We start from the raw sequence: 56,819 nt of genomic DNA on the forward strand, positions 1-56,819 counted from the left end.
TTTTAAGACGATTGCGTTGGTCTCTTAATCATACGCCCCGAAGTGCGCCGTCTTCTCCCTTACACCCTAACCATGCAACCCCACACCCTTCTTGTTGACAGTCATTCTCATATTAGCTTACAACATAAGTGTGTCGATTATTATCCGGAGTTAAGCCTTAATACTTAAAAAAGTATTGCGACAAGATTTTTTGTCAAGCAATCATGAAGAAATCTTCAGTAAAAATCAATACTTAGAGAATATCGAGCTTGCGTTTGCCAATAATTAAAAAAAAGATTTAATTTGGGCAGAGAGTATTAACTTATACAAAAAAATATGTAATGATAAAATTCTGTACAATCAAACAAGGTTACTTTCATGTACATACTGGTTCAAAAAGCACGCAATCAAATAATAAGGAAGTTAACGCAAATACCATTTGTGCAAGCTCAATATGAGCTTGTTTATCAGACAGCGGTGAACAAACATCTTGTCAATCTACCTGTTCTTTCAACAAGCGATCGCACTTTAGTCGAGACTATTAAACGTGATGGAGTAGCAATTACTTCATTATCAGCCTTAGGAATTCCTTCTAATCCTCGTTTTTTCCAGGTTGCGAAAAAGCTGATGTCAGAAATACCAAAAAGTATTTCTGGTCAAAAAAACGAGTTTGTAGTTCATGCTACTTCTCAACAATTGATGGAGCATCCAGAGATTTTTTGGTGGGGACTTGAACAACGTTTACTTAACATCGTCGAAAATTATCTTGGTTTACCAGTAGCCTATCAAGGCGTATTTTTTCGCAGAGATATCGCCAATGAGGTAGCGATAAAGTCAAGACTGTGGCATATAGATATGGAAGATATAAAAGTCCTGAAAATTATTGTTTATTTAAATGATGTCAATGAAGATGCAGGTCCCTTTCAATATATTCCCCAGTCTTTAACCTCAACAGTCGCTCGCTCTTTGAAATATCACTCTGGCTACATAAGAGACGAAACTATGCAACAAGCACTATCTCCATCAAATTGGAAATCATGCACGGGACTTGCTGGTACAGTAATTTTCGCTTCTACTGCTAGCATCTTCCATCGAGGAAAGATACCTGTAGCTGACGATAGATTCACGGTCTTTTTTGATTACACTTCTAGACAACCAAAACAGCCATTCTACAACACATTGTCTCTGCCTAAACAAAATTTACTATCACTCGTGAATAATCTTTCCAAAGCGCAAAAAAATTGTGTGTTTTGGCAACAACATAATTGATAAGATTTGAGTAACAAATAGTGTGTTCCCTTTCTCTTATTACCGCAAATAAAACAGCAATGCAATTCCCGCGATCGCGATGACCGCACCAGCGATCGCCCGAAAGCTGACTTTCTCACCCATGCAAATCGCCAAAGGCATGATAAACAGCGGACTTGTCTGCAACAAAGTTAAAGCAATTCCCACCTCAGTATATTTAATTGCCGTCTGCTGCAACCAAATACCTAAATAAGTTCCGCAAAATGCAGCAAAACAAGTTGCTAAAATTACTCGCGTTGATTGCAACTCAGACAAAATTATCCTACCCCGACGCCAAGATAACCATACTAACGGTAAGAGAATCAACACCCCTGCAATCAACCGAAACAAAGATGCCCACAAAGGTGGAATGCTGGTATTGGCAAGTGCTGCACGAGAAAGAACACCCCCAATTGCATTGGCGATCGCTGCTAATAAACCAAAGCCGATTCCTCTTAATAGTTGCGTTGAGGAATTACCGCTGCTATCCGGCAATCTTTCAGTCACCACCCAAGCAACTCCGATAATAGTAAGCAAAATACCGCACCAAGCATTCACACTCAGCTTTTCTTGAAGAAAAATCTGCGCGATTATTGCCGTCATTGGTGGCGCCAGAGTTCCCATAAGTAAGGTACGACGCGCACCGAAAGAATTTATCGCCGCAAGAAAGGCTAAATCGCCCAAACCAATACCAACAATGCCGCTGAGTAATAATAGACTTAGGGGAACAATTGTCAAGATTGGGAAAAATTCTCTCCGCACAAAAATCGTGATTGTCAGCAAAGCGATCGCAATTATCCCTTTGAGTAAGTTCAGTTGCAGTGGCGGAATACGTTGTCCCAAACGCCCATACACCACCGAAGCTACAGCCCAAAAACCAGCCGCCAACAAAGCTGCCACTTCACCTTTAAAAAAATATTAAAAATAATCTGCACCCCTTTGTTTAATGCCTAAAACTATTTAATAATACCTCAAAACATTAGCACTCATCAGCTTTAAGTGCTAATTTTCGAGGTAATTTTAATACCTTAGATATAGAGAAATATTTAACTATTTTCAGCGATAATATTTTGTATCCTCAAAATAATAAACACCAGGACAACTGCAATGAAGTACTCTTTTGATATTGTAGGTGTATCTCCTGTTTTGCAATTTTTTAATCATCAACAGATTTGCCAAAAACCACAACACCAAGGGGTAGAATATATAGGAACGCATAAATGTACCCTTGATGCGTTGATCGAGTCTGTAGAACCCGTTCCGCCTAAATGGAATTGGGATTTAGATCAAGTAGTAGATACGGTGATTCAGTTTTGGTTGAACAATTCAGACAGTATTGGCTATTGGAAATCGCGTTTAACTGATGCTGGCAGCGATAATTTACTAGTGGCAAGAATTGCCGATATCAAAGCTTTACAATCGGAATTTGAATCTTTGCTAGGTAAAAATTGGTAATCATAGCGTTGCTAAACAAAACGCTCTTAGAGTTAAGATAACTGCGTAGGCGTACCCGCCCAACCTAGGCATCGCTCCCTTTTGTCCGATACAATCGAAGCACCCTCAGACTAAAAAACACTGTTATGAGCCAAGCTGCAAGCGGTGTTCGCTGGACAATTCAAGATGTTGCAGCGTTACCCGATAACGAATGGATTCGTTATGAAATTATTGACGGAGAATTGTTTGTGACGCGATCGCCTCATCATAAACATCAGCAGGTTACGGGTCGCATCTTTGCCGTCTTAGATAATTGGTCTGTGTCGAGTGGTTTAGGAGAAGCCTCGATTATGCCAGGGCTAATCTTTTCAGACTCCGATAATGTGGCTCCCGATGTGGTGTGGGTGAGTTATGAGCGGTTGGCGCAAATTCAGGATGAAGCGGGGCATTTTCGAGGAGCACCAGAATTGGTAGTAGAAGTGCTATCATTGGGAAAAGCGAATGAAGATCGAGACCGATTAGCCAAGTTGAAACTGTATTCTGTTCAGGGAGTGCAGGAATATTGGATTGTCGATCGCATTGCTCAACGAATTGAAGTCTATCGACAAGACAATGCTCAGTTAAAACAGGTAACGACGTTGCTGATTGATGATGCGATCGCGTCGCCGTTGCTACCCAATTTTGTCTGTGAAGTAGCGCGTCTTTTCGTGTCACGCAGCTAAGGGCGATCGCTTTTCTTTTTGCTGAATTTGCTCAAATCGTCCTTTGGAATAACTTGTGTGTATGAAGAACAAGCGCGATTATTCCACCCTCACCCATCCACCCTCGTGATATCTCAGCCGTAAGTCGTCAATATTGTCAAAGTAGTAAAAACTTTAATTGAGTTTTTCACTTTTTATATAAGAAAATCACCTCCTTTTACCTTCACTCTTAGAAGTTGCTATCAACCTCAGTACGAATGACGAAGTTCCGGCATTGTAGCCTGAATTAATTGTGATGCCCTAGAACTATTAACCGTATATATTGTTATAAATGTTACTAATCATTTTACGTGAAAAGGATTAAACATTTTTCTTGGGATGTTCTCATTGAAAGCCGCACCTCGATGTTAAAGTTTTCGGCAAATCAATTATTAAAGTGGCGAGGGCACTGTTGACAATCTAGAATTACTGTGATATCCAAGTGGGAGCATCATTTAAAAAGGCGTTAGTCCATCCCCGCCAAGAGACTTACTAACGCCCTTGACTAAAACACATAAGGATAACATATATCATGCCACAAAACAGAGATTACAGCGATTCCGTCTCTCCTTCTGGTGCGATCGCTTACAAAAAGCGTCTTAGTTCTTGGGCTGTTGCTCGTTTGCTTCCCGATACGCAACAAGAAATTATCGCTCGATTCCGCAATCAGTCTGATGCAGAAGGTCATTTGCGGCTTTTACGCCAACTCACACCTGATGTCAGCTTGATGGTAGTTTTTGATTGTCAGAGAAACGAAGCTGTAGTTTGAACTTTTGTGTAAGAACGTACATCTACTGATTAGTAATAAAACGTAACAAGAAGTGGTTTTAAATATCTATCCCTGGATGTTTGACTTTAAGCCGCTGTACCGGAAAAAGAACGGCAAAGAATGCACTCTGGTTTCCCATACCACTTTGCTGTTGTCATGGCGGAGAACTACGTTAGACTTTTGTTGAAAGCGTGCTAAAAGTAGTCTGAGGGTCAGTTGACCCTCACGACGCACTTTAGTATTAACTTTTACGAACAAAACAAAGTATCGCGGGTATTCCGTCCGGTTGTGGGATTTGTACCTTTAGCGATTTTGCAAAGCTTGTCTTGCTCATCCCGACGCAGCAGCACATCAGTAAAATCTGCCCCGTCAATAATCGCACCATCAAACCTAGCGCTAGCAGCAAACGCACCTTCTAATACTGCATTTGTCAAATTCGCTTTTATCAAACGAGCTGAGTCTAGAGTCGCATTTGAGAGATCGGCACCCTCTAAATTTACCGACTCTAGATTTGCCGCAAAAAAGCTGACACCGCGCAAATTAGAATGGCTGAAGTTGCTAGAGCGAAGATTAGCTTTAGTAAAGCTAGAATCTGTTAAATCACGTCCTGAGAAATCAGCTTCGAGCAGAATTTCTTTGTTATATTCCAGTGCGAAAGCGTTTGGCACAGAATAGAAAGATGCTGCGATCGAAACTGATAGCCAAAACAATAAACTGAGTATGCTTGCCCAAATGCGATTTACTGTTTTACCCTGCAACCCTAGCTGAGTTGGAGATTTCGTAAAAGCAATTGTTAGGCGATCGCATAAGATAGAATTCATGCTATTTTTAGCCAATGGCGAATCGGACTTCATCTCATTATCCCGATATCGGTACTTTAGGAGAAGACCTAGTAGCGCAATGGTTACAATCTAATTGTTGGATTGTTCTCCACCGTCGCTTTTCTTGTCGCTGGGGAGAAATTGACATCATTGCCCAATTTGAAGACGGGAAACCAGATAACTCAATGCTGGCATTTATTGAAGTCAAAACTCGCAGTTGTGGTAATTGGGATGCAGGGGGAAGAAGCGCTATCACCCGACAAAAGCAAGCAAAACTCTTTAGTACAGCGCAGATGTTTTTATCAGAGTATCCTGAGAAAGCGGATTATCCTTGCCGATTTGATGTTGCTATAGTACAATGTCAACGAATATCAAAAAAACTGCGTGCGGTTATGGCTAGCTCCGAAGTTCTAGCTAGTTCCGAATATGGGGTATATCACTTAACGCTGCAAGAATACATTCCAGGAGCTTTCGATGTCAATGACCAGCCCCTTCGGGGCAGGGAGTAGGGTGTGGGGTGTCGGGTGTAGGGAAGAAAAAGCCCCGGAAAGCGCAGCGTCTCCGCGATTGAGAAGCTTGGGTACAGAGCAAGTACTTTTAAGTATGTAAAAATAAAAAATGTATTTTTAGGCACTACGTACGAAAAATACAGTGTCCGGGAAGTGAAACCCCTGATTTTAATTATGGGGTTCCCTACACCCCACACCCTACCCCCTACACCCCTTCATGGTGGCTGCAATAGCTAATGGCTAATAGCTTTTCCAATGTTCAGCTATTAGCCACAATCATTCGCTTGGGTTAATTTAGTAATATGGAATTACGCTAACGTTTCCGGACAGTAGCCCAGTCCCCGGACAAACTGTTGTCTAAACGCTTCAATTTCTTCTTTCTCTGGATTTCCATGAGAAACTATCGCTACTTGGTAGCGACGCATCACATCAACAGGACACTGCCCTGCTTCCAAACTCCAAAGTGCCATTTGCACTCGCATTGGTGGGTCGTAACTAATTCCTAATTCATTTAAGAAAGCCCGAAAATCGCCATCTTCTTGGGGTGTAACATTACCTTTTAGTTTGACCCTAACCACCCAGCCATCAATCTGATGAATGACAGTGACGAATGAAACAGGTGTCTGGGGTCTGCCGTGCAGGTGCTGAACCACCCTTAGAGTTAAACTGGCATTTGCCAGGTAATACAAATATTCCATCTTGGTGCTTGGGATCAAAACCAATCATACATTTCTATATTTATAGATAGACCGGACTGTTGACTAGGGTAAAAGCCCCCGTTTTTCGATGGGGAGGTTTACCCAATTTTTATATTGTTGTTTACGTGTTACCTAATAGTATCCATCGTAAAATCTAGGGGTGAAATTAAGCGATCGCTTTTAATAAAAGAAAATTAAAACCAGCTTTATTATTGAAACTCTCTTTAGATAGATGCACTCCATACCCGCACTAGCCAACATGAATGCAACTCCTAGCCAGGAACCACAAAACATTGAATTAGATCGTTCATTAGCTGGGTATGACTATGAATTACCTCAAGAACTGATTGCTCAAAATCCAGCACTTCCTAGAGATACCTCCCGGCTTTTATTAGTAAATTCTCCTAGCACAGGCAAATATTCAGCACCCTTGCACCACATATTCCGTGATTTACCGGAGCTATTACGGTCAGGGGATTTGCTAGTGATGAATAATACGCGGGTTTTGCCAGCGCGGTTGTATGGTCGTAAATCCACTGGCGCAGAAATAGAAGTATTGTTATTAGAAGAACGACGCCACAACTGTTGGTTAGCTTTAGTCAAGCCAGGAAAACGCTTCAAAGTGGGTGCTTCGATTGTTTTTGCAGCAAGGGGAGTGGAGGGAGTGGGGGAGTGGGGGAGTGGGGGAGTGGGGGAGTGGGGGAATGGGGGAGTGGGGGAGTGGGGGACAAGAAAGACAAGGGGGACAAGGGGACAAGGGGAAATTTCTTCCCCGACTTCCCCTACTTCCCCTGCTTCCCCATCCCCCCCCTCTCCCTCTCCCCCCATCCCCCCCTCCTCCTCCCTCACTGCTACGGTTCTGGAGACGGATGAAGCAACTGGGGGACGTTTGTTGCAATTTGATTTGCCAGAGGGAGTTTCTTTAGTGGAATTGTTGGATGTGTATGGTGAAGTACCTTTGCCACCTTACATTACACAATCCAAAGCCGAAAGCGAACAATATCAAACAGTTTATGCTCAACATCCAGGAGCGATCGCAGCTCCGACGGCTGGGCTACATTTTACACCGGACTTATTGCAGCGGTTGGGCGATCACGGCATTAATCAAGCTTTTGTGACTTTGCATGTAGGCGTGGGTACGTTTCGCCCAGTGGAAGTGGAGAATGTTAGTACTCACAAAATGCATGAAGAATGGATTTCAGTCCCCCCGGAAACAGTAGAGCAAATTCGCGCTACCAAAGCATCCGGCGGTCGGATTATTGCTGTGGGAACAACAGTAACCCGTGCTTTAGAAGGAGCGGCTAAATCTGGCAATTTGCAGCCATTTTCCGGCAAGACAGACTTATTTATTTATCCAGGCTATGAATGGCGAGTAGTTGATGGTTTGATTACCAATTTTCATTTGCCGCGTTCTAGTTTGCTGATGCTGGTGAGTGCTTTAATTGGTCGGGAAAGATTGTTAAATATATATCAGCAAGCGATCGCTTCTCGATATCGCTTTTATTCCTTCGGTGATGCAATGCTCATTTTGCCGGAAGCAAGAAATTAGGGAATTGGGAATTGGGCATTGGGCATTGGGCAATGGGCAATGGAAATAAAAAGAAGCGATCGCGTATTTCACAAAGGACTATGCCCGATGCCCGATGCCCGATGCCCCATGCCCGATGTTAATTTTCTCTTTTCTGGTGGGTACTCTGACTTATAAGCCTTTAACAATAAGTGCAGGTATACCATTCATGTTTAAAAAATATCAACTTTGTCAGTGGTTTCTTTGCACCTCCAAGATGGTGCTGTTTTCTTCCTCTGCGTTTTTGCTGCTTGTGACATCAACGTTTATACCAGCAAGCAAGCTGCTTGCCCAAGAAAATGTTGTCACTCAGGATTTAGAAGCAGCTAGTTATTATCAGCAGGGAGTGATGCGCTATAACCGCAATGATTTAGTGAGTGCTGAATATGCCTTTCGGCAAGCGTTGCAGCGAGATCCAAATTTGGGGCTGGCACGCAATTACTTAGGTAATATTTTTTTACAGCAAAATCGCTTAGAGGCAGCGGTGCAAGAGTATGCAGAAGCGATTAGGATGAATCCTAATTTGGGCGAGGCGTATTATAACCTAGCTTTAGCCTTGCAAAAACAAGGACAAAAAGAAGCGGCAATTACTGCTTATCGCCAAGCGTTGGTGATAGAGCCAACAATGGTTGCAGCGCATTATAACTTGGGATTGGCACTGTATGAACAAGGTCAGCTAAAAGAAGCGATCGCCGAATATCAGCAAGCAATAAATCTTGATAGTAGTAATGCCAATGCATATTTTAATTTAGCGATCGCCTTACAACAGCAAGGTGAAATACCGCAAGCGATCGCCGCTTATCGTCAAGCGGTGCAGCTAAATCCTAAAAATGCCAGCGCTTACTCTAATTTGGGCAGTCTGCTAGCCAATCAAGGTCAAGCTTCAGAGGCTGTTACCGCTTACAAGCAAGCACTTAATCAAAATCCTAAGAATGCTTTAGCTTATTACAACTTGGGAGTAACTTTTTACAATCAAGGCGATATTAACAAAGCTAACGCAGCATTTAAACGCGCTCGCAATGAATACCGCGAATTAGGCAACCTTTTAGAAGCTAATAAAGTTGAGCAACTAATGCTGCAAATTGCCCAAAAGAAAAGCCAACCTGAAGTTACTCAAACCTCAAATCCCTCGGAAACACCAACTTCTATTAACAATCAAGAAACACCAAATCAACCAGAAACTCCTCCAACCGAAACACAAAGCAATCCTGGGGATGTACCAATTTCAGTTGAACAACAGCCCACCTTGCAGCCAGAAATGCCAAATCTACCACAAACCCCTCTAGAAACTCCAGCGAACCTGGGTGGGAAGGGGTAATGGAAAGTGGGGAATGGGGCAATGGGCATGGGGCATGGGGTATCGGGCATGGGGCATGGAAAAAATCTCCCATTGCCCATTGCCCATTGCCCATTGCCCATTGCCCATTGCCCATTGCCCAATTTCTAAATTGGCAAACGATTAATATCTTTGTTGCAGCCAATAACTACTATTGCTGAACCGCGCTCTAGATAATTACTTGGGTCAGGATTAATGATAAATTTACCATTGTGACTCATTGCCAGCAAATTCAACCCATAGCGGTTACGAAGTTGAACTTCGGCGATAGTTTTACCATGAAATTCATCAGGTACAATAATTTCGACAATGCTGTTATCTGGGTCAAGGTCAAATCTATCTAGGATTGAAGGCTTGGTGAGCGATCGCGCTAATGCAGAACCTGCCTCAAACTCCGGAAATACAACGTGATCTGCCCCCACACGTTGCAACAGCTTGCAGTGAACTTCACTAGAGGCTTTGGCTACTACGTGAGGTACACCACCCTCCTTGACGTTTAGCGTGGTAATGATACTTTCTTGAACGTAGTTTCCAATCGCCACAATTACCGTATCAAATTCAAAAACTCCAGCTTCTTTCAATGCAGCGGGTTCCGTTGAATCTAATTGCAAAGCATGACCAACTAGTTGCTCTGTCAATGCGTCGGATACCCGCTTTTGATTAATATCTGTTGCCATTACTTGGTAGCCTAGTTTATGCAGCGTGGAACATACCGAGCGACCAAAGCGACCTAAGCCAATTACGGCAAATTGGCGGTTATCGTGACGTAGATTGCGAAAAAAACCTAACGATGACAGATTCACAGTTGTTTTCCTTATTTTACCTGTCTGTATCTAAAACAAAAAATACTCAAATCGAACTCATGATAACTTTATTTCTACCTGATAAAGTTACATTTTATCAGTTCGGTATACATATATTTAATTATTGATTATTTATTATCATGATTTTTATAACTAATACAAGGTGTGCAAAAATAGAGATACATCTCTAATAAAGAAAAAATTGAAAGTATAAGCCTTTTACCTTTTTAATTTTTATTTTTTACTTTTTTACTAGCCCACGAGTACATTTTCTTCTGGATAGCGAATTCGGCTAGGACGGGGGTCTCCTAGTACAGCGGACATTAGTAGTAAAACACCGACTCTTCCAATATACATTGTCATAATTAAAATTAGCTTCGCTGCTATAGTTACATTTGCGGTGATTCCTGTAGACAGACCAACTGTAGCAAACGCTGAAACTACTTCAAACATAATTTGAATAAAATCTAATTCTGGATCGGTGATACTAATTAAAATTGTCGAAACAATCACGGTTGTTATTGAACCTAGCAATACACCAACAGCTTTCAAAATTAAAGATGTTGCTATTTTGCGTTCATATAATAAAACTTCTTCTTTTCCCTGGAGAATGGTTTTTGTACAACTGGTAATAACTCTCAACGTTGTTGTTTTTATACCGCCTCCTGTACCACCGGGACTTGCACCAATAAACATCAGCGCAATCGTAATAAACAAACCAGCATTTGTCATCTTGCCAATATCAATGGTGTTAAAGCCAGCAGTTCTGGGAGTCACTGATTGAAACCAAGCAACTAATAATTGCTCGCGAAAACTGAGATTACCAAAGGTTTGAGGATTTCTGATTTCTATAGCCCAAAATACAATTGTTCCTATTAATAAAAGGAAGATGGTGGTGATTGTAGCAACTTTAAAATCTAAAGAAAATACTAAGTTGACTGTTTTTTTGGTAAGGCGATCGCGTAACCAAAAGTACATTTCCAAAATAACTTGATAACCAATCCCGCCAAAGATAATCAAGCCTGTGATAGTAAAGACGACTAAAAAAGATGATTGATACCCAATCAAGTTATCTTTAAACAAACTAAAACCCGCATTATTCCAAGCATTCACACTATGAAAAATAGCTAACCAAAGTCCTTGACTCCATCCATACTTGGGAACAAAAGCTGGTAAAAGTAAAAATGCCCCAGTAATTTCAAAAATCAAAGTTGTCGCAATGATTGAGCGAATAACTTGCGTGCTACCACTCATTCCCGGTCGGTCTAAAGCTTGTTGAATCGCCATTTTATGTCGCAAATCAAACTTACGCCCAACTAGCAAAATCAGAAAAGTTGTGGTTGTCATGTAGCCCAACCCGCCAATTTGAGCTAGTAAAACAATAAACAACTGTCCCCAAAAGGAAAAATAAGTACCAGGATCTACTACTGATAAACCTGTAACGCAAACTGCGGATGTGGAAGTAAATAATGCCACAATTAAGTCATTCCACGTACCATTGCTGGTAGAAAAAGGCATCATCAGTAAAATCGTTCCCACAGCAATCACAGCGAGAAATCCCAAGCAAATTGTGCGAGCAACAGTCATATCAAGGTAAAATTTAGAAATTTGAATTTTTACGATCGCTCCTGAAGTAGGGCTGACTCTCCCTGAAAATAAAAATACCCTTATTTAATTAAAAACACACATGGTAGCCTACCAATATGTTTGATTAGGGCAATGGGCATTGGGCAATGGGCATGGGGCAATGGGCAATGAAAATAAAAATAAGCTAGACGTATTTCACTTGGACGATGCCCTCCTTTGCCCGATGCCCATTGCCCTCCTTTGCCCGATGCCCCAATACCCATTCCCCAATAAATTCATGAGTGCAACACTTTACCAACAAATTCAGCAGTTTTACGATGCTTCCTCCGGTCTGTGGGAAGAAATTTGGGGCGAACATATGCACCACGGCTACTACGGTGCAGATGGAAAGCTGAAAAAAGACCGCCGTCAAGCGCAAATAGACTTAATCGAAGAATTACTCAAGTGGTCGGGGGTGCAGCAAGCAGAGAATATCCTCGATGTAGGTTGTGGAATTGGCGGTAGTTCTCTGTACTTGGCAGAAAAGTTTAATGCTTCTGCAACCGGAATTACTCTGAGTCCCGTGCAAGCCGCTAGAGCCACGGAACGCGCTCAAGAGGCTGGTTTGAGTGGTAGATGTCATTTTCAAGTGGCGAATGCTCAAGAAATGCCCTTTGCTGAAGATTCTTTTGACTTGGTTTGGTCGCTGGAAAGTGGCGAACATATGCCGGATAAAGCCAAGTTTTTACAAGAGTGTTATCGGGTGCTAAAACCTGGTGGAACTTTGATTATGGTGACTTGGTGTCATCGTCCGATTGATGAGTCACCGCTGAGTGCCGATGAACAAAAGCATTTGCAGGATATTTACCGAGTGTATTGTTTGCCTTATGTGATTTCTTTGCCTGAGTATGAAGCGATCGCACGCAAACTCCCATTACAAAATATCCGCACTGCTGATTGGTCTATTGCTGTTGCCCCATTTTGGAATATAGTAATTGATTCGGCGTTCACTCCCCAAGCAATTTTCGGATTACTGCGATCGGGTTGGAGTACTATTGTTGGAGCGCTATCGCTGGGGTTAATGCGTCGTGGTTATGAACGTGGTTTAATTCGATTTGGATTGTTATGTGGAAATAAATGAGGGATTGGGGAATGGGGAATGGGGAATGAATGATTACCAATTATCGATTACCAATTACCAATTACCTATTCTTTTTAATTGAAAATCAAAAATTATTATGAGTCAATTTTCTAAGCACGGGTCTTTCAATTTTCTGGGTGGCTGGTTGTATGCTTTTTGGAAGTTTTCCCGTCCACACACGATTATTGGCACTACTTTGAGTGTGTTGGGTTTGTATTTGATTGCTAGCGCTACATCATCTTCTTTTCCGAGTTTAGGGCAACTTTTTTCGGCATGGATTGCTTGTCTGTGTGGCAATGTTTATATTGTCGGGCTGAATCAATTAGAAGATGTGGAAATAGACAAAATTAATAAACCTCATTTGCCAATAGCAGCGGGAGAATTTTCGCGCCGCACCGGACAATTAATTGTAGGTATTGCTGGTATTCTCGCACTAGCTATAGCGTGGCTGGGTGGACCGTTTTTATTGAGTTTGGTAACTATTAGTTTGGCGATTGGGACGGCTTATTCTTTACCGCCAATTCGCTTAAAACAGTTTCCTTTTTGGGCGGCTTTGTGTATTTTTAGTGTGCGCGGGGCTGTTGTTAATTTGGGGCTGTTTTTGCACTTTAATTGGCTGTTGCAAACAAATAAAGGAATTCCGTCTGCGGTGTGGGTTTTGACGGTGTTTATTGTGGTGTTTAGCTTTGCGATCGCTATCTTTAAAGATATCCCTGATATGGAAGGCGATCGCCTCTACAATATCAGTACTTTCACTCTGCAACTCGGTCAAAAAGCTGTGTTTAATCTGGCTCTTTGGGTGTTAACTGTTTGCTATGTTGGTATGATTTTAGTGGGTGTGCTACGTCTTGCAGAAGTTAATCCAGTTTTCGTGGTAATTACTCATCTGGCGACGCTGGGTTTAATGTGGTTTAAAAGTAAGTCGGTTGATTTGCAAGATAAAAGCGCGATCGCTAAATTTTATCAATTCATCTGGAAGCTGTTTTTCGTCGAATATCTGATTTTCCCTATTGCTTGTCTTTTAGCTTAACATCATGTTAGAAATTCCCTCAACTTCAATTTTTGCTATAGCTGTAGTCATTCTCGCTATCGCCATTTTGATGTATTTTTCGGCGAAAACTTTGATTACTTCAAATTTGTTTCAACAAGGAGTAACTCTTTATCAACAAGAAGATTATCCAGGTGCAGAAGCGATTTTTCGCAAAGTAATTTCGATTAACTCTACTAATGATGTGGTTCGCTTGCTGTTGGGAGATGTTTTGGTGCAACAAGGTAATTTAGAATCAGCAGCGGAAATCTTTGGTGAAGTGATTAATCGCAGTCCCAAATATGCTGATGCTTACTTGCGTTTGTCTAATGTTCTCATGCAACAAGAGAAACGAGAAGAAGCGATAAAAAACCTGCAATTAGCTAAAGATTTATTGCAAAAACAACGACAAACCGAAAAAGTTGAGAAAATAACTCAATTATTAGATAAAATGAAAGCTAGATCAAGTAAATTATCTGAGATGTAATTCAAGACAAAGTAAGCATTTAAACCAAATGTAAATATTTTAGTAAAATGCTGAAAACAACAAGTTTGCTGACTGCAACTATTATCAGCTTATGTTTGACAAATCTTAATACTGCTTTTGGTGTGATTGTCAGCGTAGGTGAACAAAACAAACCAGACGCTTCAGAGAGGATAGCACCTTTTAACAAAAACGCAGTTGCTAGCTTTGAGGAAGGTGTAAATCTTTATGAACAAGGAGATTTAAAAGGATCGGAAGCAGCTTTTAGAAAAGCAATCGAGTTGCAACCAAACTTTGCTAAAGCTTATATTGGTTTGGGAAATACTCTTGACGATCAAGGGAAGTCAAGTGAAGCGATCGCTAGTTACAAAAAAGCGATTAGTCTAGAACCAGAAGAATCTGGAGCATACTTTAATTTGGGTTTGACTTTAGCACGGCTGAATAGATTAGATGATGCGATCGCTCAATATCAAAAAGCCATCAGCCTCGATCCAAAATATGTAAGAGCTCGCTATAACTTAGGCAATGCTCTCTACAATCAAGGTAAGCTAACAGAAGCGATCGCACAATATACAGAAACGATTCGCCTAGAACCCAATTATGCACCAGCATTAGCACATTTGGGAAATGCTTTGTACGATCAAGGCAAAATCTCTGAAGCGATCGCACAATATCAAAAAGCTATTAGTCTTGAACCAAAATATGCAGCCGCTCACTATTATTTAGCAACTGCATTGCACGGACAAGGTAAAATAACAGAAGCAATCGCTGAATATACAGAAGCCATTCGCCTAGAACCAACAAATCCAGCAGGTTACAGCGGTTTAGGACAAGCTTTAGAAATTCAAGGCAAAAAAGAAGAAGCGATCGCTCAATATAGAAAAGCAATTAGCCTCAATCCCAAATATGTATCGGCTCATTACAACTTAGCGTCAGCATTATACGATCAAGATAAGCTAACAGAAGCAGTCGCTGAATATACAGAAACAATTCGCCTCGATCCCAAGTATGTACAAGCTTACAACGGTTTAGGAAATGCGCTAGACGATCAAGGTAAACCAAGTGAAGCGATCGCTCAATACAAAAAAGCCATCAGCCTCGATCCAAAGAATGGCTACGCCTATTATAATTTAGCAGTAACTTTAGGAAGGCAACAACAACTAGATGATGCGATCGTTGCTTTGAAAAAAGCCAGAGAATTATTTCAAGCGCAAGGAAACTCCAAGATGCTTGAACGAGTTGATCGGCTATTCCAAAAAATCAACACTACACAAATAAATTAAACTTTTAATCTTAATTCGTCGTAGTGAGCGGTTTACCGCTCAAAACTAGTCTTTTAAGCACTCTCCGTGCTTACTACATTAGATCGCGTTTATCTGCGGTTAAAAATCCTCCAGAAGTCATGACTAAACAAAAAGGTAAAGTCTACCTCGTAGGTGCAGGATTAGGAGATGTCGCATACCTCACCGTCAAAGCTTATCATCTCTTAGCTCAGGCAGAAGTTTTAGTTTACGACGCTTTAGTAGATGCCCAATTATTAGAATTAGTACCATCTGATTGTCTCAAATTAGATGTAGGCAAACGCGGTGGGAAACCGAGTACACCGCAAGTTGAAATTAACAACTTACTCGTCAAACATTGTCAGCAAAATCAACAAGTTGTACGCTTAAAATCAGGCGATCCGTTTATTTTTGGACGCTGTACTTCGGAAATTGAAGCTTTAAAAAAAGCAGGTTGTCAGTTTGAAGTGATACCAGGAATTTCCTCAGCTTTAGCAGCACCCTTACTTGCAGGAATTCCCCTGACAGATCCGGTTTTAAGTCGATGTTTTGCAGTGTTTACAGCGCATGAACCAGAAGCTTTAGATTGGGAAGCGCTATCACGTTTAGAAACGCTGGTAATTTTGATGGGAGGGCGAAATTTACCTGAAATTGTACATCAATTGCTGCGGTACGGGCGATCGCGTTTAACACCCATTGCTATTATCCGTTGGGCGGGTACTCCCCAAGAAAAAATTATCATAGCTCAACTTGGCAATATTCTCCAAGAAACCGCTCAAGAATCTTTATCACCAGTGGTAATAGTCATTGGGGAAGTTGTCGGCTTACGCAGATACCTACAATCTGAGAATATAGACTAAGACAATTCTCCGCACACCGAAACCGTGAACAATATCCCCCCCTCTCCCCCTTCCCCCCTCCCCCCCTCCTCCTCCCTCCCCCTCGTCGGTAAAACAATCTTAGTTACACGTTCAGTTGGACAATCGAGCCAATTTAGCGATCGCCTGACTGAAGTTGGTGCTACTGTGATTGAAATGCCAACATTAGAAATAGTTTCCCCTTCGAGTTGGGAACCTTTAGATAATGCGATCGCGCATTTATCCGATTTTCATTGGTTAATTCTCACTTCCACCAATGCCATAGACTACTTTTTTGAACGGCTGAACACACAAAATATAGATAACCGTGCTTTAGCTAATATCAAAATTGCCGTTGTCGGTGAAAAAACCGCTCAAAGACTCAAAGAACACAGTTTGCAACCAGACTTTATTCCCCCCAATTTTATCGCCGATTCGTTAATAGCAAACTTTCCTGAAGAACTGACAGGAAAAAAGATATTATTTCCCAGAGTTGAAAGCGGAGGAAGAGAAGTTTTAGTAAAAGAATTCACCGCTAAAGGTGCAGAGGTAACAGAAGTTGCAGCATATCAATCTTGCTGTCCAAATAGCATCCCTTCAGCGGCAGAATTAGCGCTGCAAAATAAAAGTGTGGATATTATTACTTTTGCTAGTTCTAAAACTGTACAATGTTTCAATAAACTGACAACAAAACTATTTTCAGTCAACTCACTAGCAAATTCTTTAGAAGGAATTTGTATTGCTTCTATTGGTCCGCAAACCTCTAAAGATTGTCGTTCTTTACTAGGACGTGTGGATGTCGAAGCTGAAGAACATACTTTAGAAGGATTAACGCAAGCTTTGATAGAATGGGTGGTTAGTAGTTAGTAGTTAGTAGTTAGTTGTTAGTTGATAGTTGTTAGTGGTTAGTGGTTAGTGGTTCTTTGTCCAATGCCCATTGCCCCATGCCCAATTACCAATTACCAATGCCCAATGCCCAATGCCCAATGCCCAATGAAACGTATAATTGGTTTAACTGGAGGTATTGCTACAGGCAAAAGTACTGTTGCAAATTATTTAGCTACAGCTTACAACTTGCCGATTTTTGATGCAGATATATATGCTAGAGATGCAGTATCTATAAATTCGCCAATACTTCAAGCGATCGCTCAACGTTACGGAGAACAAATTTTACTTGCAGATAAAAGCCTCAACCGTCTTAAGTTAGGCGAAATTATCTTTAACAATCAAACAGAACGCAGTTGGGTAGAGAATTTGATTCATCCTTACGTGCGCGATCGCGCTATTGTAGAGACACAGGTTATCGCGTCTCTACTGGTGTTTGTTGTGCCTTTACTATTTGAAGCGCAAATGACTGATTTAGTGACAGAAATTTGGGTAGTAAGCTGTTCGGAACAACAACAATTAGCAAGATTAATGCAGCGGAATAATTTAACTTTAGAACAAGCACAAGCCAGAATTAAGAGTCAAATGCCGATTACCGAAAAAGCAGCGCGTGCTGATATTGTGTTAGATAACAACTCTACTAAAGATGCGTTGTTAAAACAGGTAGATTTTGCTTTAAGTATTAATAATACAAATGAGAGAAATCACAACGATAAAATTACACCAAATTGAAGAAGTTAAACAAATTATATTTGCAGTATGCTCAGAAATACTTCAAGTTCCTGAAGAATTAATTAGAAATCATGATTCGTTATCAGATATAGATGACATGCCATCCCACTATTTGGATAATAAAGGTACATTCTTGGTACTTGTCGATGATGATAAAGTTGTTGGTAGCGGAGGAATTAGGCGTTTAAATGACGAAATCTGCGAACTGAAGCGGATGTGGTTGCTCAAAGATTACCGAGGACAAGGATTTGGCAAAAAAATGGCACAGATGCTCTTAGATTTTGCCAAGAAAGCAGGTTACAAGAAAGTCAGACTGGACTGTGGAGATGAACAAAAACAAGCACAAGCTGTGAAACTCTATAAGCAACTCGGCTTTTATGTAATTGAGCGTTACAATGACAGCCTTTGTACCGTCTTTATGGAAAAGATACTCTAAATTTGGTCTGGATCAATTCCAGCTGCGCGTAAACGTTCAGCCAAGCGATCGGCTCGTAATCGTTCTTGTGCTAATTGTTGGTTAATTTCTTGTAATTGTTGACTTACTTCCTCCTCTGGTAGAAGTACTGGCTGTCCCTCGGCAGTAAAAAAGCGCAATTTTTCCTGATAAATTCCCAAATATAACCCTAACTGTTGACTCCACAATAAACCTTCAGAGGTTGGTGTCAGTTCTTGATATTTACCGTCTACTAGATGAAACCCTTTAAATTCGTAATTTTCTGGGTCAAACCAAAAATAATCAGGAGTTCTAAAGGTATTTTGGTAAAGCTGCTTTTTAAAATTTTTATCAACTGCTGCGGTTGAGTCAGACAGCAACTCAATGATTATATTCGGATATTTACCGTCTTCTTGCCAGACTACCCAGCTTTTACGGTCTTTTTTTTCTGTATCCAGAACAACAAAAAAATCTGGTCCGCGAAAGTCTTCAGATTTCTTTTGGTTAGGACTATAGTAAATAGTTAGGTTGCCTGTGGTGTAAAAATCATGGCGGTCGCGCCACAACCATTTAATTAAACGAATCAGAAAATCGATTTGTTCTCGATGGCGATCGGTTTCCAAAGGGGGTTCGTCACTCAGTAAATCTCCTTTAGGAAAAATAACATCTTCCGTTACACCTTGAGGCGTTGAAATTTCCGTAACGGGTTGAGACATAACACGATTCCTTGATTTTATTAACTATGATATATCTCAAAATTAAGATTGGCGTGACAAACGTTCAACAAAAGCTTGATGTTCTGACGAATTCAAACCTTCTTGCAGTACCGCTAAAACTTTAGTCATTTCTCCTGTTAATAGCGCTGTCATATCTAACCACAAACCGGGAAATGTCCGACTTTTAATCACACCATTTGCATCAGCTTCTAATGTTACATACTCGTCATTTTGCAAGCTGAACCAATCAACTTTATTTTCTAAAATCTGCCAAACAATATATTCTTGCACGCCATTGCGACGGTATGCGCGTTTCTTATCATACAAGTCATTTGATGCACTACTAGCGGCAACTTCTGCCACTAACTCTGGTGCGCCTTCGATGTAGTCATCTTCACTAATTTTTGCCTGTCCGCCCAATTTTTCATCGATTAATAATAGAACATCCGGCTGTGGTTCATTGTCTAAATCGAGGCGAACTGTAGCATTATCACCTAACTCTACTCCTGGGGTGGAAACCTTGTAAGTTCCTAACCAAATAATTAAATCACCGTGAGGTTGTCCATGACTTTTGAAACGTAATGGCGATGACACGTAGACGACTCCTTCAATTAATTCTGCTTTCTTGAGCTGCGGCATTGCTGTATAGCGGCGCTCAAATTCGTGGCGGCTGAGTCTATCGCCACTTTCTAAAGGTGGTATTTTGTTTAAGCTACGTTCTATAGAAGCTGTCATTGAAGAAGTCCTTGTTTTATGGCATCAAGCTGAATTTAGCATAACTCCCGTGTAGGGTGCGTTATGCGCTTCGCTAACGCACCCTACATTTGATGTTTTTTAATGTTGAACTACTTAACTCCTAACTCAATACTCCTAACTTAATTAAGCTTCCCCCCCAACCACCACATCACGTATTCTTAAACTCGGTCCACCACAACCGACAGGTAAACCATCTTGTCCACCTTTACCGCAACCACCGGATTCATCCCAGTAAAAGTCATCACCGATCGCTTCTATATCTGCTAAAGTTTGAAAAACATTACCCGAAAGCGTCACATCCCGCACCGGTTCGGCAATTTTGCCATTTCTAATCATCCACGCTTCCCCAGCGCTAAAGGTGAACATTTCCCCGTTTGTCATTCCCCCCAACCAATTACGGGCGTACACTCCCTCTTTGATACCAGTAAATAAATCTTCTACTGGCGTTTTACCCCTTTCAATCCAGGTATTCGTCATCCGCACTATTGGCGAATAGTGATAATTGAGACAACGTGCATTGCCTGTAGGCGCTTCATCCAATTTGCCGGCGGTTTCGCGAGAATGCAAACGTCCCACCAAAACGCCATCTTTAATCAGTTGAGTGGTAGTCGCAGGTGTACCTTCGTCATCGTAAAAATAACTACCGCGATGTCCCTGAGGTGCAGCACCATCAAAAATTTGCAACTCTTTTGCACCAAACCGCCGACCAATAGTCATTACTTCCAGCAAATCTGGATTTTCGTAAGCCATATCTGCCTCAGAAAGATGTCCAAAGGCTTCGTGGACAAACAACCCGGTGAGAACTGGATCAATCACCACAGCATAAGTATTACCTTTCACTGATGGCAGAGATAAAGCTGCTACTGCCCTTTGAGCAGCACTCTTGACTTGTTCATCCAAATGTGCTAAATCTTCATAAGCTTTGCGAGAGCCGGTGGTTTCCCTGCCAGTTTGCACAGTTTCGCCGTCTTTAGCGGTAGCGGCAAAGCGCATTTCCATATCCACCCAAGATTGCTCAATTAAAGTGCCTTCGGAAGTGGCGAGGATGATTCTTTGGGAACTGTCACCGTAGCTAACTGAAGTAGTAGCAATGCGATGGTCAGCGCTTTTGAGTAAATCGGTGTAGCGATCGCACAATTGTTTTTTCTCCACCAAGGCAATTTTTCGCGGGTCAGTACCTGTAAGCGGTAAAGTGCATATCGCTTGTACCGTTTCTATCGGGGCAAGTATAGTTTCTTCATCACCAACCATCCGCGCTGCGGCGATCGCTTCTTCTATCCGCTCTTTAATTGTCGCTAACTGGTTAAAACTACTTAAACCCCAGCCACCTTTATAACAAGCGCGAATTTGTCCGCCAATTGAAATACCTTCGCTTAGAGTTTCTATCTTGTCACCACGTAACAAAATATCAGTATCTTCTGCTTCTTCCAGGCGAATCATGAGATAATCTACTCTAGATGAGTAACGGGCAATCAAGTCAGAAAGCAAATTTTGGGCATCGGTAAGTTGGGAATGCATACTATTTACACATATTCAAATAGTGGATGATTTTTAGACTTATATATGCATTATCCTAGCGACAAGCCGCTCAAGCACGCGATAAAAATCATCAAAGCCGACTTTAGCCGTGTCTAACAACGAACCTCCTGAACATTTACATCTCCTCTCCAGCTTTGAGGCAGGATGGGAAGGCTTGAACCTATTGTATGAAATAGAACCACGCGACGAAACACCGGAAATGTACATGGGTCGGCACTTTATCGTTATTGCTCTTGATAATTTTCGTGCCAGCTATATGTTAAACGAAAGTTGGCAGCAAGTGGATTATGCTAAGGGTGATATTGCGATTATCCCAGCTTCGCAACCTTTCCCCAGAACACAGATTGATCGGGAAGTTCCATTAGTTGAACTATTTCTTGAACCTGCAATTCTTAACCGTGTTGCTGGTGAATCTGTGGCAGCTTATACCGAACTTGTACCGCAGTGGCACATACGCGACCCGTTAATTCAGCATATGGGATTGGCATTAAAAGCTGAATTAGAAGCCTCCGGCGCTGACAGTCGGCTTTATGCAGAATCGATGGCAACAGCGCTTTCAGTGCATTTACTGAGAAGATATTCTGTACGTCAACAGCAGATTAAAAACTATACAGGTGGTTTGCCCAAGTATAGATTAAGGGAAGCTGTAAATTACATCAATGAACATTTAGACCACAATTTAACTTTAGCTGAAGTTGCAGCTTCAGTGCAGATGAGTCCGCATTATTTTGCTAGTTTATTTAAGCAATCTACAGGTTTGACACCGCATCAATATGTGATGAAATGCCGAATCGATAAAGCAAAGCAGTTATTGCTAAAACGGGAATTGACACTTGTAGAAATCTGTCACCAAGTCGGCTTTCAAAGTCAAAGTCATTTTACCAGAGTGTTTCGCGAACATACCAAAACAACACCAAAGGTATATCGAGACGCGCTGTAAAAGAAGTTAGGAGTTAAAAGTTAGGAGTTAAGAGTTAGCAGTTAGGAGGCGCGGAGTTAGCAGTTAGGAGGCGCGGAGAATTTGACCGATGAAGGGATGGAGTTTCAATATAAGTGAAGATTAAGACATTTTTCGGAATATTAGGCAAGACAGCGACACGAAGCGATCGCTAAATTAAGTACCAATCAGCAGTAAAGTACAAGTAAGAATGTATGAAAGGTACTATCGCTTTTCAAGGTTGGAATATCGTTGGTTTATCAACGCTGATAATTGGTGCTATGGTTGCTGTCATCTGGTTATTTTATGGTATTGATGAGCAAGCAATGCGGATGGCAATCAGAGCAACTGCCCGTACTTCGTGTATCCTATTTCTTAGTGCTTTTGTCGCATCCGCACTTCGGCGAATTTGGTCAAATTCTTTCACTGCATGGCTTTTAAAGAATCGCCGTTATTTAGGGATATCAATGGCAGTGTCGCATACTTATCATGCGATCGCTCTGATCGGATTATGGTTTGCCACTTCTGGATTAACTCCCAAATTTGACCCAGGCGGCACTTTCGGTTATTTATTACTCATAGCCATGACTATAACATCCTTTCAGCGTCCGGCTGCTTTAATCGGTCAACGTGCTTGGAAAATTTTGCACACTATAGGAATGCACTTTTTCTGGTTAGCGTTTACGCTGGAATTCAGCCTGAGAATTCAACAGTCAATGCTGATTTATTTACCTTTAGTTATCTTATTAGTTTTAGCAATCATGCTTCGTCTAGTTGCACCGAGAATGCAGAGGAAGTTCGCCAGCTAGTTAATGGTAGGATTTGGGAATGTTCGATAATGTTTGCAAATTTCTTTTTTGAAAATTTCTCTACCGACTTTGCCACTTGGCTGTTAGGAGAACCAATTTCTCTAACAGAGTCCAGAGCGATCGCTCTTTTCATCAAGTTTTAGAAAAAAGTGCGTAAACAAAGGAGCGACTTGTCGCAAGACATCGCTCTACATCAAAATATAAATTAGTATAAATCTCTATTGACTAAAAAACAATAACACTACCTGAAATAACCCGACGATAAAACCTAAAATACCGCCTAAAGTAACGATCGCCTGCAATTCATTTTTGACAATTCCCTCAATAGCAGCTTCTAAATCAGCGGGTGATGTTGACTTGACGCGATCGACAATCACTTGATCTATTGACAAAATGGGTATCGCCTGAGCGACAATCTTTTCTAAATCTTTTTCTAAATACTTATCTAAAATTAGCGCCAGTTCTTCACTCACCACATCTAAAGAAGAACTAACAACCGGAGAAGTGCTAAGACGATTTAGTAATAATGAAGCAATATTTTCCCAGTCAACGGAATCAGTTAATCCTTGTAGTAAATCACCGCCACTTGTTTGCAGGTAATGACGCACACTTTCGCGCGTAGTCTTTCGCAATTGGCGCACCGTCCCCATTGGCAAGTTTTGTAAAGATATATTTTGCAGGATTTTTCTCAGGCGATCGCGCATTTGCAATTCTTGAATTAATTCTTTTATGCGTTGATTTGTCACCTCTTTTTCATCTAAGCAAAATGTCCGCAATCGAGTTAAAGTATTGCGTAAACCAAACAAATTTGCCACTACCCAATAAGTACCGCTGGTTTTTTCGCGAAAGCTTTCATCAATAATTTGAATCGTGCGATCGGTCAAAAAATCAATAATTATTTGGCGGATTGCATCTGGCGGTAAAACTACTTGCAATAACCAATCAGCAAGCCGAGTAGATTGTTCTTCGCTGAGTTTAAATTCCAGTAATATTTGGTCAAAAATTTGATTTATTTGCGTTTCTAAAAAGTCTTCTTGTCGCGCCAAAACCTTCAAAAGACGTGGCAAAGATTCTCCTAACAAATCGCGCAAAATTCCCGCGACAATCTTTGTACTTTTATGTTGTTTATCGCCTTTAATTTGCTCGATCGCCAATTGCAACAACCAAAGAATCCCTGATTGCACCCGTTCTGTTTGCAACAGACGCCGTGCCAGCTTTTGCAATTCTTCGGGTGTCAGCAACGACCCCATAATTGTATTAGAAATATTCTTCGCAAGGCGTTCTTGATTGCGAGGAATTAATCCAGGGGTGAACGGAACCCTTTTTGTACCAATGTAAAGTGCCCGGTAGGGACGAAATAACATTTTGATGGCTATATCATTCGTGAAATAGCCAATAATTCCACCCACTACCGGGGGAGACACGTAAAGCCAGAGATGAGACCAATCCAAGGGAAGAATTAAAAGAGTTAGGAGAACGGAGTAGGAGTTAGGAGTTGTAGAGACGCGATCAATCGCGTCTGTACTAAGAGTTAGGAATTAATTCATCACTTTTGACTCTTAACTCTTCACTAATTTTTGCTGACTACCAGCATTCCCATCATACCGTTCGCGATGGGGTAGTGTGTGGCAGTTGCATAACCAACTTGACGAGCTAGCTCTACTTGCTCTTTGCCGATGGGAAAACGATCTAAGCTGGGACTGATGTAAGCGTATTCTTCTTTAACACCCAAGTAGTCTGCCAGCGGGACAACGAGATTATCTAAATAAAACTGCTGAAAAGCGCGGATTTGCGAATTGCTTGGACGATGAAAGTCTAAAATTGCGGCTTTTGCGCTCGGTTGCAAGACGCGGTGTAATTCTTTCAGGCAGCGTTGAATATCTGTAACATTTCTTAAACCATAGCCCATTGTCGCAGCGGCAAAAGAATTGTCCTCAAAGGGTAAATTTAGCACGTCTGCTTCTAACCAGGTAATAGGCGGTTGGGGATATTGCGCTCTAGAGCGTTGTCTGGCACATTCTAGTAAGTTGGGGGAAAAGTCCACTCCGTAAACTTTTCCCGTGACTTTTACACGTCGCGCTAAACGCAAAGCTAAATCACCACTTCCACAACATAAATCTAGGCAAGTATCACCTGGTTTGGCTTCGCTCCATTTGACTGCCATTTCCTTCCAGATGCGGTGTTGTCCCAGACTTAACCAATCGTTCAACTGGTCATAAACAGGGGCAATGCGGTCAAAAATAGCGCGAACATCTATATTATTCTTGCTTTGGTTCATATTCGGAATATCAAAAAGACCCCTATTTAGAGGGGTCTTACTTTTCGTACAAATTCAAGTTTTACACGTTCAACAAATAAACATGCTGTTTCTAGTAGTTCACCTTCATAAACTTTGCGGGGTTTATGGTAAGAAAACCAAGTTTTTTTCTCCCCCTGCCTTGCGAAAGCTTCCCCTGCCTTGCGAAAGCTTGCCTTCAGCCATCAAAATTAATGAACTTGAAAAAGAAGATTAAGCAATATTTACTTAGAAATCAACAGTCAAGAGTCTAACTATTGACTGTTGACTTTTGACTAAATTTTTGTTTTGATGCAGCAACTGCTAGTAAGCGCGATCGCAACTAGTTGAGCCGAGGTATGAATTAGCTCTAATTCATCTTCTCGCAAAGTGCATGGTTGTTTCCACTGTAGCGACAACACCGCCAAAACTTCCGAGCGGTAAATTATCGGGATAATGAAGTGTGCTTGTACTTGATTATCTGGATATTGGGCGATACTAGCGAGTTTTTGGTCTTTGGGTACATTTACGGAAACTTGGATTTTTCCGCTAGCGATCGCCTCTGCTGTCAGCGGATCTTGATCTAGCCAATTTTCAATTGTACCTGTATTACTGCAAGTCCCTTGAGTGTTAACAAGAGTATTTTTCTCCACTAATTGCAAAATGCAGCCATCCGCTGCAAAAGTCTCGCTAAAAGCCGTAGCAATTGATGTCAGACTTGCTTCTAAGTTAGGAGTTGTTTGGGTTACTTTCGCTAAAAATGTCAGCAAGGCAATTTGAGCATGAGCGCGGTGTAGTTCTTCTGTACGTTGCTTCAGTAAATCGTAAGTTTCTGCGGCTCTTTGCACTACCGCTTTGAGTTCACCTGGGTCCCAAGGCTTGGTAATATACTTGTAGACTTGTCCGGCGTTAATCGCTTCTACCAAGTCTTCAATATCAGTAAAACCTGTAAGAATTATCCTGACTGTATCCGGAAATTGTGGTACAGTCTTGCTGAGAAACTCAGTTCCTTTCATTTCTGGCATCCGCTGATCGGAGATGATTACCGCTACTTCCCCGGATGCTGCCAAAACTTCTAAAGCGTTGATACCGCTATCGGCTTTCAGGACATGAAAATCACGTCGAAAGGTACGATAAAGCAGATCGAGATTATCTGGCTCATCGTCAACTACGAGGATTTTCAGTTTCTTAGGTCGTTCTAAAGTCATCAATTGACGGCGGACTTTATCAATTTCTGAAATGGGATTATCCATAAGATAATTGCTTAAATAGTACTCAGATTGTTATATTCCATACTAAGTTTATTTGAAAGTACTTCAGAAACGTTGCGGAAATATACGGATGTAATTCCCGGATGTAAAATGAGACTGTAGTTAGTGCTACAGAAAACAAATGAAAATCCGCATTTATCGCCAGTTGCACAAATTGCGTAATTGAAAACAATTAAACCTTAAAATGATATTGGAATCGTGCGCGATTAAGAGCAAATTATGACTGAATTTCCACCACTACCTGAAAATTATGACAATGCTGGTGATGCAGCACAAGAGTTGCTGCGAAAGCTCAGGCAAAAACAAGGCAACTGGGTGGAATGGGGAATGGCGATCGCTCAATTGCAAAAAGCTGGGCACAATCCCCAAGAAATTTTTGAAGCTACCGGTTTTGAACCGATTCAGCAAAATCAAGTAATTGTCGGCGCTCAAGTTTACAATTCTATAGAACAAGCTGGGGCATCACCAGCAGTGCTTACGCATTACGGCACACGCGGTAGTGATATTTTATATGAATTGCGTTTGTTAACCAACTCGGAACGCGCTGCTGCTGCCGAACTGACTTTTCAACACCAGGTTGATGCCGACGAAGCAAAAGAAGTGGCAAAAGCAATCAAAGATTTTTCCCGCTTTCCTACCTTACCGGATGGGTTTTCTAATCATCCTGGGGATGCAGTTGCTTATCAATGTTGGAAACTTGCTCGTCAATACTCAGATTTACAAGAGCGATCGCGTCTAATTGCTAAAGGTTTACGCTTTGCTTATTCGCCAACTGCCAGAAAGCAAATAGAACAATTATTAACTGATTTTACTGTCGTTCCTAAACGTCCCGCGCCAATTATACCCTTTTTCCGCCTGGAATCTGAAGAAGAATTGCCGCGCCTGGTGCCCGTAGCGGGTGAGTTGCCATTAAAAACGCAAGATTTGCAAGCTGTTCCTGTAGTCGAACAAATTGAACCATTTCGCATGGTAAAATTTGCCGGAGAGCAAGCTTGGGTACCTTTACCAGGTTGGCAAGTAGTGTTAGGTGCATCCGATCCAGTAGTAATTTTATGTAAAAGCGATCGCTTGCCCAACCAAACACAACCGAAATCAGAAACAGTTTTGGTAGTTTGCGATCGCGCAGTGCAAGAATGGGATGATGGCAGCTACTTTGTGGTTGACAACGCCGGCGAACTAGATTTTCAATGGTTTGAAACCGCACCTTCAATTCCTCTGCTGGGTCGAATTGTTGTCGTAGTTCGTCCGAAGAAAATCCTGGATGAAGAAATAACCAAGGATTCTTGGCAAATAGACGAATGAAAAAGTTAGGAGGAGCGGTACAGACGTGGGAGTGTGGAACGTCTGTACAGGAGGAGCACTCGTAGCAAAGGAGCCAGTTGCGTGCAAACAGAAGTCCTCGCTGTGGTTTCCTCCGTACATAACCTCGGAGGGTTCCCCCCGCCCGTGCAACAGCCGCGTTTAAAAGTTAAATTTTTAAAGGTAGTCCACCCAACGCAGGGAATTTTGGTACGTGGTTGAGTCCTCTCGATTGTTGTCTGATAATTTACCACAAATGCTCTCTCTGCGGTGTGCCTGCTTGAATGGGCAACTAGCTCCGAACTGTTAAAACATAAAATAGTTTATTTGACGGTGGTGCAATTAACCTAGTCTTGACTTTCCAGGTACGATTTGAAGGTTTTATAACTTTTTGGCAAAAAACCCTTGAGAATATGAGTGAAAACCACAGATTTGACCGTCAGTTTTGGCAAAGATTTTTAGCACTTGTCCAGCCTTACTGGTATCCACTATCCGATAGAAAAGGAACTTTTGTAGGGCTGTTGCTGTTGCTAATGGCATTCCTTTTAATAACTTCTTTTATTACTGTCAGCGCAATCAGTTTAGCAGGACAGCACTACTTTCCAGAAATCCTCAACAGTATTGCTCCAGGTTTAGCAGACTCTGTTACCCAGATTATCCAGTCGCCAGCTATCTATTTCATTGGTTTACTTTTGCTCGCTACAATTGCTGGTTTTGCCTACTACAGGCAACAGTTACAAGAACGTTGGCAACCGTGGTTGATGTCAACGATTATATTGTTGTTGCTGCTATCAAGTACGGTTGTGAATGTCGTGAGCAGTTATTTAAGTCGGGACTTGATTACCGTGATGGCTCGACACCAGATATCAAACTATTTTTCCCTGCTCTTACTTTACAGCACTTCGCTAATCGTAATCGTCCCCTTGATGGTTTTTTCCCAATACATCAAAAAGAAACTCTTTATCGACTGGCAACAATGGTTAACCAACTATTTTCTTGATAAATATCTCTACAATAAAGCTTATTACGAACTCAAGACCAATCTTGATATCGATAACCCAGACCAGCGTATCTCTAAGGAAGTTGAATCATTTACTCAAACCATCTTGGATTTTTGGGTTGCTATTCTAAATCAAGTTGTTAATTTAATCGCTTACGGAATCGTTCTCTGGACAATTTCTAAACTACTGATTATTACTCTGGTAATTTATTCTGTGTTGACTAACCTGAGCGTGATTTTTTTGAGTAAACAGTTAGTTAATCTTAACGGTGAAAAACTTCAATACGAAGCCAACTTCCGGTATGGTTTGGTGAGAATCCGCGACAATGCTGAATCTATCGCTTTGTCTCGTGGAGAAAATCAAGAATTGAGTTTAGTAAAAGGGCGATTGGCTCAACTGATGCAGAACTTGAATTCGCTTGTTGGTTGGGAGCGGAATATAGAATTTTTAACCGTGGCGTATCAAAATTCTATCTTTATCATACCGTACTTAGCCCTAGGGTCATTATATTTTAGCGGTCAGGTTGAGTTAGGGACTGTTACTCAAGCGAGTATGCTGTGCTTTCAGCTTTCGGGGGCGCTGTCAGTGATTGTACGTAGATTTGATACTCTCAGCGCTCTTGCTGCTGTGGTTAATCGTTTGGCTAGCCTTGCGGAGGTTTTGTCAGCGCCGAAGAAACAAGAAAATGTCAGCACTATTGAACTAGTGGAGGACAACCGCTTTGCCACAGAAGCAATGACTTTGCAAACTCCTAACGGCGAACGAACATTAGTTAAAGATTTATCGGTTTCAGTAGAACTTGGTGAGAGAATACTGATTATGGGGGCTAGTGGTCTTGGCAAGAGTTCTTTGATAAGGGCGATCGCCGGGTTGTGGAACACGGGATCTGGTCGCATTGTCCGACCTAGCTTAGAGGAAATCATGTTTTTACCCCAGCGTCCTTACATGATTCTGGGTTCTCTACGAGAACAGTTGCTTTATCCCAATGTTAATCGCGAAATTCCAGATGAAGAACTAGAGTCAGTGCTGCACCAAGTTAACCTTCCCCAGTTGCTTTCTAAAGTCGGTGGCTTTGATGCAGAATTAGACTGGAGTAGCGTTTTGTCGATAGGAGAACAACAGCGTCTTGCCTTTGCAAGACTTTTACTCAATCGCCCCCGCTACGCCTTATTGGATGAAGCCACCAGTGCTTTGGATCTGCAAAACGAGAAGCATCTCTACCAACAGCTACAGGAAAGTGAAACCACCTTTATCAGTGTTGGTCATCGAGAGAGTTTACTGAACTATCACAAGCAAGTTCTAGAAATCTTCAGTGATTCTAGCTGGCGGCTGATACCAGTACAAAACTTTGTTGTTCGGCTTGATAACCTGGAAAATCGTTCATTTTCTGAAATTATTGCTGACTAGCTAGCGATCGACAAGTAGTAATATCAGAGCCTGAAAGCTTTGCCTTCTCGTTGCCGTACTACTACTGCGCTTACCGAAAATTTTGGGTTTAAAGCCTCGTCCTTCTAGGACGACTTCTGCTACAATACAAGGTAGCGGTAAAGCGCACATAAAAAGGCGAAGTAGGTCAAGCGGACAACTCCTGATCCGGAACCCTGGTAGCAAAAATCCTAAATCTTGTACAAACGTGGGAGTCGTAGCAAGAGTTTCGATAAATCTATGAGTCAAAACGCCGTCGGGCAGTCGGTGTAAGCTTGCTGAGGGTAAAGTAATCTGAGCATCTCGATGCGTCCGGTTGTTTGGATCTCCCTGTGAAACAAGAATCTCCGCACTTTTAGGACGGAGAGTGTCAACTCAATGGTCAGTTTGCTATTTGATATTTCTGCAAAAGTGGGATGCCCCTAAATGGTTGAGGTCTTTTAACCACAAATCAATCAGATGTAACTCCTCCTGTGGAATTATTTCTGCTTCTACTAACTTTTCGTAGCACAGACGTAAGTTCTCGCTCGTCTTGTCTGGTGCTTCCGATAGCGTCAGACTGCTAAGGATCTCCATAATTCTGACGTTATTTACGTAACCTGGAACCTCATCCTTAAAGTCACGAATCAGAGAATGCTTATTCCTCACCTGAAAAACGGTCGCCTCCCGGAAAGCAAGATTTTTACCTTGCTTGTACAAGCAGATTTGTGCAATAAACGATCGCCAGATGTCAGTTAGTCGAAAGCTCACGAAGCTAGGCAAATAGAGAAGTGGATATGCCTCTGGCCACCAAATTGTGTTCTGTGAGTTGAACGGGCAGAAGGTACCGTCTTTGAGAATGACTGTGTTCGGTCTAAACTTAATCTCTTGTTCCGTTGTTAACCGATAGATTGCATCGACGTCTGAGTCGCCGTCAACGATGTACTGCTGGATAGGGCAATCAAACGTGGATTTCTCACCCAAAAGGCTCTTTTTCCTAAAACTCTCGTTGATGTATTCCAAAGGAAAGCCGCGTGGCCAGATTTTAGCGTCTGTAAAGTGTGTGTAGACGTTCTCCCAACCATGCTTTTGCACCGGGTGACCTTCCACTTGCTTGTCAACCCAAACCAGAAACGAGTCGTATGGAATATTGTCATCATCTGTCTCAGCAATGACTTTTGCACCATCCTGTATAGCTTTGAGGTAACCGATATTTTTCCGGACATAGTGGTTGAAAGGGCATTCCCTGGCGAAAGCACTCTCAAGTGCCAATTGGTTCTGCACGGACAAAAATTGAACGCCTTCCCAGTTCCAGTCAGTCGGTGTTCTCTTGTCCCCAACAACAATAAAGCTCCAATCTGGGTAGTTACTGGCTATCTTTTTGACGGCATCAGTCGGGTAATTAATGGTTGTGATAATAATGGCTTTATTTTCAGGCATGACTCTAGCTTTTTCGATGCTGTTAAAGATATGTTCGTTTAGCAACTAAATTGGTAGACCAAATTCCAACGATTAATAAACAATCCAATCATCAAGTCATACATCAACTTTGAGCGGGAAAAGCAGAGGGTATTGTAGACCTTGAGAGTCTTGTCTAATATTAGGTTTTTAGCTTTAGTTCTCCTCATCTAGGTAATTATTGAAGTATATTTAAAGCAGGTTTTTCAATAAGGGTCCACTAACTTTTGGCTTTCCTACAAGTTGAGGTATAAACTTATTAAAAATAAATACACACGGGATACATAAAACTAGGGAAATTAAAGTTAGCAAGCTACAAGCCTCAAAAACTACTAAATGTGAGTCTGTTAAAAGATTATTTATTAATGATAAAATCCATTGATTTACAAAGTTAAAAAATAACCCATTTAGCCCTAATAAAATTAAGGTATTTTGACCGATGAAAAGAATTATTTGGTAGTCAGGTGTTAACTTCGCTAAGGATATAACAAAAAGTGAACCTGCTAAGGCAGTTAGCGGGAAAAGTACAAGATTTCCATGACTTGACATAGCCATAATCACGGCTGATTTGTTTACGGTGAATGGATCTGTGTTTAAATTGAAGGTGAACAAGACAATTAAGCCAGTAAAGAGCAAAATAAAAAATTGAAAAGTTCTTTTTTCGTCAAACAATTCCCAACTCTTTAAGATACTTCCAGATTGATAAAATAAATAGGCAACTAATGATTCGTGTACAAACCAAAAGTTCTTTCCTATTCCCGTCACCGAGGTAACGAATTCTATTTTTAAACTGATTAACCACCCAATCAAAAACAGGATGACAGTAAAAATTATTAATTGCTTACTTTTGTTTAAATATTGAGATAAAAAGAAATGAATGTTTTCAACTGTAAACAAACAAACAAGAAACCATGTAACAAAATTATATACCGGACACCCTTTCACTAAATTTATTAAACCAAATAAATAACTATTTAAATGTAAAGAACCTAAGAAAATATCTTGTGGAATACTAATAGCCATAGCTAATAAATTAAAAAAGATAACGGGAATTATTCTAGAGGTAAAATGGTATCGGAAAAATTCTTTATAGTTTAAATTGGTCTTTTTGCTCAAATAACCTGCCAATATAAAAAACAATGGCATGTGAAATGAATAAATGAATTTGAATTGTAAAAATGCTGAGACTTTTCCTAAATCACTTAATTTTTCCAGAAAATGACCATAAAAGACTAGGAACATTCCGTATGCTTTTGCTGTATCAATCCAAAGTATTCTCACTGGTGATGCTTCTATGCTCATATTTAAATCTTGTTTCTAAGTGATAACATTAACGTTTCGATGAACTGGAAGCTAAGACCTGGCTAGAAAAAATTTTGGGATGCGACTTCATAAAAGTTTGTCCTTGATATTGAGAATAAAGTCAATCAGCGAAAAATTTATTGACTTTATTCTCAATATTTATTGACATTTGCTTTGATGCTTAATTTGAAGCAGCCTTAATTTGTAAGGCTTTCAGCCTCGAAATTCGTCAACGAATGTTGTTGATATCCTCTTTGATAGCCAACCTTCCATAACCATGCCGCCAAGTGTTCCTGGCTACGGATTTTCACTAAATCTTTGAGCAGAAGCTTCCAGTCGATTTTTACATCTGGCAAGGGACCTGAATAGATGCCTAATGGTTGATACTTACTGTATAGATAAACACTACCCCTTCCATATACATAGGCTTGACGGTAAATACCAGTTAAGGTATGGCGCAGCCGATAGTGGATCTTGAGATCTGGGATATGATGTAGCTTCGTCCCAGCTAGCTGCACTCTCCAACTATAATCAACATCATCGCCAGCAGGCAGAGACTCATCAAATCCGCCGATCGCTTCATGGACTGAGCGTTTAATCCCAACAGTATATCCTCCGGCAATGGCGTATTTCACAAAGCTGTTCTCCCTGAGAATGCCATCTTCCCACCCGTCAATCAGTCTACCACCCGTTCTCGCCTTGATTGCCCAAGGTTGGTTAAGTTTCTTGATCTCGCAATAGCCAGCTACGAAATCATACTTAGAGAGTGCCTCCCCCATAGCCGCTACCCAACCAGATCCGACTTCATCGTCAGCCTCGCAGAAGCCAAGTGCTTCGCTAGCAGCAAAGAGTGCGCCCACATTTCTACCATGAGCAATTCCCCGTCGGTCAGAGGAGTCAACTATCCGTAAATTCGGTAGCTTTTCTCGATACTGTTCTGCAATTGCTGTGGTGCGATCGCTTGAGCCGCCATCGGATATAATTACCTCCCAAGGCTCGGACCACTGCTGGTTAGCGAGGGCTTCCAGTTGAGCGGCGATGGTATGCTCTGCATTAAAACAAGGGATAATGACACTCAGTTTCATTTCTACCTTAATTTTCTCCTTCAAAAAAGTTTGAATATGAATCGATTAAACTTGAAACCACTGAAGCAGTTTTGGGCGGTTGCAAAACTTTACTGGCTTGGAAGCGAGAAAATAGGTGCATTTGCTTTACTGCTGCTGATAGGGTTAGTTCTATTAAGCTACACAAATCTGAGCGTAGTATTCAACGAGCAACAGGGCATTTTTATTTCCGCTTTATCTCAAAAAAACTCACAGAGGTTTTGGCAAGCTGTACTTACTTTCTTAGGGATTTTAGTAGTATATATTCCACTTTATGCTGGATACGGTTATTTAGTGAATAAGCTAGGAATTTTCTGGCGGCGGTGGATGACGAGACATTTTATAGATAAATATTTGGAGAAAGAAAATCGGGGATATTACTACCTAAATTTCAATAAAGAAATTGACAATCCAGACCAGCGTATTTCGGAAGATATCAAAGGTTTTACTCAAGATGCTTTAGGTTTTTTTGTGTCGCTCGTTCAGGGAGTGCTTCAATTAATCGCTTTTAGTGTGGTTCTCTGGAATATTTATAGACCTTTAGTCTTATTAATCGTAGCTTATATGTTGTTCGGCACTGTCCTAGTGATTGTAATTTTCGGTAAACCATTAGTTAGGCTCCGTTTTGAACAGTTAAAAAAAGAAGCAAATTTCCGCTTTGGCTTGCTAAGAATCCGCGAAAATTCTGAGTCAATAGCTTTTTATCGTGGGGAATTACAAGAGTCAAGCTCTGCAAAAAAGCTATTTAACGAGGTATTTGCAAATTTGAATTCCCTGATATTCCGCGAGTTTAATCTGGGTTTACTAACTAATCTTTATCAATTTATTCCCATCCTGATTCCAGTAGTAATTTTGGCTCCTAGGATTCTAGCGGGAGACATGGAAGTTGGTAAAGTTTCTGAGTCTATGGGTGCTTTTATGAGTGTTTTCAACGCATTAAATTTGATTGTTAATAGATTTAATTCTTTGACTGGATTTGTAGCTGGAATCGAGCGATTGTACACCTTTAAAAAGTATCTTGAACAACGAAATAAAACGAAAAACACAATAGAAGTTTATGCACCGACAATCAATATACTTGAAGACTCTTGCTTGGCTATTAAGCAACTGACGCTGCAAACTCCGAACTATTCAAGAACCCTAGTGGAAAATTTATCTTTAGAATTGCCCTTAGGACAAGGACTACTGGTGATGGGGGCGAGTGGCTGTGGTAAAAGTTCGCTGTTGCGGGCGATCGCCGGTTTATGGAATTCTGGTACGGGGACAATCGTCCGCCCGAATCTGAGTCAAATGCTGTTTCTGCCCCAGCGCCCCTACATGATTTTGGGTACACTACGCAATCAGCTAATTTATCCAAATAATCAGACTCAATACAATGACGAGCAACTTTATCTTGTTCTCCAACAAGTTGGTTTACCAAACTTAGTTGAGAGATTCGGTGGTTTAGATGTCGAACAAGATTGGTCTGATGTCCTTTCCTTGGGAGAACAACAGCGGGTTGCTTTTGCCCGTCTGTTGATTGCTAGACCTCGTTATGCCATCCTCGATGAAGCCACTAGCGCTTTGGATATCAAAAACGAAGAAAATCTGTACCAGCATCTTGTGGAAACCGGAACAACCTACATGAGCGTTGGGCATCGTCCGACTTTGGTGAAGTACCACCATTTATTACTAGAACTGCTGGAGAATGGAAGGTGGAAACTTAGCTAATTGGGCGATTCATCGAACGCTATAAGCGAACTTTGAATCACCTTCAGAAGGCAACACCTAATACAGCCCAGCCCCTCTTTTTTAGACGTGTCAATGCACGTTCTGGTTCTTTCGTTGCTAGACAGTTATAGTAAACTTTATTGCTATACTTAGCTCTTCCCTCTTTAAGGCTACCTGCATCCAGACCCCAAAATTCTTTAATTAAGTAAAATAAGGTATACCCATGCTCTTCTAAGAAATTGGTAACTAGGGTCGCGTGAGGGTCATTGGCATGTTCCTCAAAAATGATATCTCGAATTTGATTTTTATTAATCAATTTTACAGCGCCCTTTAAAACAGCCAGTTCATGTCCTTCAACATCAATTTTTAGCAGTCCTATATATTGATTATCCTCCAACAATTGATCTAGTCGTTCTAGCTGAACCACAACGTAATTTTTGGGTTCGGCACTTGTCTTGTCGCTATCCAAGTCCAAGGAAGCGATCGCTCTATTCGTGCCAAAACCTGCACCCCATATCTTACTTTCAGGGATATACAGACACCCCTTATCGGCTTGAGCGCTCAAAGCGACCTGATGAGGAGAAATCTTAGCTAAATTAGGAGTCTCAACCCAAAGATTGATATTTGCGAGTAGTTCTTCATATATTTCTGGATGAGGCTCGAAAGCAAATACTTTACCAGATCGACCAACCCTGGCTGCCATAACACTTGTCATCTGCCCAATGTTGGCACCAACATCTACAGCAAATTCACCCGGATCGAGCAGCTTCCAGATGGATTCACACAGGCAGAGATCGTAAAGCCCCATTGTCCAGATACAAGAACCGATATACTCATCAGGTCGTACTTTAATCTTATGCCTCCAAGGGAGAACGACTTCTTCAAACTCGTTAGGGCTACGTTCTCGAACACGCCTGCACAGACGCAATATCTGTATAGGTCTAAAAAAAAGCTCTGGCGGACATGCAAAGAAACTTCCTAGAGCTTGCATTGCTTGTCATTCTCCATTACTGCCATTGGTAAATGCTTCTCTCAACGAGCGAGTACGCTCGCGATAAACCGTAGGATTGTCGAATGCTAAAGAAAGATTGATTCGGTGAGACTCCGGTTTCCCATTGGCAAAGCGAAAAGCATCAGTTTGATGAAAGGTACTCGCTGCAAACAACAGTGCGCGATTACATTTGTAACCGACGCTGACCTTTTGACCTTTGGTATGTTCTTTCATATACTCCTCTGACCAAAGATATGACAAAGACTTACCAGGCGGAGGTTCGGACTCGCGTTTGACATCAAAAAAAATTAAACCACCCCCAGAAGAGTCTAAGTTGTACTCCTCTGGCGTTAGCCAGAGATTCAAAGTTAAAGCCCCAATGTCAGAATGTACCTTTCCAGACGCATTTTTAGGGTACATGAGCGCCCAATGCTCAATCAACTCATACTCAGAGAACAAAGAGGGGCATTGTTCCTTGAGGGATTCTGCAATGGTAAAAATTGTCTCTATCCCAGGCGCCATATTGCTAACGAGAGATTGCCCCGTGTTGTCCTGGTTGCGCCATCCTGGGTGATTCAATAACTCTTGATGAAGCTGCTTGCAAACATCAGGTTGGAGGAAATCGTCTATCACGGCATAATTGTACGGCGCAGAAGCTTCGTAGGCTGTCAATACCGATCGCCACTCACGTGGAGCGATAGGAGAATACTTTAATACATCCTTACCCATGCAAGACCTCCTTTTTCTTAATAAAAGCAGTCAGTTCGCAATGACTCACAAAAAAAATTAGAAAATCATAGGACTTACGCAAAAACCCTTTGAAACCGTCTTCTCTTCGTGTCCTTTGTGTCTTTGCGGTTCGTATTTTTCATTCTTGTGCGTAAGTGCTAAATCATATTGATGCTATTGTGAATTAAGTTTTTCGATGCTAATCTTAAAGCCCAGCTTGCTTTCAATCGTCTTAAGTTCATCAATGGCGGGTAACATATTGCGGTCATCATTTTGCCACTCCAGCAATTGCTTTTCCGACTCTGTCATATCTCCTTGCCCAAACACAGAACTTAACCAAATAAACAGACCATCCACACTTACATCATCACACGGAGCCGCCTGAGCCTTAGCGATTGTTTCAGTTTCAGAGGCTGCTAACGCCATTTCCAGCAACTGACGTAGCTTGCTCTGCGGTGAGAGACACATACACAGGAACATTAACATCTGTATTTGTCGGATTTCATCTCGATCCAAACCTCTAAACGTACCTTTTTTCTCGCCTGTATTCATAACTTTTTTCTCGCCTCTTGGTTTATAAAGTGCTGCTGATTATTTTACGGTGAAATCCCGTACTTTTCTCGATCCTACACGCAGACAAATTTCATTTTTTTATTTCTGAGGTTTTCTATTTAAGCAGTCTGCAATAATTTCTCCATCCATTTACTATAAATTTGGAACCCAAAACTCCACCTATTTAAGTTTGTAGTATTAGCAATGCAATGCCAAAATAATTTGCTTGGCTCTTTTTCGATTTTAAAAAATCTGACTACTTTTGGCTTTTCTTCTAGGGTAACTAACTCTTTAGTTTTGGGATTCATGTAGCGGAAAAATGCTTCTCCCTCGTCCTTAGCTTGAAAATAGTCAAAATCAACCAGATACATTCGCCAACCAGGTTGGGTTTCGTTGGTATGCCACAATCTATAGGAGTTTGGGGGATACCATAAGCTTCCAGAAAACCTGACTTGAGTTGCAAAATAATCTTCTAAAAGCTTGAGTAGCTTCACTTTTGCCCGAAAATAATCTTCATAAAGCGGATGCTCTACATAAACGTCCAGGTTAATTAAGTGAAATGGACACCATGCATATTCAGGTTTAGGTTCGGGGACATCTAAATAGGAATTTTGTAATTCGTCATACATCTGCTTAAATCCCGGTGAAGCTGGGGAGACATATGTAGACTTTAAATCTTCTTCCCGAAAGTTTTGTTCATACAAATTTAAATCCACTGTACTGGGCTTGATTTTGAGTTTTTCAAATTCTTGGGCTATTTCCTCAAACCCCGGAATCTCCGAGAATTCAAACTCATAATGGTAAAACTGGGGGAATTTATTGCTAACATCAGTGTCAGAATCGGTGGGGAAAAGTGGTTTGTTATTTTTTGGAGCATAAGAAGCATCTGCTTGGGTGATATCTTCTATCGTGAAATAGTAGCCGTTCCTTGCTCCTAACTTAGTGAGTTCTTCTGGTCGCGTGATTGCTTTAACTTCCTGTTTCAATTCTGATGAATTAAAGATGGCTTCATAAAAGTTGATTACAGCTTCTTTTGACATTGCTACCTCAAAAAATTCCAGTCTTTCAAAAACAATGGTTAAAAAAAATGGTTAAAAAAATGGACGATGTTGATTAATTATTTATTCGCATCAAAAGTTTGATAACATTAATATTACCTGTTATGCGAGAGTCGCTAAAAATCTGGTTGAGATAATCTTTGGTAGCATCAACAGCTAAGGGTCGTGCAGTTAAAAATCCAGGGCGACTGTCATCATCTTTGTTGAGTCCATCAGGGCATACCACGGGAACACCATGACGACACTTTCCTTGAGGAACGCCACAAGCTAACTGATTGCTGAGGATGAAATATCCAGAAGTTAATTGACTTAAGCCTGCACCACCGAGAGTTCCTGGATCTGTAGGACAGGTTGGGGTATTTTTGTCTGCTCCAGAAAATATTTCCGTTCCGATCTTTCTGTTGATATTCGGGCTGCTATGACCGAGTTCTACCCAGTTGCTATGAGCATAAAAGTCTTGGATAGTATGTAAAGCAGTCCCTAAATCGTTACGGGCTGAGGTAGATTCAGGCTCCTCGGTAGTCACTTTGCTAATGACTTTTTCTTTGAGATCCATAACCCGTTTACTACCACCAGCAAAGTCTTCACCGTCAAAATGCATTTCACTATTAGCCTGATTGGGGAGATCGTCTGTGTGCTTATTTGCGTTCACAATTTGGTTAATAGCGTAATCAGTAAATTTGAGTGTCTGACCGCCAGCCACCACTTGGAAATCAGCAAACACTTCTCGGGTGATTTGTTCGTGAATTGGCACTTTGAAAGCTAAGGCTGTTGATGGCATTCCTAGTAGAAATCCTAATGACAACAAGCAGACCAAAATAATTCCATTCATTATTTTTTCTTTTGTCATTCTTCCACTCCTGAAACCTTCTATTTAAGCTTGCCAAACGACGAAATCTCGTTGCTAAATCTAACCTACACCTTTGGAGGTGGGTCGAGTAGCAACGGCGAAGGAACGCGCTCCGGATAAGCTAGCCGCAAAAAGTGCATCCCAATTCCTGCGATTCCAAGCATCAGGTCAGGGAGAATATCGTTCCCACTAGACCCGCAAATCCAGCGCCGCGCTTTCTCAAAATTGCGCCACTGCGCTTGTGCAACCACATTCGCTTCCATCTGTAGATAAGGTTGGTCTCTAAGCTTGGCAATTCGCAGGAATAGCTCCGCATTACCCGCTTTGCCGTGACATAGCGAATCATTTCCCAGCTTTTGGAAATTACGCACAGTTGCATTGAGCGCCATGTAAGCATCGCGCAAGATATCATCATCAGTTTTCCCTAAAACTGCCCAACTCGCAATCCGGCTTAAACCAATTCCGGCTGCACCGTTGCACCAAGCGTTAGCAAAATGTTTCTGGTTTGGGTCTTCTGATGTCATTACCGTTTTGCGTAAATCATACCAATCCTGCTGTTGTTGATCAAAGTTAGCTGTTTCATATGCAAACGCTTGACGAGCTGCTGTAATGTACTCAGGCTGATTGAGGTGGCAACCCAACTTTATCAGCGCCCAACCGATGCCACTGACTCCATGAGAAAAACCAGTAAAATTGTCTCGCGCTAGATCCGATCGCTCTCCACGCCAACTCAAAGTATCACCTCGGCGAGTTGCCTCCGCAAGCAGGTGTTCAGCACACTGCACAGCACAATCTATTCCTTTACCGTCTGTCGCCGCTGCCAAATTTAGCATCACCGGAATTAGTCCGGCGACGCCATGAAGAATATCAAAGTATTTGTCTTCATGAATTCTGGCTTTAACTTCATCACTCAACTGTACCGCAAGCTCAAGCAGTGCTGGTCGGTTCCACAGTTGAGCGAGGTGGGTCAATAAGTAAATCAAACTCGCTGTTCCTTGGAAGGCTCCAATGAACGTAGTATTACGTTGCTCTATGGCGTGTGACAAAGCTCGCTCTGCCGCTTGGCGAAATTCTGGCTGTGGTTGAATAGCATCTAGATAAGCTAAAAATAGGCAGATTCCGGCAGAGCCATCGTAGAGATCGCCGCTGATATCTATAAGGCGTTTTCCAGTGGGAGTATATTCATAGGTTTTCCACGGAGCGTTGCTGGTGTCTGGTTCAAGCTGTTCGCACAATTGCCAGCCAATTTGTTGAGCATAGTTAACAGCTGAGGCAATGAAATAAGGGCTATTGATTTCTTCAGGAGATAAACTAGTATAAATATACTGATTTTGGATGATTCGGTTTTCTGTAGACAATCTCTGAATCCGTCGGCAGGCATTATCCAGAGGCGTAATTGCTACTATATTAGGCAGTGCTTGTTGATAGTTAGCAATCAAATCTTGACTGTTGGCTGCTTTTGTGGTAAAGATGGGGACATCTAATTGCCACATTGCTGCCAGTTCCATCTGTACCAATTCTCTGTTCTCGTCCCACTGCCGATGGTGTTCTTTTAAAGTATTGAAAAGCAAATCTACTTCCAGTGGTTCGGCGAGACATTTTGGATGTCGCGCAGCAACAATTAACTTAGCATATGCTTGTGTTCCCCAATTTATAAAGCGCACCCAGGAGGATGAGAATAAGTCTTGGATGAGCGCGATCGCCTTTTGTGGGTTCTGCTGAAACCACTCATAAATCCGGTTGAACCCCTCCACAATCTCGCTTTTATAATCCTGGGGTTGTACAAGCTGACCTTGGTAATATAGGCGATTGGTGGCTTCAACTTCAATCCGTACCCCGCCTTGATGTTCAATTCCTAAAGCCAATGACATGCGGTGGTCGTTAACCTTGGGGACGGTATAGGAGAGTTCGTAAGATTCGCCGCCGCTATAACCGCTAATCCTCATCTGATTGCCATTATCAGCAGCAGTATCACTAGGCCATTCCAACATGGCAGTCTTAAACACCGAATCAAAGACTGTTCCGGGTAATTTGTCCATGCCATAAGGCACTGCTTCTAAAACCGTTTCACAGTCGCAGATGAAAGCGTTCCCATCAGTTGCCAGAATATTTTCATGATGCAGATCGCCCCCCCCAAGGATATAAAAAATACCTAAAAATCCCCCTAGTTGCTGGTAGAATCGCTCAACAGCTTGCTTGCTTTCGACATAATTTTTTCCTGAAGGAATAAACTCGGCATACCCATATCCTTCTTTACAAAGAACTTTATAACTCGCAAACTCAACAACTTGATGCTGAGTAAAATGTTTAAGCAAACCTTGCATTGCTGCTTCCGATTCCACACAGCGAGGCTTGTAAACAATAGTGGCGGGTTCGCTATTGTTTAGTTCTAGTTCCACGATCACCACACTCTTACCGCCGCCATGATAATCAGAGTTGCCTAATTTTAAGGATTTCATCGCTGAAATCGGTTTACCTTCAAAGAAAGTTGCACTCAGTTCGTGGCGATCGCGCGTTAAACGTTGCAGCAGTTCTTCCCCCTGATGGCACACAAAAGACGTCGCCTGCGCTAACCAACGTCCCAGCGTGGGAAACTGACAATAAAAATGATGATAATCTTCCTGAGTCGCAAAGGTTTTTTCCAGATAGGCGATATAGGCATCAGGATTATCTGTTGATTTCTCAATCTTGTTTTGAGAACAGTAAATATTGATATTCGCTTCCAGCGCCCAGGCTAGGTGCATATCAAACCGATTCAGCAAGTGAAGCTCAATATCCGTCACTACCTGCTGATGAATCTGACAATTGTCGGTAGCTGCATCGACTGCATCGCAAAACGGTTGCAAAGTCAGGTGTAACAGTCGCAAAAACGGCTCGCAAACTTTCGCAAATTTTCCGTAATAAATATCTCTTTTATACCAGTAACTATCGTCAAATTTGTCTTGTGGTAAATCTAATGTTGCGATCGCTGCTTGATAAACTTGCAACCATTGACGATGGAGTTCGATAAACACTAATTTATCTGATTCAGACAAGTTGTCTAAATTGCGTTCAGCTAATTTATAGTCACTCAGCAGCTTTTGTAAATCATCTATGAGCGATTGACTAATGGTTCCTTTCTCATAAGCTTCCTTAACTGGCTGTACAGCTAATTTACCGGCTAGTTTCTTTATGTTCCAACTATCCAGAGGACTCAGAGGTGTCTTCCATGCTGCCTGTGCCTTGCTTTGAGATAGTTGTTGAACTATGAAATCGCGCTCTGACAAATTACTAGCACGGCAGGCTAGTTTGAGGAGAAAAGAATCATTGAGCATAATCATCTCATACTAAATTGCAGTCTTATCTAGAATCTAGAACAATATCATATGACTGAGAATTTGTGGTTTTATTTCCCGAATTCTTTGCAGCTTTGCCAATTGAGCTATTTTTCTGATACCAAAGCTTTTCTGTGAAATCAGGCTAGGTTCGCACGCGGATTGTGCTGCTAGCCTGACGATAGCTTTGGGCTATCAACTTACCTGAAGATTACCAACCAATTTACTTGGTAGCGCCATCACAAATGGCGGTTATGGGTCCGAAGCTACAGGTAGCACCACACGCAACGATGATGTCGAGTTGCCCTAAAGCATCGTTTAACAACTCCACAAAGGACTCGTCCTGCTTCTCGACTGAGTTCGGTAACTCAATATCGGCATTAATGCCAAACGCTTCTGGATGATTCCGAAGTTCATGAGAGAACTCGGCATCAACCGCAGCCATCTGTAATAGCTGTTCCAAGTATTCTACTGAGGGTGCTTGTAAAGTTGTGGACATAATTTTTACCTCTTTGTAATCAACGGAGAGCCTTTGCAGGTATCTAAAAACCAGCAAACTGATGGTTTTCTCTCCAAAAACACGATACAGCAAATCCTTGTCAACTTAAATATGTATTATTTTTTACTTATTGGTATTGTTTATTAAACCTCGTTAAACATCTATATTTAATAGTAGTATCTTTTTTGACATTTAATCCTTGTGAAAATATTTACCAAAAAGCTATTGATTGGCAAAATTATTATAAAGAAGTATAAAATATTATAAATTAATAAATTTATGGCAAACAAAAAATTAAGTACTACTGCGAACCAGTAGGAAATGTTTTTTTGCAACTCTACTTAAGATAAAATTGATTGAAAACTGCTATTTTGCAGTAATTATAAAGAATATTTGTTGGTTAACAACAATCAGAATAAATAATCAGAAAATAAATTACCAAAAATAATGGTAAAATTTATTACTTAGCTCTTTTGTAGAAAATTTACCGAATTCTCGGCTGGTTGTAAATGCACTGATATTGTGGAATACAAGTTATCTGGATGCAGGGGTGCGAAGCTCTTTACGAATTCTTTTGGAGCGAGACGCTGCGCGTTAACGTAGCTGCCTGCCTCTCATAGAGAAGCCTCAAGGGAAAGAAGGTGTTCTTGGCATCTTCTCGTTCCCTTCTTTGAAGGAGAAGAGAAGCGTGTCGCAGACAAGCCTCTCGCTCCAGAAAGCGGTTAGATAAATTAAGCTTTTTGACGATTTTTGCGTAAGTCCCAATCTAGAAAGTAGTGTGGATACAGTTTGTAAAGCTATTTGTTAGTGTTCAGAATCAAGTCAGAGTGAACCTTGTTAAGTTTATTCCTGACTCCCAACTTTGCGCCTCCCGTGCAGAAATCTCTCTTGCGGAACGTCTCTACCTGACTTCTGACTCCTGAATGCGTGACTTTTTTGTTGCTAAATCTAGTATGATTACCACAGAGCCTTTTTGCTACCAAAGCAAAGAATTTAGATAAAATGAGAAATTGCTCTGCAAAAGCAAGTTATGCAAAACTCAGGCAGATTACCAATAATGGGTTTAGGTTTAGAGCTTTTTCATGTTCAAACTGACACTTCTTTCGCGTTGCTACCAAATTTAACTACAATTCGCATTGGCAAACCAAAAAGTCACTTTTTAGGAGATATCAATGTCTCCGATTTGCCAAATGCCAATTTTGTTTCACGCAATCATGCAGAAATTCAAATAGAAAAAAACATTTATTATATTGTAGATGTGGGAAGCTCTAATGGGACATTTCTCAATAATATCAGGTTAGAACCAAAAAATCGCTACCCGCTCAACTTAGGAGATAAAATAGATTTAGGTCCGGGAAGTAAAGTCACATTTTTATTTCTCAGTAAACAAAAAGTAGCTCCTGAACCTCCTACCTCACTAAATAATCCAAGTACAGTCATTCAGCTTGAATTTGGGGAGACGAGCGCACAAGCAACTCTCAAAGAGAGTTTAAGCAAGTTTTTCCGCATATTTGGAAGCATCTTGAATTCTACTTGGCGATCGCTCAAAAAATTATTCAAGAAATTACGTCCCTAACCTGTAATCTCACCCTTAGTGAGCGGTTCACCGCTCATATCTTCGCTTTTAAAGGTTAAAAGTCCAGAAAAACTTCTTTCCTTTCCCCTTTCCCCTTTCCCCCTCTTCCTTCATTACATACAGCGATACAATTGATAAGGCACTCCAATCCGGTAATGCTGCCTAGAATCAATTGTGCAATTGAACCGAGACATTGCTATTTGCGGTGGATAATCTCGTCGTTTTATTCCCGGTGCAATAACCCATAAATTCATTTGAGAAATTGCGGGTGCAGGTAGTTGAGAAAGTTGTTGCCAAACAGAAAGTTCTTGCGAGTTCTTAAAAAAAGCAAATTTATCTAACTTTTCGCTCTTGATAATCTTTCTAACTTTTTCCACTTCCAAAGCAAAACTTAAACCCAAAGCCACATCTTGATAATCTCTATATGCCATAACAACCATCAGCGGCACAGCAGGATTTTGGTTGATATTACGAGCGACTTGCTCTGGCTTGAAAGGCTTTTCAAACACTAAGTTAGAAACAACAAAAATAGAACTGATAACACCAACCAGGAAAAAAATTAATAAATTTTTACTTTTTAATTTTGCGGAAAGTTGAGCCAGTCCCGTGCGGGGGTGGAGGAGTTTGAGGGAACTGGTGTGGCGGTTGCCTGTACCGTCCCGCCAAACTTTCCAAGACGAATTTTGACTTTTATTAAGGCTAGCTGCTATTAAGGCACAGAAACTCGGATAATAAACGAAATTGTAACGCGGAACAATAGTAATATCTTTATTCAAGAAATAGACAATGGCAAAGAATTCTAACAACACCCAACCAGAGAAACTTAAAAGCGTTAATGTAGCTAAATGAGTTTTTGGTGTACCCCACAAAACCCTTAAACCTAGAAAGATTTGCCGTCCTACCCAAATAGCAAATATCAACATTAACAAACCAGAGATAATCGCTATTGGTAAAGGCTGATTTTCTACAGGTAAGCTAATCACCATCAACACCCAGTTAATCAAAGTTTGATAAAAAGGAGCGATGTGTGCGGGAGAATTCAGCCAATCAGTTTCCGAACGATGAAAATGACTCAGCGTCACCATCAACCAAGGAATAAAGCTAATCGCAACAGCACTAATAGATAGAATTAAGGCAAACCAGATTTGACGCTTAATTTGCTTGATAGACTTAGTAGCTGGATAATATATAAGTAAAATTAACGTTGCTATCTGCGCTAAAAAAGCAAGAACACAAAAGTAGTGTACATAAAGAGCTATACTATTAATAATTGCCCAGCTAAACCAAACAAAAAATCTAACTTTTTGTTTGAGAAATATGTCTTGCTGAATTTGCATTAGTCCTAATAACCCTAAAGTTATCAACAGCATGGGCAAAGTGTAATGTCGTGCTTCTTGGGATAGGTAAACAGCAAAAGGTGAGACTGCCATCACAGCTGCTGCCGTTAAACCAGATGTTTTAGAAAAGGCAAGATTAACAGCATAAATTGCGGCGATCGCTCCCACACCAAATAAAGCCGGAAGCGATCGCAATTTTTCCACCCACTCTTGCCCCAATGGACTCAGCCACCCTAGCCAAGCGTGCATAGAGCAAAAAAACAGCGGTGGATGCGTAGATTGTCGGGCAATATTTTCAGCAATTTCCGCACAGCTAACTTTCGGCTGAAAAGTAAAAATCTCCTGCACTCGCTCAAGCGGAAACACCACACCTAAAGGCAAATCATTATAACTTTTACCCAAGCTGAAGATAGCAGTAATCACCTCATCCATCCACAACGGTTTTAAATCCAAATGCCAAAATCGCAAAATTGCGCCAAGAGCGATCGCGCCAATTAAAATTAGATAATGTATGCAAACACGTTTTTTCATTATTTAGCTATTAATAAAGATCGGGCATGGGGGAGGCAGTGCGGTCTTGGGGTCTCCCCAAGTGGAGCACCTGCCGTCATGGGGCATTGGGCATGGGGCATGGGGGAGGCAGTGCGGTCTTGGGGTCTCCCCAAGTGGAGCACCTGCCGTCATGGGGCATGGGGAATTGAAGAGGGGGAAAGGGAAAAGCGGAAAATCTGAGCGGAGGTTTCCTCCGATCAGACTTTTTCAAGACAGGGAAAAGGGAAAAAAAGAATTATTACCAATGCCCGATGCCCATTGCCCATTGCCCATTGCCCCATGCCCATTGCCCATTGCCCGATGCCCATTGCCCAATTCCCAATTCCCCTTTATGTCAGACACTAATTTTACCGATCCGGTGCCTCACTCTTCCGAAAAAGAAATATCTCCGCAATCAGCTTCTAAGGTGCGGGAAACCGCTGTAGCGCTTATCCGCAACGATTTGCGACTAGGACAACAACAAATGGCTGATTGGCGTTTTGGTCCATTAGCTGTTTCCGCAGTTCCCGGTGCTGGGAAATCTACAGGTATGGCTGCGACTGCGGCGATCGCGATCGCTCGTCAATATGAAGAAAGCCGCACAAAAGCGCGTCGTCAACTGATTGTAGTCACCTTTACTCGCTCTGCCGCTGCCAATATTAAAGCGAAAATTCGCGAATATTTAAGAGACAATTTATCTCTACCTCAAACAGGTTTCACTGTCTATACCTTGCACGGTTTGGCATTAAATATCGCCAGTCGTCATGCCGATTTATCTGGTTTGCAGTTAGAAAATGTCACATTAATCACACCGAGTCAAAGTCACCGTTTTATCCGTACCGCCGTCGAACAATGGATTGGCAATAATTCAGACCGTTATTTCCGATTGTTAGAAGGTCATCAATTTGACGGTGAAGAAACAGAAAGATTGCGTCGCCAATCAGTACTGCGAACCGAAGTATTGCCAGAATTGGCGCTGACAGTGATTCATGAAGCAAAAAGTTCCGGTATATCCCCAGAACAGTTACGCGAGTGGAGTAAACAAACCACAGACGAATACGCCATTTTGAGCGTAGCCGCCGGATTATATGAACAATATCAGAATTTAATGCGATCGCGTGACTTCATCGACTACGACGACATGATTTTAGCCGCCTTGCGCGTCTTAGAAAACGACAGCGCCAGACGAATTGAGCAAAACCAAGTTTTCGCCGTCTTTGAAGACGAAGCTCAAGATTCCAGCCCATTGCAGACGAAGCTTTTAGAAATTTTGGCAAGCGATGGGGAGGAGGGGGAGAGTGGGGGAGTGGGGGATAAGGGAGACAAGGAGACAAGGAGACAAGGAGACAAGGAAGAATTTGCTTTCTCATCTCCCCCCTCTCCCCATCCCCCCCTCTCCCCATCCCCCCCTCTCCCCATCCCCCCCTCTCCCTTGTCTGCCTCATCCTTAATCAACTTAGTGCGTGTCGGCGATCCTAACCAAGCGATTAACTCTAGCTTTACCCCAGCCGATCCAATTTATTTTCGGCAATTTTGCGAAGAGTGCAAAGCGCAAGACAGACTCGTAACAATGTATCAGGCTGGTCGCAGTAGTGAAATTATAATTTCAGCGGCAAACTTTGCTTTGGAATGGGTGAATAATCTTTATAAAAAGGATTTAACTAATTTAAATAGGGCAAATAATCGGATTTCCACAACTCCATTTCGACCGCAAACAATTTACCCGGTTGAACTCAATCATCGCCGAGATGATGTTAATCCACAACCAATCGGTAGGGGATTAGAACTTTACACCCCACGCGATATTCATCACACCGTTGAGTTACTTTCTCAAAGGGTAATTGAGTTATTTGCCGAAGATCCAACGAATACCCGTGCGGCAGTGTTAGTCCGGGAAAATCGCCAAGGACGCTGGTTAGCTGAAGCGCTTGCCCCTGTGTGCAAAGAGCATAAAATTGTACTTTACGATGTGGGGGAACGCGATCGCCATTCTCATGTCCCAGAAGATATTTTGGCAATACTGCAATTTTGCGATCGCCCGCATTCCCCCGATTACCTGAAAGCTGCCTTAGAAGTCTTGGTACAGCGTCAGTTAGTCCCCACCCAAGACCTCAACGCCCTCGCCAGTCTTCCCGAAGAATTTCTCTATCCGGGTCCGTTGGCATCACCGCAAACAGAATCGGTGCAAAAAGCCTGCCGCTTGTGTCGGAGTTTACTTCGCGCTCGTTTAGAACTGCCTTTGTATCAGCTAATTTCCTTCATCGCTTTGGTGTTAAATTACGACCAAGCCGAACTTGCAACAGCAGACAAACTTGCAGAAAGGGTAAATCGGCAAATAGCTGGTAATAGTTCAATGGGGACGATGCTGGCAGCTTTAAGTGAAATCGTCAGTTCCGAACGATTTGAACCTGTGGAAACCGAAGATGTAGAAGCGCGTTACACTCGTCGCGGTCAACTTACCATCATCACCATGCACAAAGCAAAAGGACTAGATTGGGACTTTGTTTTTCTGCCCTTTCTGCACGAAAACTTAATTCCCGGTAGGTTTTGGGTTCCTCCCCAAAGGCAGTTTTTAGGCGACTTTACTTTATCAGAAGTTGCTCGCGCTCAAATTCGCGCTGCCCTCCACGGTGAAGAAAGTATACCCAGCACCACCGCTGCTTGGGAACAGGCAAAACACCTGAAAACTGCTGAAGAATACCGTTTATTATATGTCGCCATGACGCGGGCAAAGCGTTTGTTGTGGATGTCTGCTGCCCAAAAAGCACCATTTACTTGGAGTAAACCGGATAATTTACAACAACAAGCTGCATGTCCGGTTTTTCCAGCGTTAAAGCAGCAGTTTCCCGGATGTGTGATGATGACAACAGTGTTCAAATAAGTAGAGACGTTTCAGTGGAACGTCTGTACGAGAGTTTTGTCAATCCCAAAAATGCATCAGTTAATTAAGTTACGCCTATTAAGAATTACAGCGAGATTGGTTGATATCTTCCTCAAAGATGATATGTTATATCTGCCATATATACCACTTTTGATAGATGTAGAAACCGGATAAAAGGAGCACTTATGAAATTAAGCACCGATAGAGAATACTTGTACTTTCTGCCAAACGCCAGTTTAACCAAGAGACTCATTCAACATCTGCACGCCAAACCGGAAATACCCGTTTTCTGTGTGACGATAATTCATGAGATTGATGGCTGGTTAGTGCGAATCAAGCTAAATAGTCAGATTACGCCTTTGGAATCTGGAAACCTTCGAGCTTTTTTAAATGAATTAGGAATTAGCTACGAGCCACAAAAGCGTTTGCAGATGGCACTTCTAAGTTTAGAATCTGGGCAGTGTCCTGTAAAAACGATGCGTCGCTACCAAATATCGATTGTCTCTCACGGTAGCCCTAATAAAGAGGAAATTGAAGCGTTTCGGGAGCAGTTTGTCAAAAAATTAGGCTATTGCCCGCAAACTCTGGTGTAAGCTAATCGATTTTTGATTTATTTTGCCTTGCCAAAAAATTATAGGTTTGCGCGGTATTATTTGCATCATACTTAAGATATAGATTTTTTTGACTTGGGAAGAAAATTTGTAGATTTCTTTGGCGTTGGTGTACCGTCTTTAAGACAAGCGATGCCTACGGCAACCCTTGATCGGGAACGCTCTCAATTTCACGTACTCTGTTACAATTTATGAATCAAGCTGGCGGTAACGACTTGCTCGACTGCGATCGCCAGTTCTGGGAAAGTCTATGAGATAATGCGATCGGACTCCTTATTTGTTGAACTTGATATTCTCCGTTAATTAACTGGTAAACAAAAACCGAGGGAACTTTCGGATTACCAAGATAATTGCGGGAGGCTATAGCTAGATAATCAACAATCCAAGAAGAAAGCAATACCCAGCCGTTGATACTCGTCTAACTTATCAACGTAATCATCTTCCCAGTTAGTTGATACGACTTCTACAGCAAGTTGTATCGGTTCAATTAAAGCGCCTGCTAATACATTTTCGTTCCATACAGAAGCAAGAACTACACCCACATCAGGGTTTCTACCTTGTTCTTTTCCACTTGCCGTTCTAGTTCTGAAGACTATATCCTTATCAACAATGTAATCTAGTCCCAAGCGGTCAATTTCATTATTAAAAGCAAACATTAAAAATCTGGCTACATTCTTATCTGCTCTAGTCGCTTCCACCTGAACCAGATCGCCATTCACAAGTTCAAAGATACCATAGCCATCTGGGTACTGGGCGAGAAATTCCTCAAAAGTCAGCTTCTTGGTGGTTAGCATAAAACCTCCGCGCTTTTGTAATTAGCTCAATTTATTTCTTTTAGCTTATAATTAGGGATCGTGTCGAATTAAGTTAGTTTATGCCCAAACTAAAAACCCGTAAAGCAGCGGCGAAACGATTCCGCGTTACCGCTACAGGTAAAATTATGCGTCGCAAAGCCTTCAAAAATCACCTTCTAGAGCACAAAACTACTAGTAAAAAGCAGAAATTGTCAAAAATGGCAGTTGTAGACGAACGCGATGCTGAAAATGTACGCTTAATGCTTCCCTATTTGTAAATTAATCCCAAATTAAACAATGACAAGAGTAAAACGCGGTAACGTTGCTCGTAAACGCCGCAAAAAAATTCTCAAATTAGCCAAAGGCTTTCGCGGTTCTCACTCAACTTTGTTTAGAACCGCTAATCAACAAGTGATGAAAGCGCTGCGGAGTGCTTATCGCGATCGCAAAAACCGCAAACGCGATTTTCGTCGTCTGTGGATCACCCGCATTAACGCCGCCGCACGCCTACACGGTTTGAGTTACAGTCAGTTGATGGGCAATCTCAAAAAAGCCAACATCGAACTCAATCGCAAAATGTTAGCGCAAATGGCAGTCCTCGATCCGGCAGGTTTCAGCAAAGTCGCAGAATTAGCCAGCCAAGTTACAAAATAAAGGTGCAACGGATGAATAACGGATGTAACAGATGGAAAGCAATTACTCAGTTACATCTGGTATTATCCGCTACTATAATTATTTGGTTGAACTGTTCGTTTGCAGACAGCCAATTAATTGCAAATGCGGCAGAAATGCCAGAAATTCAGCAGCGCGGCTACTTAAAAGTTGCGGTAAAAAGTAATTTACGACCGTTGGGATTTACTGATGTCAGCGGCAAACTGCAAGGTTTAGAAATTGACCTAGCTGTGATGTTAGCGCAAGACTTATTAGGCAAAACTGATGCAGTCAAGTTAAAACCTGTCAGCAATCGCGATCGCATGACTGTAGTTTTAAATAATCAAGTTGATCTGACTATAGCTAGAGTCACAGCAACTTCTTCACGCGCTCGTTTAGTTAGCTTCAGTGTTCCCTACTATTTTGATGGGACTGTATTACTTACCAAAGATGCTTCAGCGCAACGGCTTGCGGATTTTGCTAGACGAAAAATAGCCGTTTTGAAAAAGTCCAGCACGATTGCGGAAGTGAAATATTATATACCAACTGCCGAATTAGTGGGAGTGAATTCTTACGAAGAAGCGCGATCGCTTTTAGAAAAGAATACCGCAGATGCTTTTGCCGCAGATGCCAGCGTCCTCAGCGGTTGGGTGCAACAATATCCTGAATATCGCTTACTTTCAACCAAACTATCAACACAACCCTTATCGGTAGTAATGCCCAAAGGATTGCAGTACGATGAATTGCGACAGCGAGTAAATGAAGCGATCGCTCGTTATATAGCAAAAGGTTGGCTTGCTGAACGCATAAAATACTGGGGATTACCTCAATCAGAGTTAGGAGTTAAAAGTTAGGAGTTATGAGTTAGGAGTTATGAGTTAAAAGTTATTACTCTTTTTGTCTCCTTGTCCCCTTGTCCTCCTTGTCCTCCTTGTCCCCTTGTCCCTAATCCCCAGTCCCTAATTTTAATAAAGGCAATGGATAACAATCTAGCGGTTTTTTATCTCTCAATTTTCGTTCTGTTGCTTGGCTTCGCAGTCGTGAACATTTTTCGCGAAGTGTTCAAAAGTCGCAGAATGGAAAGCTCAATGTCACGCTTGCGGAAAAAACTAAGTACACAAAAGGGTACGACTCAAGAATATTATGAGTTAGCGAGTATTTATTCTGAAAAGAAAGTGTTTTCTCAAGCGATCGCACTTTTTCAAAAAGCCCTCAAAGCCGCTGAAGAAGAAGGCGAAGAAAATACCGCCCCGATTTATAATGCACTGGGGTATACTTACTTCGCACAAGAGCAGTATGATTTAGCGATTCGTCAATACAAAGAAGCGCTTAAATCTAAACCTGAGTATGTAACAGCTATGAATAATCTCGCTCATGCCTACGAGAAAAAGAATTTAAATGCTCAAGCTTTGGAAATGTACGAACAAGCACTGAAAATTGATGCAAATAACGCTACGGCAAAACGCCGCGCTCAATCTTTGCGGCGCTTGGTTTCTGCGTAGTTAGGGACTGGGGACTAGGGACTGAATATTTGATGAATGCAAAATGGCTGAAATTTATTCATAATTTTCACCTAATGCCCAGTCCCTAGCCCCTAATCCCCAGTCTTTATTTATACGAAATTTTCTAAATAATTAAGAATTATATAAGTTTGGACAACACAAATGTTGTTTAAATATGAAGTTGAATGCCAATCAGCAACAACGTTTGAGCGATCGCTATTTGTGTAAAGTCCTGTAAGCGTCTATTCCCTAAGAACTGCAACATTTGAGAGAATCAGAGACGATTTAACAATCAAGCACTTATTGTCCATGTTGGTTTCAATTAAAGGGAGAACACAGTAATGAAATTGGCTTACTGGATGTATGCTGGTCCCGCCCACATAGGCACACTGCGGATCGCCAGTTCTTTTAAAAACGTTCATGCGATCATGCACGCTCCACTCGGCGATGACTATTTTAACGTTATGCGTTCCATGTTAGAGCGCGAGCGGAACTTCACCCCGGTGACAACCAGCGTCGTAGATCGCAACGTTTTAGCGCGGGGTTCTCAAGAAAAAGTGGTAGATAACATCACCCGCAAAGACGCTGAGGAACACCCCGATTTAATTGTGTTGACTCCTACTTGCACCTCTAGTATTCTCCAAGAAGATTTGCACAACTTTGTGGAGCGAGCGCAGTTAGAAGCAAAAGGCGATATCATGCTAGCGGATGTGAACCACTACCGCTTCAACGAATTGCAAGCCGCCGATCGCACTTTGCAACAAATCGTTCAATATTACATTGAGAAAGCTCGCAAAAAAGGCGAACTGCCAGAAGGAAAAACCGAAAAACCCTCAGTTAACATCATCGGTTCTTCTACCCTTGGTTTCCACAACCAGCACGACTGCACCGAACTCAAGCGGTTGATGGCTGACTTGGGAATCGAGGTAAATACCGTCATTCCCGAAGGCGCTTCGGTGTACGATATTAAGAAGATGCCCCGCGCCTGGTTTAACCTCGCACCTTACCGCGAACTCGGTTTAATGGCGGCTAATTATCTCGAAGCCGAATTCGGCATTCCCTGCGTAGATATTACGCCAATGGGTGTAGTAGAAACTGCAAGATGTATCCGTAAAATTCAGCAGGTGATAAACGCCCAAGGCGCTGATGTAGATTACGAAGAGTTCATCAACGAGCAAACTTTGCATGTATCCCAGGCTGCATGGTTCTCGCGTTCGATTGACTGTCAGAACTTGACCGGTAAGAAAGCAGTAGTGTTTGGTGATAATACCCACGCTGCGGCGATGACCAAGATTTTAGCACGGGAGATGGGAATTCATGTAGTATGGGCGGGAACCTACTGCAAATATGATGCTGACTGGTTCCGCGAACAGGTGAGCGAGTATTGCGATGAAGTGCTGATTACTGAAGATCATGGCGCAATTGGCGACGCGATCGCTCGCGTCGAACCTTCAGCCATTTTCGGCACCCAAATGGAACGCCACGTAGGTAAACGTTTGGATATTCCTTGTGGCGTAATTGCTGCACCGATCCACATTCAGAACTTCCCCCTTGGTTACAAACCATTCATGGGTTATGAAGGGACAAATCAGATTGCAGATTTGGTGTATAATTCCTTCACTTTGGGAATGGAAGACCATCTATTAGAAATCTTCGGCGGACACGATACCAAAGAAGTGATTACCAAAGGAATTTCGGCGGAATCTGACTTGAACTGGACAAAAGATGGTTTGGCAGAATTGAATAAGATTCCTGGATTTGTGCGGGGGAAAGTGAAGCGAAATACCGAGAAATTTGCACGCGATCGCGGATTTAAAGATATCAACGTCGAAGTACTGTACGCCGCGAAAGAATCCGTCGGAGCGTAAGTTAGAATTCAATTATCAGCTATAAACTGATAGCTAGGGTTTCATAAAAGAGTGTTCTTTCAAGGAACACTCTTCCTGTTATTCTTTATTAAATAACTTTTCTTGTACAAAATAATTTAAGAAAAATGGCATACATATGAGCAGTAACCCACCAGCCAGCGGTTCTAATCAAAATAGACTGTACACCAGATTTATTACTATCCTAAAAATAATTCAGTTTATCGGCTTCTTCCTTACAGCTCTTTTTTTGATTGTATTTTTTTCATTCTTTGCTCATAATTTAACAATTGGTGGACCATTTGGAATAGTATTTTTAGGATATTTAATTTATGGGGTGATTACTTGTATTTCTATATATGTTTTTACAGGAGTCTTGATAGCAATCATCGACCTTCTAAGTCGTATAGAACGGAATACAAGACCTTAATAATAGATATATAGATTTTTGTAAAGATAATCTACTATTTTCACTTCATTAGCAGTATTTGTGCTAATTGGTGCGATCGCTTAACCGAAGTCACTATACCACTTCGCTCACTGTCTATAATCATTGCAGTAGTTGGAAAACATAAAAATGAATAAACCTGTATCTTTTCAAACTGTAATTGAATATGTTGAGGAACTATCGGAAGAAGAACAAAATTTGTTAATTGATCTGATTCAAAAGAGACGCATTGAAAAACGGCGTATGGAAATTGCCAAAAAAGCCACAGAGATATTAATAGCGCTGCGAACAGGTACAGCGAAACGTGGCACGCTTGCTGATTTGAAAGCTGATTTATTGACAGAAGATGAAGAATGAAAACTCTAGTTTGGGACAAAAGTTTTAAGCGAGCTTTTAAGCGTACTGTTCGCAAAAACCCCCAGCTAGAAGAAAAAATTTTTGCAGTGTTGGAATTGTTAGCGAATGAGCCGTTTGCTCAATCCTTGAAAGCGCATAAATTACAGGGTCAATTAGAGGGATTATGGGCGTGTTCGGTTGAGTACGATTGCCGAATTATTTATAATTTTGAGCAGGATAGCGAGACGCAGGAAGAATTAATTGTATTGATTGATATTGGTACACATGATGAAGTGTATTGAATAGCATAGTAAGTTGGACAAAGCGACCGCAAAACCCAATATATTACTGTTGCCAAGTTTCGCT

The 56,819-nt window shown here is 41.6% G+C and carries 57 protein-coding genes and 2 pseudogenes (1 of these 59 running past the window's edge); 32 read left to right on the forward strand and 27 right to left on the reverse strand.

The window, feature by feature from the left end:
- Positions 1-357 precede the first annotated feature (357 nt).
- Complete coding sequence (locus AABK37_RS12145) at positions 358-1,248, forward strand: phytanoyl-CoA dioxygenase family protein (protein WP_432551821.1); 891 nt, start codon at positions 358-360, stop codon at positions 1,246-1,248.
- A 39-nt stretch (positions 1,249-1,287) separates the two neighbouring features.
- Here the strand turns inward: AABK37_RS12145 and AABK37_RS12150 are convergent, their stop codons facing one another.
- Complete coding sequence (locus AABK37_RS12150; RefSeq protein ID WP_432551822.1) at positions 1,288-2,166, reverse strand: DMT family transporter; 879 nt, start codon at positions 2,164-2,166, stop codon at positions 1,288-1,290.
- A 207-nt stretch (positions 2,167-2,373) separates the two neighbouring features.
- Here AABK37_RS12150 and AABK37_RS12155 point away from each other — a divergent pair, with 207 nt between their 5' ends.
- From AABK37_RS12155 to AABK37_RS12165, 3 genes are all read left to right on the forward strand, one after another.
- Complete coding sequence (locus AABK37_RS12155) at positions 2,374-2,721, forward strand: hypothetical protein (protein ID WP_432551823.1); 348 nt, start codon at positions 2,374-2,376, stop codon at positions 2,719-2,721.
- Between the two features lie 125 nt (positions 2,722-2,846).
- Entirely contained in the window at positions 2,847-3,422 is a 576-nt protein-coding gene (locus tag AABK37_RS12160; protein ID WP_432551824.1) for a Uma2 family endonuclease, read from the forward strand.
- A gap of 550 nt (positions 3,423-3,972) precedes the next feature.
- Positions 3,973-4,209 (forward strand): hypothetical protein, encoded by a 237-nt coding sequence (locus AABK37_RS12165; protein WP_432551825.1) that lies wholly within the window; start codon positions 3,973-3,975, stop codon positions 4,207-4,209.
- 248 nt (positions 4,210-4,457) lie between these two features.
- On the opposite strand, the gene AABK37_RS12170 is transcribed toward AABK37_RS12165, so the two are convergent.
- Positions 4,458-5,030, reverse strand: coding sequence for a pentapeptide repeat-containing protein (locus AABK37_RS12170; protein ID WP_432551826.1), 573 nt, complete (start codon positions 5,028-5,030; stop codon positions 4,458-4,460).
- A 14-nt stretch (positions 5,031-5,044) separates the two neighbouring features.
- Here AABK37_RS12170 and AABK37_RS12175 point away from each other — a divergent pair, with 14 nt between their 5' ends.
- Positions 5,045-5,539 (forward strand): YraN family protein, encoded by a 495-nt coding sequence (locus tag AABK37_RS12175; protein ID WP_432551827.1) that lies wholly within the window; start codon positions 5,045-5,047, stop codon positions 5,537-5,539.
- A gap of 308 nt (positions 5,540-5,847) precedes the next feature.
- Here AABK37_RS12175 and AABK37_RS12180 read toward each other — a convergent pair whose 3' ends face one another.
- Positions 5,848-6,237, reverse strand: coding sequence for a hypothetical protein (locus tag AABK37_RS12180; RefSeq protein WP_432551883.1), 390 nt, complete (start codon positions 6,235-6,237; stop codon positions 5,848-5,850).
- A 259-nt stretch (positions 6,238-6,496) separates the two neighbouring features.
- Between AABK37_RS12180 and queA the strand changes: the two genes are divergently transcribed.
- From queA to AABK37_RS12200, 4 genes are read left to right on the forward strand one after another with little or no spacing between them, the layout of a single operon-like run.
- Positions 6,497-7,786: a tRNA preQ1(34) S-adenosylmethionine ribosyltransferase-isomerase QueA gene (queA, locus tag AABK37_RS12185; protein WP_432551828.1), complete on the forward strand. Its 1,290-nt coding sequence runs from the start codon at positions 6,497-6,499 to the stop codon at positions 7,784-7,786.
- An 18-nt stretch (positions 7,787-7,804) separates the two neighbouring features.
- A complete protein-coding gene (locus AABK37_RS12190; RefSeq protein ID WP_432551829.1) occupies positions 7,805-7,942 on the forward strand; it encodes a hypothetical protein in 138 nt (45 codons plus the stop codon).
- A 31-nt stretch (positions 7,943-7,973) separates the two neighbouring features.
- Positions 7,974-9,122: a tetratricopeptide repeat protein gene (locus AABK37_RS12195; protein WP_432551830.1), complete on the forward strand. Its 1,149-nt coding sequence runs from the start codon at positions 7,974-7,976 to the stop codon at positions 9,120-9,122.
- Positions 9,123-9,135: 13 nt separating this feature from the next.
- A complete protein-coding gene (locus AABK37_RS12200) occupies positions 9,136-9,267 on the forward strand; it encodes a hypothetical protein (protein ID WP_432551831.1) in 132 nt (43 codons plus the stop codon).
- On the opposite strand, the gene AABK37_RS12205 is transcribed toward AABK37_RS12200, so the two are convergent.
- From AABK37_RS12205 to AABK37_RS12215, 3 genes are all read right to left on the reverse strand, one after another.
- Positions 9,248-9,943: a potassium channel family protein gene (locus AABK37_RS12205; RefSeq protein WP_432551832.1), complete on the reverse strand. Its 696-nt coding sequence runs from the start codon at positions 9,941-9,943 to the stop codon at positions 9,248-9,250. The genes AABK37_RS12200 and AABK37_RS12205 overlap by 20 nt on opposite strands.
- A 252-nt stretch (positions 9,944-10,195) precedes the next feature.
- Positions 10,196-11,530: a TrkH family potassium uptake protein gene (locus tag AABK37_RS12210; RefSeq protein ID WP_432551833.1), complete on the reverse strand. Its 1,335-nt coding sequence runs from the start codon at positions 11,528-11,530 to the stop codon at positions 10,196-10,198.
- Between the two features lie 80 nt (positions 11,531-11,610).
- Positions 11,611-11,793: a hypothetical protein gene (locus AABK37_RS12215; RefSeq protein WP_432551834.1), complete on the reverse strand. Its 183-nt coding sequence runs from the start codon at positions 11,791-11,793 to the stop codon at positions 11,611-11,613.
- Between the two features lie 14 nt (positions 11,794-11,807).
- Between AABK37_RS12215 and AABK37_RS12220 the strand changes: the two genes are divergently transcribed.
- The 7 genes and pseudogenes from AABK37_RS12220 to AABK37_RS12250 all read left to right on the forward strand — a co-directional run bounded on the left by AABK37_RS12220 (position 11,808) and on the right by AABK37_RS12250 (position 18,351).
- Positions 11,808-12,650, forward strand: a complete 843-nt coding sequence (locus tag AABK37_RS12220) for a methyltransferase domain-containing protein (RefSeq protein WP_432551835.1) — start codon at positions 11,808-11,810, stop codon at positions 12,648-12,650.
- A 97-nt stretch (positions 12,651-12,747) separates the two neighbouring features.
- Positions 12,748-13,680, forward strand: coding sequence for a homogentisate phytyltransferase (locus AABK37_RS12225; RefSeq protein WP_432551836.1), 933 nt, complete (start codon positions 12,748-12,750; stop codon positions 13,678-13,680).
- Between the two features lie 4 nt (positions 13,681-13,684).
- Positions 13,685-14,164 (forward strand): tetratricopeptide repeat protein, encoded by a 480-nt coding sequence (locus AABK37_RS12230; RefSeq protein WP_432551837.1) that lies wholly within the window; start codon positions 13,685-13,687, stop codon positions 14,162-14,164.
- Positions 14,165-14,211: 47 nt separating this feature from the next.
- The gene (locus AABK37_RS12235) at positions 14,212-15,444 is read left to right on the forward strand and encodes a tetratricopeptide repeat protein (RefSeq protein ID WP_432551838.1); all 1,233 of its coding nucleotides are present in this window, start codon (positions 14,212-14,214) and stop codon (positions 15,442-15,444) included.
- Positions 15,445-15,563: 119 nt separating this feature from the next.
- Positions 15,564-17,165, forward strand: a pseudogene (gene cobA, locus AABK37_RS12240) (uroporphyrinogen-III C-methyltransferase).
- A 126-nt stretch (positions 17,166-17,291) separates the two neighbouring features.
- Positions 17,292-17,915 (forward strand): dephospho-CoA kinase, encoded by a 624-nt coding sequence (coaE, locus tag AABK37_RS12245; protein WP_432551884.1) that lies wholly within the window; start codon positions 17,292-17,294, stop codon positions 17,913-17,915.
- A complete protein-coding gene (locus tag AABK37_RS12250; protein WP_432551839.1) occupies positions 17,878-18,351 on the forward strand; it encodes a GNAT family N-acetyltransferase in 474 nt (157 codons plus the stop codon). The genes coaE and AABK37_RS12250 overlap by 38 nt, the downstream gene beginning before the upstream one ends.
- Here AABK37_RS12250 and AABK37_RS12255 read toward each other — a convergent pair.
- The 3 genes from AABK37_RS12255 to AABK37_RS12265 form a co-directional block, all read right to left on the reverse strand.
- Complete coding sequence (locus AABK37_RS12255) at positions 18,348-19,064, reverse strand: Uma2 family endonuclease (protein WP_432551840.1); 717 nt, start codon at positions 19,062-19,064, stop codon at positions 18,348-18,350. The genes AABK37_RS12250 and AABK37_RS12255 overlap by 4 nt on opposite strands.
- 42 nt (positions 19,065-19,106) lie before the next feature.
- On the reverse strand, positions 19,107-19,799 hold the full coding sequence (locus AABK37_RS12260; RefSeq protein ID WP_432551841.1) for a Uma2 family endonuclease: 693 nt from the start codon (positions 19,797-19,799) through the stop codon (positions 19,107-19,109).
- Between the two features lie 144 nt (positions 19,800-19,943).
- On the reverse strand, positions 19,944-21,338 hold the full coding sequence (locus AABK37_RS12265) for a TldD/PmbA family protein (protein ID WP_432551842.1): 1,395 nt from the start codon (positions 21,336-21,338) through the stop codon (positions 19,944-19,946).
- A 109-nt stretch (positions 21,339-21,447) separates the two neighbouring features.
- Here AABK37_RS12265 and AABK37_RS12270 point away from each other — a divergent pair, with 109 nt between their 5' ends.
- From AABK37_RS12270 to AABK37_RS12280, 3 genes and pseudogenes are all read left to right on the forward strand, one after another.
- A complete protein-coding gene (locus AABK37_RS12270) occupies positions 21,448-22,299 on the forward strand; it encodes an AraC family transcriptional regulator (protein ID WP_432551843.1) in 852 nt (283 codons plus the stop codon).
- Positions 22,300-22,511: 212 nt separating this feature from the next.
- Positions 22,512-23,105, forward strand: a complete 594-nt coding sequence (locus tag AABK37_RS12275; RefSeq protein WP_432551844.1) for a hypothetical protein — start codon at positions 22,512-22,514, stop codon at positions 23,103-23,105.
- A gap of 19 nt (positions 23,106-23,124) precedes the next feature.
- Positions 23,125-23,215, forward strand: a pseudogene (locus tag AABK37_RS12280) (Rpn family recombination-promoting nuclease/putative transposase); the annotation flags it as partial.
- 108 nt (positions 23,216-23,323) lie between these two features.
- On the opposite strand, the gene AABK37_RS12285 reads toward AABK37_RS12280, so the two are convergent.
- The 3 genes from AABK37_RS12285 to AABK37_RS12295 all read right to left on the reverse strand — a co-directional run bounded on the left by AABK37_RS12285 (position 23,324) and on the right by AABK37_RS12295 (position 26,633).
- Positions 23,324-24,556: a DUF445 domain-containing protein gene (locus tag AABK37_RS12285; protein WP_432551845.1), complete on the reverse strand. Its 1,233-nt coding sequence runs from the start codon at positions 24,554-24,556 to the stop codon at positions 23,324-23,326.
- Positions 24,557-24,675: 119 nt separating this feature from the next.
- Complete coding sequence (ubiE, locus tag AABK37_RS12290; RefSeq protein WP_432551846.1) at positions 24,676-25,383, reverse strand: bifunctional demethylmenaquinone methyltransferase/2-methoxy-6-polyprenyl-1,4-benzoquinol methylase UbiE; 708 nt, start codon at positions 25,381-25,383, stop codon at positions 24,676-24,678.
- Between the two features lie 293 nt (positions 25,384-25,676).
- Entirely contained in the window at positions 25,677-26,633 is a 957-nt protein-coding gene (locus AABK37_RS12295) for a response regulator (protein WP_432551847.1), read from the reverse strand.
- A 237-nt stretch (positions 26,634-26,870) separates the two neighbouring features.
- Between AABK37_RS12295 and AABK37_RS12300 the strand changes: the two genes are divergently transcribed.
- Both AABK37_RS12300 and AABK37_RS12305 read left to right on the forward strand, forming a co-directional pair.
- Positions 26,871-27,953 (forward strand): RuBisCO accumulation factor 1, encoded by a 1,083-nt coding sequence (locus AABK37_RS12300; protein WP_432551848.1) that lies wholly within the window; start codon positions 26,871-26,873, stop codon positions 27,951-27,953.
- Between the two features lie 410 nt (positions 27,954-28,363).
- Entirely contained in the window at positions 28,364-30,358 is a 1,995-nt protein-coding gene (locus AABK37_RS12305; RefSeq protein WP_432551849.1) for an ABC transporter ATP-binding protein/permease, read from the forward strand.
- Positions 30,359-30,766: 408 nt separating this feature from the next.
- Here AABK37_RS12305 and AABK37_RS12310 read toward each other — a convergent pair whose 3' ends face one another.
- The 3 genes from AABK37_RS12310 to AABK37_RS12320 form a co-directional block, all read right to left on the reverse strand.
- Positions 30,767-31,795 (reverse strand): STELLO glycosyltransferase family protein, encoded by a 1,029-nt coding sequence (locus AABK37_RS12310; protein ID WP_432551850.1) that lies wholly within the window; start codon positions 31,793-31,795, stop codon positions 30,767-30,769.
- 210 nt (positions 31,796-32,005) lie between these two features.
- Positions 32,006-33,115 (reverse strand): acyltransferase family protein, encoded by a 1,110-nt coding sequence (locus AABK37_RS12315; protein WP_432551851.1) that lies wholly within the window; start codon positions 33,113-33,115, stop codon positions 32,006-32,008.
- Between the two features lie 197 nt (positions 33,116-33,312).
- Positions 33,313-34,200, reverse strand: a complete 888-nt coding sequence (locus AABK37_RS12320) for a glycosyltransferase (RefSeq protein ID WP_432551852.1) — start codon at positions 34,198-34,200, stop codon at positions 33,313-33,315.
- Between the two features lie 36 nt (positions 34,201-34,236).
- Here AABK37_RS12320 and AABK37_RS12325 point away from each other — a divergent pair, with 36 nt between their 5' ends.
- Positions 34,237-35,928 (forward strand): ABC transporter ATP-binding protein/permease, encoded by a 1,692-nt coding sequence (locus AABK37_RS12325; protein WP_432551853.1) that lies wholly within the window; start codon positions 34,237-34,239, stop codon positions 35,926-35,928.
- Between the two features lie 43 nt (positions 35,929-35,971).
- Here AABK37_RS12325 and AABK37_RS12330 read toward each other — a convergent pair whose 3' ends face one another.
- The 7 genes from AABK37_RS12330 to AABK37_RS12360 form a co-directional block, all read right to left on the reverse strand.
- Positions 35,972-36,919 carry an FkbM family methyltransferase gene (locus tag AABK37_RS12330; RefSeq protein WP_432551854.1) on the reverse strand — a complete coding sequence of 316 codons (948 nt, stop codon included), beginning with the start codon at positions 36,917-36,919 and terminating at the stop codon, positions 35,972-35,974.
- 6 nt (positions 36,920-36,925) lie between these two features.
- Positions 36,926-37,648: a hypothetical protein gene (locus AABK37_RS12335; protein WP_432551855.1), complete on the reverse strand. Its 723-nt coding sequence runs from the start codon at positions 37,646-37,648 to the stop codon at positions 36,926-36,928.
- Positions 37,649-37,822: 174 nt separating this feature from the next.
- Positions 37,823-38,200, reverse strand: a complete 378-nt coding sequence (locus AABK37_RS12340; protein WP_432551856.1) for a DurN family substrate-assisted peptide maturase — start codon at positions 38,198-38,200, stop codon at positions 37,823-37,825.
- A 119-nt stretch (positions 38,201-38,319) separates the two neighbouring features.
- A complete protein-coding gene (locus AABK37_RS12345; RefSeq protein ID WP_432551857.1) occupies positions 38,320-39,240 on the reverse strand; it encodes a Nif11-like leader peptide family natural product precursor in 921 nt (306 codons plus the stop codon).
- 73 nt (positions 39,241-39,313) lie between these two features.
- Positions 39,314-40,108 (reverse strand): HET-C-related protein, encoded by a 795-nt coding sequence (locus tag AABK37_RS12350; protein ID WP_432551858.1) that lies wholly within the window; start codon positions 40,106-40,108, stop codon positions 39,314-39,316.
- 65 nt (positions 40,109-40,173) lie between these two features.
- On the reverse strand, positions 40,174-43,422 hold the full coding sequence (locus AABK37_RS12355; RefSeq protein WP_432551859.1) for a type 2 lanthipeptide synthetase LanM family protein: 3,249 nt from the start codon (positions 43,420-43,422) through the stop codon (positions 40,174-40,176).
- 223 nt (positions 43,423-43,645) lie between these two features.
- Positions 43,646-43,921: a cinnamycin family lantibiotic gene (locus tag AABK37_RS12360; protein WP_432551860.1), complete on the reverse strand. Its 276-nt coding sequence runs from the start codon at positions 43,919-43,921 to the stop codon at positions 43,646-43,648.
- A 1,030-nt stretch (positions 43,922-44,951) separates the two neighbouring features.
- Here AABK37_RS12360 and AABK37_RS12365 point away from each other — a divergent pair.
- Positions 44,952-45,497: an FHA domain-containing protein gene (locus AABK37_RS12365; RefSeq protein ID WP_432551861.1), complete on the forward strand. Its 546-nt coding sequence runs from the start codon at positions 44,952-44,954 to the stop codon at positions 45,495-45,497.
- A 113-nt stretch (positions 45,498-45,610) separates the two neighbouring features.
- Here AABK37_RS12365 and AABK37_RS12370 read toward each other — a convergent pair whose 3' ends face one another.
- Entirely contained in the window at positions 45,611-47,365 is a 1,755-nt protein-coding gene (locus AABK37_RS12370; RefSeq protein ID WP_432551862.1) for a glycosyltransferase family 39 protein, read from the reverse strand.
- Positions 47,365-47,499 carry a hypothetical protein gene (locus AABK37_RS12375; protein WP_432551863.1) on the reverse strand — a complete coding sequence of 45 codons (135 nt, stop codon included), beginning with the start codon at positions 47,497-47,499 and terminating at the stop codon, positions 47,365-47,367. The genes AABK37_RS12370 and AABK37_RS12375 overlap by 1 nt, the downstream gene beginning before the upstream one ends.
- A gap of 218 nt (positions 47,500-47,717) precedes the next feature.
- Here AABK37_RS12375 and AABK37_RS12380 point away from each other — a divergent pair, with 218 nt between their 5' ends.
- A complete protein-coding gene (locus AABK37_RS12380; RefSeq protein ID WP_432551885.1) occupies positions 47,718-50,246 on the forward strand; it encodes an ATP-dependent helicase in 2,529 nt (842 codons plus the stop codon).
- A 185-nt stretch (positions 50,247-50,431) separates the two neighbouring features.
- Positions 50,432-50,839, forward strand: a complete 408-nt coding sequence (locus tag AABK37_RS12385; RefSeq protein ID WP_432551864.1) for a hypothetical protein — start codon at positions 50,432-50,434, stop codon at positions 50,837-50,839.
- Between the two features lie 214 nt (positions 50,840-51,053).
- Here AABK37_RS12385 and AABK37_RS12390 read toward each other — a convergent pair whose 3' ends face one another.
- Together AABK37_RS12390 and AABK37_RS12395 are read right to left on the reverse strand one after the other, a co-directional pair.
- Complete coding sequence (locus tag AABK37_RS12390) at positions 51,054-51,254, reverse strand: hypothetical protein (RefSeq protein ID WP_432551865.1); 201 nt, start codon at positions 51,252-51,254, stop codon at positions 51,054-51,056.
- Positions 51,232-51,651 carry a Uma2 family endonuclease gene (locus AABK37_RS12395; protein ID WP_432551866.1) on the reverse strand — a complete coding sequence of 140 codons (420 nt, stop codon included), beginning with the start codon at positions 51,649-51,651 and terminating at the stop codon, positions 51,232-51,234. The genes AABK37_RS12390 and AABK37_RS12395 overlap by 23 nt, the downstream gene beginning before the upstream one ends.
- Positions 51,652-51,731: 80 nt before the next feature.
- Here AABK37_RS12395 and rpmI point away from each other — a divergent pair, with 80 nt between their 5' ends.
- From rpmI to AABK37_RS12430, 7 genes are all read left to right on the forward strand, one after another.
- Positions 51,732-51,929, forward strand: a complete 198-nt coding sequence (gene rpmI, locus AABK37_RS12400) for a 50S ribosomal protein L35 (protein WP_432551867.1) — start codon at positions 51,732-51,734, stop codon at positions 51,927-51,929.
- A 19-nt stretch (positions 51,930-51,948) separates the two neighbouring features.
- Positions 51,949-52,305, forward strand: coding sequence for a 50S ribosomal protein L20 (gene rplT, locus AABK37_RS12405; RefSeq protein ID WP_432551868.1), 357 nt, complete (start codon positions 51,949-51,951; stop codon positions 52,303-52,305).
- Between the two features lie 11 nt (positions 52,306-52,316).
- Complete coding sequence (locus AABK37_RS12410) at positions 52,317-53,156, forward strand: transporter substrate-binding domain-containing protein (RefSeq protein WP_432551869.1); 840 nt, start codon at positions 52,317-52,319, stop codon at positions 53,154-53,156.
- Between the two features lie 123 nt (positions 53,157-53,279).
- Positions 53,280-53,804 (forward strand): tetratricopeptide repeat protein, encoded by a 525-nt coding sequence (locus tag AABK37_RS12415; protein ID WP_432551870.1) that lies wholly within the window; start codon positions 53,280-53,282, stop codon positions 53,802-53,804.
- A 341-nt stretch (positions 53,805-54,145) separates the two neighbouring features.
- Positions 54,146-55,672 (forward strand): ferredoxin:protochlorophyllide reductase (ATP-dependent) subunit B, encoded by a 1,527-nt coding sequence (gene bchB / locus AABK37_RS12420; RefSeq protein ID WP_432551871.1) that lies wholly within the window; start codon positions 54,146-54,148, stop codon positions 55,670-55,672.
- Positions 55,673-56,246: 574 nt separating this feature from the next.
- On the forward strand, positions 56,247-56,474 hold the full coding sequence (locus tag AABK37_RS12425) for a hypothetical protein (RefSeq protein ID WP_432551872.1): 228 nt from the start codon (positions 56,247-56,249) through the stop codon (positions 56,472-56,474).
- The gene (locus tag AABK37_RS12430; protein ID WP_432551873.1) at positions 56,471-56,755 is read left to right on the forward strand and encodes a type II toxin-antitoxin system RelE/ParE family toxin; all 285 of its coding nucleotides are present in this window, start codon (positions 56,471-56,473) and stop codon (positions 56,753-56,755) included. The genes AABK37_RS12425 and AABK37_RS12430 overlap by 4 nt, the downstream gene beginning before the upstream one ends.
- Before the next feature lie 43 nt (positions 56,756-56,798).
- On the opposite strand, the gene AABK37_RS12435 is transcribed toward AABK37_RS12430, so the two are convergent.
- Positions 56,799-56,819, reverse strand: partial view of a hypothetical protein gene (locus AABK37_RS12435; RefSeq protein WP_432551874.1) — the 3' portion only. The gene runs 219 nt beyond the window's last position; 21 of the gene's 240 nt are visible here — the last part of the coding sequence; the start codon falls outside the window, past its right edge — the gene reads right to left on this strand; the stop codon is at positions 56,799-56,801.

It is taken from the genome of Tolypothrix sp. VBCCA 56010 (assembly GCF_050875635.1).
Classification (GTDB): Bacteria; Cyanobacteriota; Cyanobacteriia; order Cyanobacteriales; family Nostocaceae; genus Hassallia.

What these genes read in the sequence shown, in the direction of transcription:
- AABK37_RS12145 (WP_432551821.1), top strand. Translation starts at nt 358, where the DNA reads ATGTACATACTGGTTCAAAAAGCACGCAATCAAATAATAAGGAAGTTA.
- AABK37_RS12155 (WP_432551823.1), top strand. Translation starts at nt 2,374, where the DNA reads ATGAAGTACTCTTTTGATATTGTAGGTGTATCTCCTGTTTTGCAATTT.
- AABK37_RS12160 (WP_432551824.1), top strand. Translation starts at nt 2,847, where the DNA reads ATGAGCCAAGCTGCAAGCGGTGTTCGCTGGACAATTCAAGATGTTGCA.
- AABK37_RS12165 (WP_432551825.1), top strand. Translation starts at nt 3,973, where the DNA reads ATGCCACAAAACAGAGATTACAGCGATTCCGTCTCTCCTTCTGGTGCG.
- AABK37_RS12170 (WP_432551826.1), bottom strand. Translation starts at nt 5,030, where the DNA reads ATGAATTCTATCTTATGCGATCGCCTAACAATTGCTTTTACGAAATCT.
- AABK37_RS12175 (WP_432551827.1), top strand. Translation starts at nt 5,045, where the DNA reads ATGGCGAATCGGACTTCATCTCATTATCCCGATATCGGTACTTTAGGA.
- AABK37_RS12180 (WP_432551883.1), bottom strand. Translation starts at nt 6,237, where the DNA reads ATGGAATATTTGTATTACCTGGCAAATGCCAGTTTAACTCTAAGGGTG.
- queA (WP_432551828.1), top strand. Translation starts at nt 6,497, where the DNA reads ATGAATGCAACTCCTAGCCAGGAACCACAAAACATTGAATTAGATCGT.
- AABK37_RS12195 (WP_432551830.1), top strand. Translation starts at nt 7,974, where the DNA reads ATGTTTAAAAAATATCAACTTTGTCAGTGGTTTCTTTGCACCTCCAAG.
- AABK37_RS12200 (WP_432551831.1), top strand. Translation starts at nt 9,136, where the DNA reads ATGGGGCAATGGGCATGGGGCATGGGGTATCGGGCATGGGGCATGGAA.
- AABK37_RS12210 (WP_432551833.1), bottom strand. Translation starts at nt 11,530, where the DNA reads ATGACTGTTGCTCGCACAATTTGCTTGGGATTTCTCGCTGTGATTGCT.
- AABK37_RS12215 (WP_432551834.1), bottom strand. Translation starts at nt 11,793, where the DNA reads ATGGGTATTGGGGCATCGGGCAAAGGAGGGCAATGGGCATCGGGCAAA.
- AABK37_RS12220 (WP_432551835.1), top strand. Translation starts at nt 11,808, where the DNA reads ATGAGTGCAACACTTTACCAACAAATTCAGCAGTTTTACGATGCTTCC.
- AABK37_RS12225 (WP_432551836.1), top strand. Translation starts at nt 12,748, where the DNA reads ATGAGTCAATTTTCTAAGCACGGGTCTTTCAATTTTCTGGGTGGCTGG.
- AABK37_RS12230 (WP_432551837.1), top strand. Translation starts at nt 13,685, where the DNA reads ATGTTAGAAATTCCCTCAACTTCAATTTTTGCTATAGCTGTAGTCATT.
- AABK37_RS12235 (WP_432551838.1), top strand. Translation starts at nt 14,212, where the DNA reads ATGCTGAAAACAACAAGTTTGCTGACTGCAACTATTATCAGCTTATGT.
- coaE (WP_432551884.1), top strand. Translation starts at nt 17,292, where the DNA reads ATGAAACGTATAATTGGTTTAACTGGAGGTATTGCTACAGGCAAAAGT.
- AABK37_RS12250 (WP_432551839.1), top strand. Translation starts at nt 17,878, where the DNA reads ATGAGAGAAATCACAACGATAAAATTACACCAAATTGAAGAAGTTAAA.
- AABK37_RS12255 (WP_432551840.1), bottom strand. Translation starts at nt 19,064, where the DNA reads ATGTCTCAACCCGTTACGGAAATTTCAACGCCTCAAGGTGTAACGGAA.
- AABK37_RS12260 (WP_432551841.1), bottom strand. Translation starts at nt 19,799, where the DNA reads ATGACAGCTTCTATAGAACGTAGCTTAAACAAAATACCACCTTTAGAA.
- AABK37_RS12265 (WP_432551842.1), bottom strand. Translation starts at nt 21,338, where the DNA reads ATGCATTCCCAACTTACCGATGCCCAAAATTTGCTTTCTGACTTGATT.
- AABK37_RS12275 (WP_432551844.1), top strand. Translation starts at nt 22,512, where the DNA reads ATGAAAGGTACTATCGCTTTTCAAGGTTGGAATATCGTTGGTTTATCA.
- ubiE (WP_432551846.1), bottom strand. Translation starts at nt 25,383, where the DNA reads ATGAACCAAAGCAAGAATAATATAGATGTTCGCGCTATTTTTGACCGC.
- AABK37_RS12295 (WP_432551847.1), bottom strand. Translation starts at nt 26,633, where the DNA reads ATGGATAATCCCATTTCAGAAATTGATAAAGTCCGCCGTCAATTGATG.
- AABK37_RS12300 (WP_432551848.1), top strand. Translation starts at nt 26,871, where the DNA reads ATGACTGAATTTCCACCACTACCTGAAAATTATGACAATGCTGGTGAT.
- AABK37_RS12305 (WP_432551849.1), top strand. Translation starts at nt 28,364, where the DNA reads ATGAGTGAAAACCACAGATTTGACCGTCAGTTTTGGCAAAGATTTTTA.
- AABK37_RS12310 (WP_432551850.1), bottom strand. Translation starts at nt 31,795, where the DNA reads ATGCCTGAAAATAAAGCCATTATTATCACAACCATTAATTACCCGACT.
- AABK37_RS12315 (WP_432551851.1), bottom strand. Translation starts at nt 33,115, where the DNA reads ATGAGCATAGAAGCATCACCAGTGAGAATACTTTGGATTGATACAGCA.
- AABK37_RS12320 (WP_432551852.1), bottom strand. Translation starts at nt 34,200, where the DNA reads ATGAAACTGAGTGTCATTATCCCTTGTTTTAATGCAGAGCATACCATC.
- AABK37_RS12325 (WP_432551853.1), top strand. Translation starts at nt 34,237, where the DNA reads ATGAATCGATTAAACTTGAAACCACTGAAGCAGTTTTGGGCGGTTGCA.
- AABK37_RS12330 (WP_432551854.1), bottom strand. Translation starts at nt 36,919, where the DNA reads ATGCAAGCTCTAGGAAGTTTCTTTGCATGTCCGCCAGAGCTTTTTTTT.
- AABK37_RS12335 (WP_432551855.1), bottom strand. Translation starts at nt 37,648, where the DNA reads ATGGGTAAGGATGTATTAAAGTATTCTCCTATCGCTCCACGTGAGTGG.
- AABK37_RS12340 (WP_432551856.1), bottom strand. Translation starts at nt 38,200, where the DNA reads ATGAATACAGGCGAGAAAAAAGGTACGTTTAGAGGTTTGGATCGAGAT.
- AABK37_RS12345 (WP_432551857.1), bottom strand. Translation starts at nt 39,240, where the DNA reads ATGTCAAAAGAAGCTGTAATCAACTTTTATGAAGCCATCTTTAATTCA.
- AABK37_RS12350 (WP_432551858.1), bottom strand. Translation starts at nt 40,108, where the DNA reads ATGACAAAAGAAAAAATAATGAATGGAATTATTTTGGTCTGCTTGTTG.
- AABK37_RS12355 (WP_432551859.1), bottom strand. Translation starts at nt 43,422, where the DNA reads ATGCTCAATGATTCTTTTCTCCTCAAACTAGCCTGCCGTGCTAGTAAT.
- AABK37_RS12360 (WP_432551860.1), bottom strand. Translation starts at nt 43,921, where the DNA reads ATGTCCACAACTTTACAAGCACCCTCAGTAGAATACTTGGAACAGCTA.
- AABK37_RS12365 (WP_432551861.1), top strand. Translation starts at nt 44,952, where the DNA reads ATGCAAAACTCAGGCAGATTACCAATAATGGGTTTAGGTTTAGAGCTT.
- AABK37_RS12370 (WP_432551862.1), bottom strand. Translation starts at nt 47,365, where the DNA reads ATGAAAAAACGTGTTTGCATACATTATCTAATTTTAATTGGCGCGATC.
- AABK37_RS12380 (WP_432551885.1), top strand. Translation starts at nt 47,718, where the DNA reads ATGTCAGACACTAATTTTACCGATCCGGTGCCTCACTCTTCCGAAAAA.
- AABK37_RS12385 (WP_432551864.1), top strand. Translation starts at nt 50,432, where the DNA reads ATGAAATTAAGCACCGATAGAGAATACTTGTACTTTCTGCCAAACGCC.
- AABK37_RS12395 (WP_432551866.1), bottom strand. Translation starts at nt 51,651, where the DNA reads ATGCTAACCACCAAGAAGCTGACTTTTGAGGAATTTCTCGCCCAGTAC.
- rpmI (WP_432551867.1), top strand. Translation starts at nt 51,732, where the DNA reads ATGCCCAAACTAAAAACCCGTAAAGCAGCGGCGAAACGATTCCGCGTT.
- rplT (WP_432551868.1), top strand. Translation starts at nt 51,949, where the DNA reads ATGACAAGAGTAAAACGCGGTAACGTTGCTCGTAAACGCCGCAAAAAA.
- AABK37_RS12410 (WP_432551869.1), top strand. Translation starts at nt 52,317, where the DNA reads ATGAATAACGGATGTAACAGATGGAAAGCAATTACTCAGTTACATCTG.
- AABK37_RS12415 (WP_432551870.1), top strand. Translation starts at nt 53,280, where the DNA reads ATGGATAACAATCTAGCGGTTTTTTATCTCTCAATTTTCGTTCTGTTG.
- bchB (WP_432551871.1), top strand. Translation starts at nt 54,146, where the DNA reads ATGAAATTGGCTTACTGGATGTATGCTGGTCCCGCCCACATAGGCACA.
- AABK37_RS12425 (WP_432551872.1), top strand. Translation starts at nt 56,247, where the DNA reads ATGAATAAACCTGTATCTTTTCAAACTGTAATTGAATATGTTGAGGAA.
- AABK37_RS12430 (WP_432551873.1), top strand. Translation starts at nt 56,471, where the DNA reads ATGAAAACTCTAGTTTGGGACAAAAGTTTTAAGCGAGCTTTTAAGCGT.